This window comes from Pontibacter mangrovi (assembly GCF_006385705.1).
Classification (GTDB): domain Bacteria; phylum Bacteroidota; class Bacteroidia; order Cytophagales; family Hymenobacteraceae; genus Pontibacter; species Pontibacter mangrovi.
This window is the reverse complement of record NZ_VFRQ01000003.1, coordinates 57672-115342: the sequence shown is the minus strand read 5'-3', so window position 1 is coordinate 115342 and position 57671 is coordinate 57672. Positions and strand designations below refer to the sequence as shown.

Sequence of the window (57671 nt, the reverse complement as noted above, 5' to 3'; positions counted from 1 at the left end):
TGTTTATACTTATACTTGTTGTTTACTGTATGATCAGCTTCTGCACTTGCCTGCTGACGTTGGTGCCCTGCAAGTGCACATAGTACAAGCCCTTGGGCACGTTGAGCTCCGAAACCGACAGCTGTAGCTCCTGCCTGCCGGCGCCTATTCGCTGGGTGTACACGGTACGCCCGTTCCGGTCCATGATCTTTAGCTGGGCATCAGCCTCGTTCTGCATCGCAATCTTCAGGTAGTTGTCGGGTACAGGGTTCGGGTATACTTCCATGGTGGCGTCGGCTAGTCCGATGCTTCTCACTGCCACTACCTTGCTGAACTCAGATGCGCCGTCAAAGTCCACCTGCTTCAGGCGGTAGTAGTATAAACGGTCTGCGGCTGTTCTGTCGGTATAGCTATAGTATAGTGGCGTAATGGAGTTGCCGGCCCCCTTTGCCTCCGCTATTTTGCTGAAGTGCCTGCCGTCCTGGCTGCGCTCTACCTCAAACCGGTCGTTGTTTTCTTCGGAGGCGGTGCTCCATTCCAGTTCTATCCCGCTTTGGGTGGCTTTTCCTTCAAAAGAGGCAAGCTCTACGGGCAGAGGCGTAATCGGTATGTCTTCGCAGCTGATGGTGTTCAGGCCGACGCTTTCTGTCACGTTGCCGGCAGTCATCGTGATGGTAAAGTATGGCTCCAGTTCGTAAAGGTCTCTTGGCACTACCACCGCAAAGACATCGGCTGCGCCGTTGCTATAGCCTTTGTTGTTCTGGGCATCGAAGGTGATGAGGTTGGCGTCCTGATCTATACTTACTTTGTAGCCGAAGTTGGTGGTGTGGTAAACGTTTCCGTTGGTCATGCCTTCCACTGCGAGGGCATCTGCCGTTTCCACTGTTTCAATCGAGATGCGGTTTACATCGCTGGCGCTTTTGTTCTCGACCTGCAGTAGCACGGTGGTGGTGCCGTCGCCGTTATCGGTGGCGCCCGCAAAGGCAAAGCTCGCCTGGTCCCGCTCTATAACGCATGCGCCCGGAGAGCTTGGGCTGCAGGCCGATAAATCAAACACCACTTGTCTGCTCTGGGTGACCTGATCTCTGGCCGATACTACGCCGCTACGGAGCGTGGCTCGCACGCGCATGGTGCCCAAGGCCTCAAAGTCGGCTTGGGTCAAGTTAAATGTAAAGGTGTCGACTGCCCCGCCTGTCAGCGAGTAATTTTGCTTTGCGTTAAATTGAATGGCGTTGAAAGGCGTTTCCACCTCGTTTGGCCCCTGTTCGCTTGTAATGCCGTTTCGGACGACGTAGGTGCGCGCATTCTGGTGGTAAACATCTGCTGGGCCGGCCGCCTCCGATCCATCCGGCAGCTCAAAGGCTATATAAGCCAGCTTATCGCAGTTAACCTGCAGGCCAAACGAAAGCTGCATCAACCCGGCTTCTATCTCTGTGGCTCCAAAGTAGCTGAACTCATAGCATTCTGTGGGCGCTTGCGTACAGCCGCCGCTTGGAGTGGGGCGCTGGGCTTGCGCAAAGCCGGACGAAATTAAAAATAATAAGGCAAGGTAAAGTATATTTCGGTTCATAGGGTTCTTATTTGTGTAAGTGGTAAAATCCTATTAATGGGTTCGGTATGTCTAACGGAGGGCACAGGATGTAGTTGCACAATTTTGTGTATGAGGGCTTGGGCGCTGGAGCCTTTCTTTGTGGCGTTTATATCTAACTGGTAAGTGTATGATCGTTTATTCCAAGTATGATCTCCAGGGGATGGTAATTTGATTTAGTGTATTATAGGATTGTTATATCTACATATGAAAAGTATGTCAAGTATATTTTAATGGAAAAGTGTAATTTATGAGGAGGTTTTGTTGTGTTTTTGACTCCAGGATAAAGGTTGGTCTAGTGCAATAGAGAGGGAGCTCCACGGAAAAGGGAATAATTATTGCTATGGAAGATGAAGAAGAAGGTGGGAATAAGTATATCCTCCTCATTCATAAATATTTTGAAAATTTAATTTTAAGGTAAAGCATTTTCGGCTATCTTTGATTTGCTATGTCGAAGAGTATAGTTTGTATGCTATAACAATAAGACACTTAATACTTATGAGGATTTTTACTAAACTGATATTGGTTGCCACGCTTGTTAGCTCCCATCTGGTGAGTTTTGCAGGAAGCGGTGATATAGAGGGCGTTTCGCCGACTTACAAGGGAGGGAATACACTTTGGAAGCTGATGCCGGAAAGGGCGGAGCACCTGACGCTGTCGGCCAACAACGCCCGCCCGAATTTTGTAGAGAAGGCAAACGACCATACCTGTTCCAAGATTTATGCTTCGGCCGTAAGCCAGGTGTTCCATGTCGTGGAGCGGAAGCAGACCAAAAGCATGTACGCCAACATTACGCTGGCTGCCTTTGCGCCAGGCAACGACCTGAAAACATCGCTGCCATCCATTAACGCGTACCCGAACCCGTCGCGCGGCTACACCAGCCTGGCGCTGAACCTGCCGGGCAACAACAACTATAAGATCCGCATCTCCAACACCATCGGCAAAGTGCTGGCCGTGCAGGAGGTGGCGCCGGCCGATAAAGCCCGCGTAGACCTGGACCTGTCCAGCCTGCCATCGGGGGTATACTTCTACAGCCTGCTGGTAAACGGCAAAACCGTGGAAACGAAGCGACTGGTGCTGCAGAAATAAACTGATTAATAAGAGATACCTGAAAAGCCGGCCCACGTGCCGGCTTTTTCATGCTTAATTTGTAAAAATAACCAGCCACTGGCATTAATTTATTATTTTCGGGGCTGAATCTACTAGAGCTATGACGGATTATCGGAAGGTAAACAACCTTGTGGGCTGGGTCGTGTTTTTGATCGCGACAGCCGTGTATGTGCTTACGCTGGAGCCAACTGCCAGCTATTGGGATGCGGGTGAGTTTATCGCCTGCTCTTACAAGCTGCTGGTGCCACACCCGCCGGGGGCGCCTTTTTACCTCTTAATGGGCAGGCTGTTCTCCATGTTCGCCTCAGACCCTACGCAAGTAGCCTGGTGGGTGAACCTGCTGTCTGCGCTTTGCAGTGCCGGTACGGTGCTCTTCCTGTTCTGGACCATCACCATACTTGCCCGCAAGTTGTTGGTAAAAGAGGGGGCAGAGCCAAGCACGGGCAACCTGCTGCTGATCATGGGCAGCGGTGCCGTAGGAGCGCTGGCCTATACTTTCTCTGACTCCGCCTGGTTCTCTGCCGTGGAAGCCGAGGTTTACGCCATGTCCTCTTTCTTTACCGCCATTGTTTTCTGGGCTATACTTCGGTGGGAGGCCAAGGCGGGAGAAGCGCACTCTGACAAGTGGCTTATTCTGATCGCTTACCTGGTGGGGCTTTCCATCGGGGCGCACCTGCTCAACCTGGTAACTATTCCGGCACTGGCCTTTGTATACTATTTCCGCCTTTACAGGCCAAATTTCTGGGGCGGAGTTACTGCCTTCTGCATCAGCGCCGTGATTGTGGTGGCCATACTTTGGGGCGTTATCCCGGGGCTGCCGTCGGTGGCGGGCTGGTTCGAGGTGCTGTTCGTAAACGACTTCGGCCTGCCGTTCAGCTCGGGTATCATCGTTTTCCTGGTGCTGTTCGTGGGGGTTATCGTCTTCGGCATCCGGTACTCCATCAAGCACAACAGCCGCGTATTGAACACGGCCCTGCTTAGCCTGGTGTTCGTGCTGATCGGCTACTCCTCATACATGATGATCCCGATCCGCTCCTCTTACGAGCCAACCATTGATGAGAATGACCCGGACGACATTCTGACCTTCGTGTCCTACCTGAAGCGGGAGCAGTACGGTGACCGCCCGCTGCTGTTCGGGCCACAGTACAACGCGCAGCCGACCGGGCAGGAAGAGGGCGCGCCGCGCTATGTGAAAGGAAAAGATAAGTATATCAACACTGGCAATAAGGTAGAGCCCGTGTATGACTCTAAGGATAAGGTGTTCCTGCCGCGTATCTACAGCGACCAGCCTGCGCACATTGATGCCTACAAAAAGTGGGTGGACCTGCGCGAGGGGCAGACCCCAACATTCGGGCAGAACATGAGCTACATGCTGAACTACCAGTTGGGCTTTATGTACTGGCGCTACTTCCTGTGGAACTTTGCGGGCCGCGAGAGCGACGTGCAGAACGCAGGCGTGCTGTGGTTCGGCAAAAACGACCCGAATGCGCCGGCGCGCGTGCTGGAGAGCGAGGCGCGCAACTGCTTTTACCTGCTGCCTTTGCTGGTAGGTATACTTGGTCTGATTTACCAGGTGCGCAAAGATGAGCGGAATGCATTTGTGATTGGCCTGCTCTTCTTCTTCACAGGCATTGCCATTGCCCTGTACCTGAACCAGCCGCCGGTAGAGCCGCGCGAGAGGGATTATACCTTTGCCGGATCGTTCTACGCCTTCTCCATCTGGATTGGCCTGGGCGTAATGGGGCTGGCTGACCTGTTGGGCAAAGTGCTTAAAAACACAACCAGCCGCGCCGCGGTGGCTACCGTTATCGGCCTGCTGGTGCCGGGTATTATGGCAGCCGAAGGGTGGGACGACCACGACCGCTCCGACCGTTATCACTCCGTAGACTCAGCCAAGAACCTGCTGGACTCCTGCGCCCCGAACGCCATACTTTTCACGAACGGCGACAACGACACGTTCCCGCTGTGGTATGTGCAGGAGGTGGAGGGCTACCGTACCGATGTGCGCGTGGCCGTGCTCAGCTACCTCAACACCGATTGGTACATCGACCAGATGATGGACCCGTCGTACAAGTCGGCTCCGTGGCCGCTGTCGCTGGGCATGGAGAACTACCGCCAGGGCACCAACGACTTTTTGCCATACATGGAGCGGCCACAGGTGGCCGCCGGCATCGACCTGAAGCAGTATATCGAGCTGATTAAAGAAAACCATCCGGCTCTGCAGGCGCAGTATGGCGCGGGTACCACGCTGCTGACCATGCCTACCCATAACTTCTTCCTGAACGTGGACAAGGAGAAAGTGAAGCAGATGGGCTTTGTGGCAGAGGATTACGAGGACCAGATCACCGACCGCATGGCCTGGACCATTACCAAGTCATTGCTGGAGAAAAAGCACCTGGTGATGCTGGACCTGCTGGCCACCAACAACTGGGAGCGCCCTATTTACTTCTCTACCACCGTAAACAGCGCCGACTTCATCGGCCTGTCTGATTACTTCCAGCTGGAAGGCCTGGCTTACCGCATCGTGCCGGTGAAGTCTCCGGAAAACGAGGAGGGCATCGTGAACAAAGAGGTGATGTATAAGCATGTGATGAAGGAGTTCAAGTTCCGCAACTTCGACGACCCGAACATTTTCTACGACGATAACTACTACCGCTTCTCGGCCAATGCCCGCGATAAGTTTGCCACGCTGGCTGCCGCCTACCTGCAGGACGGGGACGAGGCGCGCGCCAAAGAGATAGTGGACCGCTGCTTTGAGGAGCTGCCGCTAGAGACCGTGCCGTTTGATTACTATACGCCGCAGTTCATCCCAATTTATGCGGCCCTGGGCGAGACTGACAAAGCCACGCAGCTACTGGACAGGATGGCGCAGGACGCGCAGAAGTCCCTGGACTACTACTTTGCCAAAGGCGCGTTGTTCGACCAGGAGATACAGGTAAACATGGTGATTTTGCAGCAGCTGATCGGTAACGCGCAGCAGCTGGGCCAGGATGAGAAAGCGCAGCAGCTGGAGCAGCAGTTCCGGCAGTACCTGCAGCGTATGCGGCGCTAAACAAAATAAGGTTTTTACCAGTACAAAAACCCGGGTTGCGCAGCGGCAGTCCGGGTTTTTTGGTTTTTACTATACTTACTTTATGATGAGGTACTTATGTTTGCTTTTACTGTGCATGTTATGCGGTTGCGGCAGTGGCGACTACCGCAGCTCCTCGATTGGCCTTGGCAGCCAGGAACCGGCGCAGCAGGTAAGGCGGGAGGTGCCTGAGGTAACCATGCAGTACGCCTACTATGGCAGCAACGACAGCCTGCACCTGCTGTTTAAGTTTGAAGATGCGCGCCAGGTAATCGACATACTAACAGCCGCCACCTCGTATGAGTATGCAGTCAGGGCAGGGCTTTCGGAGAGAGACGCGGCTGTGCTGCAGGACTCCGTGAACCTACCCGACCGCAAGCTAACCGACATCGAAGGGCAGCTGCACGTGAAGCTGTCGGTGCCGGGGCAGGTGGTGCAGGAGCCGAACGTGCTGCACCTGCAGTTGTGGCAGGTAAAGTCGGGGCAGGAGTACCTGGCCCTGAAATATAAAGTACCCTTAAAAGCGGATATGCTGCAGAAAAACTACCTGCTGGTGCGTGCTGCCACCGGTAAGCCGCTGTTCGAGAACTACATTACCACCTCAGATAAACTGTTGGTGCGAGACTATAACCCAAACGACACCGTGTTGCAGGCCGACAGGTTTAACCTGGACTTTATGCCCGCCGCCCCGCCCATGAGCATGCGCAAGCCGCCTGTGCCGCGTACCCTGGCCGCCGCCCAAACGTATACTTTCCCTGTCTTTGATACCCTTAGCCTGGATCAGGAGGGAGTTTACCTTTTTAATCCTGAGGCTGCTACAAGCAAGGGCGTTGTGGTGCTTCCGGGTAAGTATCCGTATGTTACGCAGGCTAAAGAGCTCATTCCCCCGCTTATTTACCTGACAACATCCGAAGAACGCGAGGCGATGCAGAAAGCCAGCGACCCCAAGGCCGCTGTAGATGACTTTTGGCTGGAGGTCGGCGGAACCCAAAGCGTGGCCCGTAACCTCATCCGCACATACTATGGCCGTGTGGAAATGGCCAACAAGCTCTTTACGGCGCACAAAGCCGGCTGGGCCACCGACCGGGGCATGATCTACATCATCTACGGCCAGCCCAGCAGCATCAGCCAGGTAGGGCCTAACATCACCTGGATTTACCGCGAGTCCGACACTGCGCCATACATCAAGTTCGTTTTTACCAAAAAAGAGAATAACTTTACCGAAAATTATTATGAGCTGATACGGCGCCGCGAGTACGAGGAAAGCTGGTACAGCTCAGTTGCAAAATGGAGAGCAGGAAAGACAAATTTGTAGGCAACCGCTACGGAGGCCCCAGAACACCCAAAGAAGATAAGAGCGAGATGATTTTTGGCTCGCGCCCCATACTGGAGGCGCTAACGGCCGGAAAAGAGCTGGAGAAGATTTTCCTGCTGCGTGGCACCCGAAACCCCACTACCGACGAGATCGTGAAGCTGGCGAAAAGCCGTGAGGTGCCGGTGGTAACCGTGCCTGTGGAAAAGCTGAACAAGCTGACGCGCAAGAACCATCAGGGCGCTGTGGCCATGATCTCGCCGATCTCTTACCAGCCCTTGTCAGAAATTGTGACAGCGCTGTTTGAGCAGGGCAAGAACCCGCTGCTGCTTATACTTGACCGCGTGACCGACGTGCGCAACTTCGGTTCCATTGCCCGTAACGCAGAGTGCATGGGCGTGGATGCCATCGTGATTCCGAGCCGTGGCGGCGCGCAGATCAACGCCGATGCCATGAAAACCTCTGCCGGGGCGCTGAACCTGGTGCCCGTTTGCCGCGAGCCCAACCTGAAGGAGACGATCGACTACCTGAAGGACTATGGCTTTCAGGTGGTGGCCTGCACCGAGAAGACCGAGCACCAGCTAACAGATTTTGCCGTGGATATGGTTGGGCCAACCGCCATACTGATGGGCAGCGAGGAGGACGGCATCTCGCCGGAATACCTGAAGCGCGCCGACGTAAAGCTGCGCATCCCGCTGATGGGCCAGATCGGCTCGCTAAACGTGTCGGTGGCCACCGGCATTATACTTTACGAAGCCATGCGCCAGCGCCTGAAGGACGGCGGCTATGCCAGCATGAACAGGCTGGAGCCAATGTAGCAACGTATAAAATCATGCTTTAGAAGTATAAATCATACTTCTGTAAAAGTAAAAAGGCCATGCACCGGACTTCTTCCAGCGCATGGCCTTTTTTTATACTTTGTGAAGTATGGTTAAATGTAGTCCGGGCCTTTTTTAGACTTGGCGTCGGCCATAAACTCCTTCACCTTCTGCTCTTCTGTCTTTTTGCAGATCATCAGCACGTTATCATACTCGGCCACAATGTAGTCTTCCAGCCCCTGCAGCACTACCAACCGGTCCTTCGGGGTTTTGATGATGCAGTCTTTGGTGTCGTAGAGCATTACCTCGCCGTCTACCACGTTGCCAGCCTCATCTTTCTCATTGATGGTATATAGCGAGTTCCAGGTGCCCAGGTCAGACCAGCCGATGTCGGCCAGCAGCACGTACACGTTGTCCACTTTCTCCATAATGCCGTAGTCTATCGACACGTTGCGGCACTGGGAGTAAGCCCTTGTGATAAAGTTTTGCTCGTCGGATGTGTTCAGGGTGCCAAGGCCTTCCTCAAACACTTCGGTAATCTCCGGCAGGTGCTGCCGAAAAGCTTTCAGGATGCTGCGTGCGCTCCAGATAAAAATGCCGGAGTTCCACACAAAGTCGCCGCTCTCCAGGAACATCTGAGCCAGCTCCAGGTTCGGCTTTTCGGTAAAGGTCTTCACCTTCTTCGTCTTAGACCCTGCCTCATCTATGTATTGGATGTAACCGTAGCCTGTGTCGGGGCGGCTTGGGGTGATGCCCAGCGTAATCAGCACGTCGTCTTTGGCGGCAGCCTCCAGCGCATCGTTTATCACCTCTGTAAACACATCCTGCTTCAGCACCACATGGTCGGCTGGCGTTACCACCAGGTTAGCGTTGGGGTTTAGCTGCGCGATTTTGTAAGAGGCATAGGCAATGCACGGCGCGGTGTTGCGGCCAATCGGTTCCAGCAAGATCTGGTTGTCAGTCAGTTCCGGGAGCTGCTGCTTTACAAGTGCCTCATAATCCTTGTTGGTTACGATAAACACATTCTCAGGCGGGCAGATGTTCTTAAAGCGCTCGGCGGTAGCCTGCAGCATACTTTGGCCGGTGCCCAGCACATCGTGGAACTGCTTTGGATAGTTGGTGCGGCTGAAAGGCCAGAAGCGGCTTCCGATGCCGCCGGCCATGATCACCACGTAGGTGTTGTTGTCCATGTTATACAAGTCCTTCTTTAAGTAAATCATGGAGGTGGATGAAGCCCTCGAATTTACCTGATTTAGTTACAATGAGTTGCGTTATACTTTTTGCCTGCATCAGGGCCATGGCCTCAGCCGCATAGTCTTCCGGCTCTATGGTCAGCGGCGAGGGCGTCATAATGTCAGCCGCGGTGATTCCTTCGGTCTTCTCATACTTGTTCAGCATGCGGCGCAGGTCTCCGTCGGTTATAATGCCCACCAGTTCCTCTGAGTCGGTTTTAACTACTGCAGTGGCTCCCAGGCGCTTAGAAGAAATCTCAATAATAATTTCTCTAAGTGATGCGTTCTCCTTTACGCGGGGCGCCTCGTTTTGGGTGTAAATATCCTCTACCTTCAGGTAAAGGCGCTTGCCCAAAGAGCCGCCCGGGTGCAGCGCGCCGAAATCCGCCTTGCTAAAGCCGCGGGCCTCCAGCAGGCTTACCGCCAGTGCATCGCCCAGGGCAAGGGCAGCGGTGGTGCTGGTGGTAGGGGCCAGGTTGTGCGGGCAGGCCTCGCGCTCCACGTTGGCGTTAAGTACAAAGTCGGCGCTCTGGGCCAGGTAAGAGTCGGTGCTGCTAACAAGGGCCGCCAGCTTAGAACCTTTGCGTTTCAGCAAAGGTACAAGTACCTTTATCTCAGGCGTGTTGCCGCTCTTGGAGATGCAGATCACGAAGTCCTCGGGCTGTATCATGCCCAGGTCGCCGTGAATGGCATCGGCAGCGTGCATAAACAAGGCAGGCGTGCCGGTGGAGTTGAGGGTGGCCACCATTTTCTGGGCGATGTTGGCGCTCTTGCCAATACCGGTAACCACTACACGGCCTTTGATCTGCAGGATAGCCTTTATGCAATCCTCAAAACTTTCGTCGATAAAATCGGCCAGTCTGGCGATTGCCTCGGCTTCGGCGGTTAATACTTTTTTTGCGGTAAGCGCTATATTATTAGGGAGATTCAAGTTAAATTTGTGTTAGGGCACTCTTCTGGAGTGCGTTGCAATTTGATTAAATTTTTTGAAGGATTACATGTCTATTCAACAAGAGGTAAATCTCAAGAACAAATTAAAAGAAGTTTTTGGGTATAATCAATTCAGGGGGAATCAGGAGTTGATAATTAACAATATTATCAACGGCAAGAACACCTTTGTGATTATGCCAACAGGAGCTGGCAAGTCGTTGTGTTACCAACTACCTGCCCTATCGTTGCCGGGAACGGCCATCGTTATTTCGCCGCTGATCGCCCTGATGAAGAACCAGGTAGACCAGCTGAACGCCTTTGGAGTAAACGCTCACTTTCTGAATTCGACGCTTTCTAAGGCGGAAACGAATAAAGTGAAAAAAGAGACGCTGGCCGGCGAGGTAAAGCTGCTGTACGTGGCGCCGGAGTCGCTCACGAAGGAGGAGACGGTGGAGTTCCTGCGTGCCTCTAATATTTCTTTCGTGGCCATAGACGAGGCGCACTGCATCTCGGAGTGGGGCCACGACTTCCGTCCGGAGTACCGCCGCATCCGGGGCATCATCGACCAGATCGGAGATTTGCCGATTATTGCCCTCACGGCCACAGCCACGCCGAAAGTGCAGCTCGACATCCAGCGCAACCTGCAGATGGACGAGGCGTCCGTGTTCAAATCGTCTTTTAACCGCACCAACCTATACTACGAGGTGCGCCCCAAGCATAAGACCAAGAAGCAGCTTATCCAATACGTGAAGAAGCACAAAGGCAAGAGCGGCATCGTATACTGCCTGAGCCGTAAGAAAGTGGAGGAGATTGCTGAGCTGCTGCGCGTAAACGATATCAAGGCGCTGCCATACCATGCCGGCCTCGATGCCAGCATACGCATGGCTAACCAGGATGCCTTCCTGAACGAAGAGTGCGACGTGATCGTGGCGACCATCGCCTTCGGTATGGGCATCGACAAGCCGGACGTGCGCTTTGTGGCGCATTACGACACGCCTAAGTCGATCGAGGGTTATTACCAGGAAACGGGCCGCGCCGGCCGCGACGGGCTGGAAGGAAACTGCATCATGTTCTACAGCTACGATGACATCATAAAGCTGGAGAAATTTAATAAAGACAAGCCCGTAACAGAGCGCGACAACTCTAAGCTGCTGCTGCAGGAGATGGCCGCCTATGCCGACTCGGCCGTGTGCCGCCGCAAGCAGCTGCTGCATTACTTTGGCGAGACCTTCGAGAAAGACTGCGGCTTCTGCGACAACTGCCTGCACCCGAAAGAGCGCTTTGAGGCGCAGAAGGAGGTGCAACTGGCCCTGAAAGCAGTGCAACTGACTGGAGAGCGCTTCGGGATAGACCACATTACGCATGTGCTTACGGGCCTGCGCAACCAGTATGTGACCAGCTACGACCATGATAAGCTGGAGGTGTTTGCCGCCGGCAAAGAGCAGGACGCGCAGTTTTGGAGCTCCGTGTTGCGACAGATCCTGCTATCCGAGTTTTTGGAGAAAGACATTGACAGCTTTGGCGTGATAAAGCTGACGCAGAAGGGCGAGGACTTTATAAAGAACCCACAGCCTATACAGCTAACCAAAGACCATAACTACGATCAGGAAGTAAAGGAGGACGAGGAGAAGGAAGAGGCGCAGGCAGCCGCAGGCCACGACGAGGTGCTGTTCGACATGCTGAAGAACCTGCGCAAGAAACTGGCCAAGGACAAAGGCCTGCCGCCATACGTGCTGTTCCAGGACCCGTCGCTGAAGGAGATGGCCACCGTGTACCCGACCACCCGCGACGAGCTGGCGCATATTGCCGGCGTGGGCATGGGCAAGGTGCAGAAATTCGGTAAGCCGTTCCTGGACATGATCAGCAAGTATGTGGAGGAGAACGACATCGTGACAGCCTCTGACGTGGTGGTGAAAACCACCGTGAACAAGTCCAAGATCAAGATCTACATCATCCAGCAAATAGATAAAAAGGTGGACCTGGAGGAAATTGCCTCCTCCAAAGACCTGACCATGCAGGAGTTGATCGAGGAGATTGAGCACATCTGCTACTCGGGCACGAAGCTGAACCTGAACTACTACATCAACAATATCCTGGACGAAGAACGCCAGGAGGAGGTGTACGACTATTTTATGAACGCGAGCACGGATAACATTGCCGTGGCCGTAAAAGAACTGGGCACCGACGACTACACCGAGGAGGACCTGCGCCTGATGCGCATCAAGTTCCTGTCGGAGTATGCTAATTAAATTGTTGCATGGTTGAATTGTTAAATTGTTGGGAGAAAAGGTTTGAAGTATAGCCCGTCTCTTCCAACAATTTTTTTATAGATTTGACACGTATTCCTGACCTTTAACCATTCAACAATTTAACAGTTGAACAATTTAAGATAATTTATGAACGTACTTGTGATAGGATCTGGCGCCCGTGAGCATGCCATTGCCTGGAAGTTAAGCCAGAGTGAGTTTTGCGACCAGGTGTTTGTTGCGCCGGGCAACGCCGGTACCGCCGAGTTTCACACCACCGCCGCCGTGGACATACATGACTTTGAGGAACTCGGAAAGTTTGCCGCAGACTTCGACATCATGATGGTGGTGGTGGGGCCTGAGAACTCGCTGGTAGAGGGCATTCACGATTACTTTGCGCAGTCGGAGTACCTGAAGCATATCCTGGTGATCGGGCCCAAGAAAGCCGGGGCCATGCTGGAGGGCAGCAAAGACTACTGCAAGTCTTTTCTGCAGAAGTATAACATCCCGACGGCGCGCTACCAGACTTTTACCGAGGCCACGTTTAAGGAAGCCGTGGAATACCTGAAGCAGCAGAGCTTCCCGACAGTGATTAAGGCCGACGGGCTGGCAGCAGGCAAGGGCGTGATTATTGCGCAAGACTACGAGGAAGGCTTTGACGCGCTAGATGCCATGCTGCGTAACAAGCGCTTTGGCAACGCCAGCAGCAAAGTGGTGATTGAGGAATACCTGCAGGGCATTGAGGTGTCGGTGTTTATACTTACGGATGGCAAAGACTATGTGCTGCTGCCGGAGGCAAAGGACTATAAGCGCATTGGCGAGGGCGATACCGGCCTGAACACGGGCGGCATGGGCGCCATTTCGCCGGTTCCGTTTGCCGACGAGGTTTTTATGCAGAAGGTGAAGGAGCGCATCATAGAGCCGACGCTGCGCGGCATGCAGCAAGAGCAGCTGGACTATTCCGGTTTCCTGTTTATCGGGCTGATGAGCGTGAACGGCGAGCCGTACGTAATTGAGTACAACGTGCGCCTGGGCGACCCCGAGACAGAGGCCATACTTCCGCGCATCAAGTCAGACCTGTTCATGATGTTCAAGGCGCTGCACGACCATACCTTGAAAGACTACAAACTGGAGATAGACCCGCGCACCGCCACCACGGTTATACTTGCCTCGGGCGGTTATCCAGAAGGGTATGAAAAGGGAAAGGAGATCTCTGGCCTGGAAAACGTGTCGAAGGATGTGCTGGTGTTCCATGCGGGCACCGCGAAGGTAAACGGCAAGCTGCTGAACAACGGCGGGCGCGTGTTTGCCATAACGGCCTTGGCCGATACCATGGAAGAGGCGCTCGCAAAAGCCAATGCGGCCGCAGAAACCATTACCTGGCAAGACCGCTACTACCGCCACGACATAGGCTTTGACCTGCGCACGCAGCGCGTGTAGGCAGCGCTACAAGTATAAAAAAGAGAGGGCCGTCAGAACAATTCTGACGGCCCTCTCTTTTTATACTTGCTTCTTAACGCTTAGCAGTAAGCTTCAAAAGCGCCTTGCAGGTTGTCTACCACGCGTGTCAGGTCGTTGCCCTCTATGTGGTAACGCTCGATCATGTGCACCAGCTCGCCATCCTTAAACAAAGCAATAGATGGGGAAGACGGAGGGTAAGGCAGCATGAACTCACGGGCTTTAGCCACAGCCTCCTGCTCCATGCCGGCAAACACCGTCACCAGTTTAGCGGGCTTTTTGTCGGAGGCGGCTACGGCCATTTTAACGGCAGGACGGGCCTTGGAGGCCGCACAGCCGCAAACAGAGTTTACTGCCACCAACACAGTGCCTTCAGATTTGATAGCCTGCTCCACTTCCTCAGGTGTCATCAGTTGCTCAAATCCTGCCGAGGTAAGGTCCTCACGGATAGGGGCAACCATATATTCAGGGTACATTGCCATAATTCTAATTGTTAAAGGTTTAAAAACGCTGCAATTTATAAAATCTACAACACAAAAGGTATAGCAGATAGTGCCCAAGCACGCAGGTAACTATGCTATAGTCAGATATAGGAAAATAAAAGAATAAAAAATAGAACTGTTCCGGGGAGTTTCTCCTGGACCACAACAAGTAACGGTGAGATAAAGTATAACATAGCGTGTGTTGCACAGCTGCCCAGCGCTGGCTTACAGATTGTTAAACAATACAATTCAGAGAAGAAGCAGGCAAGCTATAGCGGCACCACTACTACAGGAAGTGTTAGGATTAATTATAGTTACGGCCATGTTTACGGTTCACCCTAAAAGCTCTCAGGCGTATGTGCGCTACTTCTATTTTCCAGCCAGTAAAGAGCGTCCGGCAGAGGTTATCGAAGTGCTGAACAGCCCGTCGGAGACTATTGTGGTGCCGACGCGGGAGGAGGACCTGGAACTGGAGGCCTTTTTTGAGCGGCCACTGTCAGACCGGGAGGCGGCTGTGTATCAGAGTGATGAAACCTGGAAACTATTTGCCTCCTGGGAAGAGCTGCTGCAGGACCATCAGGGGGTAGGCCTTGGTAAAGAAGCGATCGAGCAACTCACTGCCTTCAGAAACAGTCCCAACTATACCTTGCAAGGCGAGCTGGCGGCCTAAAAGACTACTTCTTCCTGCACACCTTCTGATTTTGCACCAAAAGCTGGATCTTTTTCAGCTTGCCGCTTCTTTATACTTTCTCGTCGGTTTCGCCATTCTTAACCCTGAGGTGCAATCAGGTACACATAGTCTGTTGTAAAGCGCTTACCACCAGAAACTATAGCCCGGGCTTGTCAAGAGGTAAAAGGTATAGCTGGCCACAAACCCATACACTATGTGGGCAAAAATAAGCGTGCTGAGATAAGTCCTGAGCGTGACCAGCGGGGGACGGGGGTGAATCATAAAGAAGAAGTACCAGATCACCATCCCCACCAGTCCATGTGCCAGTCCAAAAAGCAGCCCCCAAGAGGCCGTAGGAACGCCAACCCCGGAGTTCCAGAGCGCCATGTAGATCACCGCAAAAAAGATTCCGACTGCATAATGTGCTACCGTACCCACTACTTTCGTGCTCGTCCGTTCTGATAGGCTGCCGTCGGCGTGCGTGCGCTTCAGGAGCATGGTGCCCAGTATGCGCACCACCTTCATTACCCGGTGGGTAAAAAACGAGAGCAGGTATAAGAAAGCAGTCATGGCGGCGGTGCCGGCAATACCTGCCACAACAGCGTCCAAAAACTTCATGGGCCAAACTTTTGGTGTTTAGGATATTACGCGGCCAAGTTTAAATTGGATATGCCTACGTGAAAAGCATCAGCAAAAAAGCCATACTTATACTTACAGAAGAGATCTTGTTCATGCGCATAGTGTTCTCGAAGTTCACTTCGCGGCGGTCGTGCAGGGCGCGCTGCACCCATGCCGTAAAAAAGTAGAGCACAGGGGCGGTGCAAACCAGGAACAGGAGCATGCGGTGTAGCTGACCCAGGCTGAAGTATAGCCAGAGGAGAAATCCGGCGCCCGCCAGAAGACTGATGGCAGCAAAAAGATAGGTGCCCCTAACGCCCAAAAGTATACTAAGCGTGCGGTCGCCGCGGCGGCGGTCTTCGGCGTGCTGGTAGATTTGGGTGAGCGGGTAGGAGCCGCAGAGAAAAAGCGTGCTGACCACTGCAAACCATACGTTGGGCGCCTGCAGCACCTGCGCCAGCGCCAACCCCACGCCCACCTGCACCATGCCATAGGTAAACGCTCCCTGAAAAAACGTCACCACGGCTGTGCTCAGGATTGGGTACTTTTTCAGGCGGATGCCCTCGTAGCTGTAGGCTTTGGAGATGAACAGGTATAAGGCAATCAGGCTGGCGAACAGCGGGGACAGGAGCAGGCTGAAAAGTATGGCCAGCACATCGAACAGCAGCACCAGGTGCATGAGCTGGCGGTTGGGCTTAGGAGGGGCCTTTAAACCGCCAATGCTGCCTTCGTCGCGGTCGTAGTAGGAGTTGTAGCCGTTGCTGGCAGGGTACACCAACACATGCAGCACCAGAAACACCGCCACTGCCCGCCACACGTTTACCTGCGGCAGCGTGCTCAGCGCAAACCAAAACACCGGCATCAGATACACCGAGAACGGAATGCGCATCAGCGTGAGCGCGGTGCTATACTTGCTGTTCAATGGCTGTCTGTTTAGGTTTAGCTTTGAGTTTATACTTTTTTACCTCTTTACTTTTCTACCTTTTTACCTCCTCCGGATACCCAATGAGGTAGATCACGTTTTTGCCGGGGCCGGTGCCGGCACGGCCGGAGCGCCAGGTATAGTTTGGAGCCTGTGCCTCTGATGCCATACGTTGCAATTGCGCCGGGGTATAAATGCGCAGCAGCGATACGGTGCCATCCCATAAGATGCCCAGCGGGATCAACGGAAGGAGGTACGTAAAAAACAGCCTGCTAAGCCGGAACGGGCGGATAAAAGGCGTTACCAGAAGGATGACCAGCGGGAAGAGCAGCCATAGCAGGAGCAGCTCTAGCCAGCTTTTTCTGGCGCCCTCAAAAATACCGATAGCGGCCTGCTTGGAGGCGGCGTCCTGAAGTATGGCTTTGGCCAGGTGCGGCGGAAAGTGGTGGAAAGAAGAGAAGATGGTGCGCACGCCTTTTATACTTGCCGGCACAGCAGTGGCATTAACGGGCTCCGGTATAAAGTTGATGGCGCCCCCGGAGCTTTCCTGCAAATACTTATAAGCGCCTAGGTTCGGGTAAAGGTCGGAGAGGGTAACGGTAACGGGGCGGTGCAGGCGCTGGCCCAGCTGCTGCTGGATGGCCGCTATCCCGCCTCCGGCCCCGGAGCAAAGATCGGTGATGTGGCGCTGCCCGCTGCGCTCCAGCAGCTCCTGCAGCAGGGGCAGGGCCGCCTCGTAGGCGTTCAGCCGGGTAATCATGAAGCGCAGGAAATCGAGCATGCCCTGCCGGATAACGTGCGGGAACCAGCGCTGGTCTTCCAGCTCAAAAAGTTGAAGGCGAATGTTCAAGGGCTGCTTTTCTGCAGAAGTACTCCGTAGCAGCGGCAAAGGTTTCCGGGCGCCAAAAGCAAAGGCGCAAGTATAAAAGCAGTTGGTTTATACTTGCGCCTACGCATTAAAGTATAAAATTTACAGCAGGCCGTGCTCGCCTACGCCCACGCGTAGCTCCTCGCCTGTGTTGCTGAACAGCTGCCAGTACTCTTCGGCTGGCGTGGCAGGGTCTGGCATCACCGAAAGCACGGAGCCGTCGCTAAAGTATAGCATCAGCCCCAGGCTGTCCGGCTGCTCTGCCCGCTCCACCACCAGGTTCGGGTTGTCGTTCACCAGCTGCATCAGGCGCTGGTCCAGCATGCTGGAGCCGGGCTTTTTCCAGTCCCACACGGGGGTAGGCAAGCCTGCCTCGCGCTTGCGGATGTACACTTCGCTGTGTTTGATCATGCCGCCTTCCCCAAGCTGCAGCTCCCAGGGGCAGTTCACGGCCAGGGTCAGTTCGCCTACATCCAGCACAAGGCCCTGCGGGGTGGTGTAGTGGGTGTGGCCAAAATGGAAATACTGTACCGCCTCTTTTCGCGTTGCCTTGGTAAGCGGTAAGCCAATCAGCTTTTCAAAAGCCTGTTGTATAGTGAATTGCATCTGCGCGTCCGTCTAAAACTTTAACTCATCCGGAACAAATATAGCCAGCCTCCGTGAAAGTAGTAGCGTTTCAACTTTATTTACAAAGTAATCCGGGCAACACTCCTTGCTTTGAGGTACAAAAGGTATCTTTGCAACTGTTTTACCTGAACCAAATAGGGAATTTAACAAGGGGAGCCTCTGTTTCATAGCAATGCCAAAAGAGAAAGTAGAAGAGCCTAAAACCTCATCCTCCATACCCCAAAAGGTGATTAGCTTTGTATGGAAAGCGTTTTTCCTGGGAATAGCCGTGGTCGTGGCGTACCTGCTGAGCGTGGAGCACAACGTGCTGTACCTGTTCGGGGCCTCTCCCAGCCTCGACCGCCTGGAGAACCCGCGCTCTGACCAGGCCTCGGAGCTGTACACGGCCGATGGAAAGCTGATCGGGAAGTATTTTCGGGAGAACCGCAGCCCCGTGACCTACAAAAAGCTGGCGCCGGAGCTGGTGCAGGCCCTTATCGCTACCGAAGACGTACGTTTTTACGAGCATGCCGGCATAGACCCGCAAGCCATCCTGTCGGCGGTGTACGGCAGTTTTAAAGGTGAGGCGCGCGGCGCAAGCACCATTACGCAGCAGCTGGCCAAAAACTTGTATAAAACCCGCACCGACGACTCCAAAGGCGTGCTGGGCCACATTCCTGTCCTCGACCTGGTAATCTCCAAAACAAAAGAGTGGCTCACGGCCATTAAGCTGGAGCAGCGCTATACCAAAGAGGAAATCCTGACGATGTACCTGAACACGGTGGACTTCGGGTCCAACTCCTTCGGCATCAAGGTGGCCTCCAAAACGTTTTTCAATACCTCGCCGGATAGTATGAAAGTAGAGCAGGCGGCCGTGCTGGTGGGCCTGCTGAAAGCCCCGACCTATTACAGCCCGCGCTTTAACCCTAAAAATTCTACCCGCCGCCGCAACACGGTGCTGGGGCAGATGGTAAAGTATGGCTACTTGGAAAAGGCCGAGGCCGACTCGCTGAGCCAATTGCCGTTGGTGCTGGACTACAACGTGGAGAACCACTACGACGGCCCCGCTACCTACTTCAGGGGCGCCGTGGCCGATTACCTGCAGGAGTGGTGCAAGGAGAATGGCTACGACCTGTACCGCGACGGCCTGAAAGTATACACCACCATCGACTCCAGGATGCAGGCGCACGCCGAGGCCGCTATGGAAGAGCACATGCGCAAACTGCAACGCCGCTTCGACAGCCACTGGAAGGGCAGGAACCCTTGGGTCGATGAGAAGGACAAGGAGATTCCGGGCTTCATAGAAGAGACCATCAAGCGTACTGCCTACTACCGCCGCCTCAAGAAGAAGTATGGCGACGACACCGCCGCCATTAACAAAGAACTGAACCGCCCGCGCGAGATGAAGGTGTTTACCTGGGAGAACGACTCGCTGGAGAAGACCGTGACGATGAGCCCGCTGGACTCGCTGGCCTACTACAAGCACTTCCTGCACGGCGGCATGATGACCATGGATCCTTTCACGGGGCACATCAAGGCCTGGGTGGGCGGCATCAACTTTAAGTACTTTAAGTATGACCACGTGAAACAGGCGCGCCGCCAGCCGGGCTCTACCTTTAAGCCCTTTGTGTACGTGGCCGCCATCGACAACGGCTACTCGCCCTGCGACAAGATCGTGGACCACCGCGTGACGATAAACTACGTGGAGAAAGGGGAGAAGAAGAGCTGGTCGCCGACCAACGCGGATTGGGAGTATACCGGCGCCCCCATGACGCTACGCCGGGGGATGGGAAAATCCGTGAACTCGGTTACGGCGCAGCTGACAGAGCGCATCGGCTGGGAAACGGTGGTGAAGTATGCGCATAAGCTGGGCATTGAGAGTCCGTTGGAGTCGGTGCCTTCTATTGGCCTGGGGCCGAGCGATGTCTCTATCTTTGAGATGGTGGGCGCCTACAGCACGTTCCCCAACCACGGCTTCCACACTGATCCCATGTTCATCACCCGCATAGAAGACCGCAACGGCAACCTGCTGCACCAGTTCACGCCTAAGCAGAAGAAGGTGCTGAGCGAGGAAACCGCTTTCCTGATGATGCACATGCTGAAAGGCGGCATGGAAGAGCCGGGAGGTACCTCGCAGGCCCTGTGGGAGTATGACCTCTGGAAGAAAGGCAACCAAATAGGCGGCAAAACAGGCACCACCTCTAACCACTCCGACGGCTGGTACATGGGCGTGACCAAGGATCTGGTGACAGGCGTGTGGGTAGGCGGCGAGGACCGCAGCATCCACTTCCGCACCTCGCAGCTAGGCGAAGGCTCTAAGACAGCGCTGCCGGTTTTTGGCCTGTACATGGAGCGCATTTATCAGGACCCGGAGCTGGGCTATACCTTGGGGCCGTTCCCGAAGCCAACCGTAAAGATCAGTAAAGAGTATAACTGCACGACAGTGCTGCCAAAACAGCCGGCACTGCCAGACTCTACCCAGCTCGACTCCGTGTTGGAGATGCTGAATTTTGGAGATTTGCTGTAGATAACTTAAAGACAATGATAGAGTTACCGCCTACCATCAGGTTGCCCAGAGCCGACGAGGTGCCAACGGATGCTTCTGTAACGGAGAGCCTGCAGAATATTAGGCACGCCAAGATTGTGCAGGGGTATAAGCTGCTGGACAACAAAGAGGACGAGGCAACAGAGCAGATACCCTTCAGTTTTTATGCTGAGATCAGCATTGACAACTCTAGGCTTTGGCATCTTCTGCATAGCCTGTCGGGAGAACTGCCCGAAACAGCTTCCTTGATTTTTGGCTACGAAGGAGAAGAGCTGCACTATAGCGAAGCGCTCAACAAACACGAGCTGCTCACCGGCTTAGCCGAATTCAGCAGAGAGATTGTTCAGGATACTTATATCGAGGTAGGCCTTACGTACAACGACGAGGCAAAGCTGGTGGAGATAATCATAGCTGATGCCAAGTATGTTAAGTTCTGGGGGACAGACAAAGAGGCTTTTGTGCAGATAATGAGGGTGTTTGGCCTGGAAGAAATAGAGGACCTGGAGTTTGTGGATGAGTACCCGAACGTACGGGAGCCGTTGACAGCGTTTGCCGCAGAAGCTATGCCTACCGACGAGCTTATCAGCAGGCTTAAAGAGAGGTATCTGGCGGAGTAATTAAAATGTGTTGATGCTGCAGCGGTGATGGCTGAAGTATAGCTTACGGAAGTATAGTTTTCTACTGCCTTGCCCGGCGCAATAGGTCAATCCTCCTCTTCCTCGTAAAACGATTCCAAGGCGTCCTGCAGGTAGTTATACTCGTAGGTAAAGCCTGTTTGCAGCACCTTGTTAGCGCTTACCCGCTGGCTGGCCAGCACCACGTCGCTCATTTCGCCCATCATCAGGTTAATGGCAAATGCCGGTACCTTAGGGAGCACCAGCGGCTTGTTCATCACTTCAGCCAGTTCTCTTGTAAATTCTTTATTCGTAACCGGGTGCGGGGCCACGGCATTGTAAACACCTTCCAGCCGGGCATCCTCAATGGCCCGGATAAACAGGCGGCAGGCGTCATCGATATGCACCCAGGACATGTACTGCTTGCCAGAGCCCAGCGGTGCGCCAGCCATCATTTTAACAGGCTTGGCCATCTGCGGCAAGGCCCCTCCCTTCACACTCAACACAATGCCTAACCGGAAAATAACAGTGCGCAGGTTCAGGCTGTGCATTTGCCATGCCGCATCCTCCCAGGCCTTGCATACTTCCGCCAGAAAATCATCGCCGTAGGTGCTCTCTTCAGACATGAGCTGATCGCCGGAGTCGCCGTAGATGCCGATGGCGGAGGCGGAGATAAAGCCTTTTACGTGGTGCTCGGCGCCGCTGAGGGCCTTATGAAGCAGGCTGATGCTCCTGATGCGGCTTTGCAGAATTTCCTTCTTGCGCTCCTCGGTCCACTTCTCAGCGGCTACGCTGGCGCCTGCCAGGTTCACGATGTAGTCGGCGTAGTTAATGGCGTTCTCATCAATGTAGCCTTCCTTTACATCCCACTTAAAGGTTTTGTAGGTAGATACCTTGTCTGGATTGCGGCTCAGGTGCGCCACCTCGTACCCGTGGTCTATCAGCATCTCCGATAAACGCATTCCTATTAAGCCTGAACCTCCTGTGATAAGTATTTTTCCTGGCATACGCTTGTATTTAGTGGCAAACTAAGTTTGCTTATACGCAATAAAGGTATATTTAAGTTTATTTATATTTAATAGGAGGATGCGCAAAGTCCGGAGCGGGCCTTTTAGCCTTTTGTGCCCGTGCGGATATGTCCCAGAAACTCGGTGCGGTAGCCTTCCTGCTCAAACAGGCCAGAGTACTCGGCAGTTACCGTGCTGCTGCTCACGTCGTTCACGCCGCGGCTCATCACGCACAGGTGGTCGGCCTCTATCAGCACTGCCACATCTTCAGTCTGCAGCGCCTGCTTCAGCTCGTTTGCTATCTGCATGGTCATGCGCTCCTGCACCTGCGGGCGGCGCGCGTAGTACTGCACAATGCGGTTCAGCTTAGAGAGGCCAATAACATGCTCGTTCGGGATGTAGGCGACGTGTGCCTTGCCGATGATCGGAACAAAGTGGTGCTCGCAGGAAGAGTACACGGTAATGTCGCGCTCCACCAGCATTTTGTTATACTTATACTTGTTCTCGAAGCGGCGTGCGTGCGGCTTGTTGTCCGGGTGCAGGCCGCTAAAGATTTCTTTCACGTACATCTTGGCCACACGGTGAGGCGTGCCTTTCAGGCTGTCGTCTTTCAGGTCCAGCCCCAGCGTGTGCATGATCTCGCGGAAGTGCCCCTCAATGATGGCAATCTTTTCGTCGTCAGAAAGCGCAAAGGCGTCGGGGCGCAGTGGTGTCTCCAGAGAGCTCATCACATGGTCGTCCATCTCCTCTTCTTTCTCCAGGTCGTGGTTATCCATTATATTCCACAAAGTTTCTTTCTGTTTCATAAAGTGTTACAGCTAACGCATAGTCAGGGCTGATTCTTGGGCGCAGTTTGTTCCAGATCACCGCCGCTATGTTTTCGGCGGTTGGGTTTAGGTCCCGGAACTCCTCGGTATCCAGGTTCAGGTTTTTATGGTCGAACTTGTTCACCACTTCTTCCTTTACCAGGTCGCTTAGCCGCTTCATGTCGTACACGTAGCCCGTGTCAGCATCTACGGGGCCCGTCAGCTTCACGATCAGCTCATAGTTATGGCCGTGGTAGTTGGGGTTGTTGCACAGGCCAAACACAGCCTTGTTGCGCTCCTCCGTCCAGGCAGGGTTGTGCAACCTATGTGCGGCATTAAAGTGCTCCTTTCGGCAAACAGTTACTTTCATAGTGTTTTAAACAGCTATTGTGTGGTAAAGTTTAGCCCCAGCCCATTCCGGCCCTGACTGCAAGTGCCATAAGTTTGCAAAGTTAGCGTAGCCAGCTCGATTCCCAAACCAATTAAGGGCTAAATTAATTCGTTTTGCCCGTGCTGTTTCTGTGGCTATTCTTTAACTTCGTGTATCAGATGATACCTATCGCAGTACCAGAAACAACAGATGTATGAGGAAATTTATACTTGCCTTTTTGATGGTGGCAGTGGCCGGCGTGTGCCAGGCGCAGACAGTGCAGGTAAAGGAAGTGGAGCAGGAACTGAACGGGGTGCAGCGGCGAGGGCAGCAGCTGTCGGTGCAACTGGACCCAAAGACAGTGGAGCGCTCGTGGAAGGATTACCTGGGCGAGTATGCGGGCCGGGTGCGGGTTTCTAAAGGTGTGATAACGGTAGAAGGAGCCGAGCTCGACAGCATCTCCCAGCAGCCTATGCTGGTGCGCTCTACCGTCAGCAGCAACGCGACAGGCAGCAATGTATGGTGGACGCTGGACCTGGGCACCGATTACCTGAGCAAAACCGCCACCCCGGAAGCGTATGCCGCTGCAGAGCGCTTCCTGAAAAGCTTTGGCTATAAACTGTACCGCGACGATGTGTTTCGGCAGATAAATGAGGCAGAGGATGTGCTGCAAGCCACAAAAAACGAGCAGGACCGCGTGGTGAAGGAAGCCAACAGCCTGCAGCAAAGTATAGAACGCAACAAGCAGCGCCGCAAGGAGTTGGAAGCAGAACTGGTGCGGAACGCTGAGGAACTGAAGCAGCTGGAGCAGGATGTGGAGGTAAACCTGCAAAAGCAGGAACTGAGCCGCCAGCGGGTGCAGGAAATGAAAAAGGCGGTAGACGTGGTGCGGGCTAAACTGCTGGAGGTAAAGTAAAGTTCCCCCTCATGATGCCCGGTCCAGTAGTTTTGGAAAGTATAAAAGCAAAGGCAGCTGTACACGCTGCCTTTGCTTTTAGAAGTAATTTAGCGTCTTATAGAGTACTGAACTACAGTAGCGGTATTGTAATCGCCACTCTGGTCGATGGTGCTGATAGCACCGCCGGCATTGCCTAGTTGCGTGGTTTCGGCCATGTTGTAGTTGCCGGTCTGCACCGTCAGGTTAGAGTGGTTGCCGTCGAGGAACCAAGTGCCGGCGTTCTGTACGGAGGAAGCTGAATTGTAATCCCCTACCTGATAAATTTCGGAAGTATTGTCGCTACCCACCTGCGTCTGGTAACCATAGTTGTTGTCGCCGACTGCTATGGCTGTGGCGGTGTTTCGTACGCTCCTGGTCATTTGGTCTTGTTCATGGCTGTTGCCGGAGCCTGTCTGCACTATGGTTGCCTCTAGGTCGCCTGTTCGCTGCCACTGGACAGCTGTGTTGTTGTCGCCAGTTTGCGTGGCGCTAGCAACATTGTGGAAGCCGTTTTGTGCCTGCTCAGCCATGTTTCCGTTGCCTTGCTGGTAGATGTCGGCAATGTTGTCATGAAGGAAGACCTGTGACTGCTCTGCACTGTTATTAGACCCAGCCTGGTAAATGCTTGCCATACTTTCATTCACCTCATTCTGCCGCTGAGAAGCCTGGTTGTTTGTGCCATACTGTTCTATGTGCGCGACATTATCCTTGGCAAATGGCACCTGAACCTGAAAGGCGGTGTTGTCATCGCCATGCTGCAAAATAGTTGCTGTGTTGCGTTCAGAATAAGTAGACTGGCTTAACCGTGCGTTATTTCTATCGCCAACTTGGCTAACACTGGCTTGGTTATCTTGTGTATGGTAGTAGGGGTTGCTGTAACTATCAGCTTGCTGTATAAGTACGGCGTTATCGCTGCCTTGCTGTGAAACTGACGCAGCGTTCCGCAAGCCGTTTTGCTGCACAGCAGTCTGGTTGTTTTGAGCCATAGCTGTGCTCAGAGCAAAGGCTAGCGCCGTTGCTGTCAATAAAGTTTTCTTCATAACTGTAAACTAGATGGTAAAGAACATTAAATTAATACGTGCCTTTACCTTTGTTACAGACTATAAGTTACATGCTGCTTCGTAAATGCAAGATAAAAAGTATTGCACTAACTGTAAGAAGGAGAGCCAGATGGTACGTGTCGCTATAGCTTCATCCAGCGCTGTATCTCTTTTTCAGCGAAATTTTCATCGCGCCAGCCCACAAATTGCCAACCAGCCGATTTGTTGTAGTTAGAGAACCAAATTTGAAGTATGGCTTTGGCGCCTGGATATTCTGTGCTAAAGGCTTCGTAGGTGGTGGCGTCTATGTGGCGCTCGCTGGGGCGTGCGGGCACGGCCACTACAACATGCCGCAGGGTGCCATTGCTCTCCAACTGCATCAGGGCAACCGGTGTCACCTCCAGTTCAGTGCCCGGCTCCTCCCGGTCCGATAGCACGAGTACCTCTAAGCCTTGCCCGCTCTTATTTATCTCCGTGGAAGGTATAAAACCGAAATTGCCGGGGTAGGGCAGAAAGCCTATTTCCCGCTCCAGACCCGCATCCAGGTCAGGCACAAATTCCTTCTTCTGCTCGTCATACACAAGCTTCAGCGTATTGCCCGCCGGGGTTTCCACAATGGCCCGCAGCTGCTTGCTGGCTGTGTAAGTCGGCAGTTCGCTGTAGTCAGTTTTGCAGGAGGCTAAAAAGAGTAACAGCAGCAAGTATAGCAAGTGGTTTTTCATAACAGGGTAGGGTACTATAGTTATTTCAGTAAAGATAAGAAGCGGCGGCGGCAGGGTAAAGTATAAACTAAGGCCAGAAACACAAGTATAGGCACAAAAAAAGGAGCCGAGGTTATCGGCTCCTTTTTCACTAAAACTATGGAAAACTTATGAAAACAGGTTCGCTTATCTTCTTTCCTTGATACGAGCAGCTTTACCCTGCAGACCTCTCAGGTAGTACAGTCTGGCTCTTCTTACTCTACCTCTTCTCACCAGGTCGATTTTCTCGATGGCAGGAGAAAGAAGAGGGAAGATACGCTCAAGGCCAATCTGGTTAGATACTTTTCTTACTGTGAACGTCTCACCGTTTGTGTTCACGTTCTTACGCTGAATCACAACGCCTTGGAATTGCTGAACACGCTCTTTGTTACCCTCACGGATTCTAACGTGTACGTTTATAGTATCACCCGCCTGGAAAGTTGGGAAAGAGGCGCGCTTGTCAGTAGATTCCTGCTCAATGAATTTAATTAGTTCGCTCATGATGGCTATGTTCTCTTAAAGTATCTTCTTCAAATTTCGGACTGCAAAGATATGTAAATATTTATTACATAAGAACATTTGCAGAAAAAAAATATAGTTTTTGGCGGCCACCACAGCGAATTTTTACCTATGGGGCATTTTAGTTCTTTTTAAGCAGCTACTGCCGCTTTACTCTTCAAATAGGTCGGGGCGGCGCTGCCTGGTGCGCTCCACGGCCTGCTCAAAACGCCACTGCTCAATTTTGGGCGTGTCGCCCGACATCAGGATGTCCGGCACCTTCAGGCCTTTATACTCTGCCGGGCGGGTATACACTGGCGGGGCCAGCAAACCATCCTGGAAAGAGTCTGTCAGGGCAGAGGTCTCGTCGTTCAGCACACCCGGGATGATGCGGATAATGGCGTCTGCCAGCACCGCTGCGCCCAGTTCGCCACCTGATAGCACGTAATCCCCGATGCTGATCTCGTGCGTGACGTAATGCTGCCGCACGCGCTCATCCACGCCTTTGTAGTGGCCGCAAAGTATGATCACGTTCTCCATCAGCGAGAACTGGTTCACGATGCGTTGGTTCAGCGTCTGCCCGTCCGGCGTCATGTAGATGATGGCATCATACTTCCGCGCGGCCTGCAGCTCCGAAATGCACTTGTCGATCGGCTCGATCATCATCACCATGCCCGCACCGCCGCCAAAGGCATAGTCGTCTATCTGGCCATGCTTGTTAACGGCATACTGTCGCAGGTCGTGGATGTGTATCTCCACCAATCCTTTTTGCTGCGCCCGCTTCAGAATAGAGTGGCTGAAGGGGCTCTCCAGCAGGTCGGGCTGGCACGTAATAATGTCGAAGCGCATTACTCTTTCTCCTCTATCTCTTCGTCCTCGTCGTCAGGGCTGGATGGCTGCGTGTATACTTCCAGCAGGCCCTCCGGCAAGCTAACGTGCAGGTGTTTGGCCTCGTGGTCGGCACGTAGGAAGATCTCATCCATTACTGGCACCAGCATTTCCTGGTCCAGGTAGTCCATTACCATGAGCTGCTGCTGCGGCAGGTCGTAGAACTCTTTTACCGTGCCCAGCGCACCGTGCTGCTCGTCCACCACCTGGTAACCGATCACGTCGTGGAAGTAGAACTGGCCTTCCTCCAGCTCCGGCAACTCGTCGAGCGGCAGGTAGATGGAAGTGTTGCGCAGTGCCTCGGCCTGCTCAATCGTCTCGATATCCTCGAACTTAACTATAAAGCGCCCTTTCTGCACCGGCTCCATGGAGGTTATAAAAAAAGGAATCAGTCTTCCTTTTTGCTCAAGGAAAACTGATTCCAGATCTTCATAATCTTCGGGATAGTCTACGTCAAAAAACGCGACTACCTGCCCCTTGGTGCCATGGGTCTTGACGATATAGCCTAACAGAAAGCATTCATCAACATGCATGGCACACTAAATTATGCTTGCTCTTCAGTAGCTTCGCCTTCGGCGCCTTCTGCAGGGGCCTCAGTAGCCTCTTCAGCAGCAGGAGCGTTAGCGGCAGCTTTCTCAGCCTCACGCTGGCGGATAGCCTCAGCACGGGCCTCGTTTACTTTACGCTCAGCCTCCAGAGCAGCAGCACGCTTAGTTTCTTTCTCAGAACCCAGCTTCTGGCGTTTCTCTTCGATCTTCGCGTCTTTCGCTTCTTTCCACTCGTTAAAACGCTGGTCAGCAGTTTCCTGAGAGATGGCTCCTTTGATAACACCTACCTGCAGGTGCTTCTTGAACAGGATGCCTCTGTAAGAAAGCATTGCTTTTACGGTGTCAGTCGGCTGCGCACCGTTCATAACCCACTGGAATGCCTTATCTTCGTTGAAGTCGATGAAAGCGGGGTTAGAATTTGGGTTGTAAGTACCCAGTTTCTCGATGAATTTACCATCACGTGGTGCTCGAGCGTCGGCTACTACGATATCGTAGATAGCGGCTTTCTTGCGGCCTCTGCGGGCCAGTCTGATTTTTACTGCCATTTTATAATGTGTTTTTTCAGTCGGCGGAACCCGTCCGCCTGTTTAGAACCGCAAAATTAAGGAAATAATTTCTGATTATCTACAGCCCTCTGTTATTTATTAATCCTCTGAGGTTTAGCGCTAAGTATAAAGTATAGAAAAAGCCCTCCGTTGCGGGGAGGGCTTTCAAGTATAGTTAAGCGCTTGCTTTCACTCTTTGAGGCTTGGCGGCTTTCACCTTCACGGGCTTCAGCTTAATGATGCTCAGCTTGTCCAGCGTCCAGATTACCGGCCAGGTAGGGTCCACTTCCCACCACTTCACGCCGAAGTTCACGCGGTTAGGCAGCTTGTGGTGGTTGTTCTGGAACAGCTCACCGCCTGTCAGAAAGTCGAAGAAAAGCGAGTTTCTGGATTTGTCGTTGTTATCGAAGTTCTGGTAGCCATACTTGTGCCCGCTCCAGTTCACGATGGCGCCGTGCACCGGTCCCATCAGGAAATGGATTGGCAACAACAGGAACATCCACCACTGCGTGGCAAAGGCGATGTAAAACAGCACATAAGCTACACCCCAGCCAATGCGGGAGAAGTAGGAGTCACCGATTCTTTCCAGCAGCGGCCACACCGGATAGTTGCCCTCAAAGCGGCGCTCCGGCTCCACGCGGTTGTTCAGCACGTTGTTATAGATCTCCTTCGTCTTCCACATCATCGTGAAGGCGTTGTTGGAGAAATGCGGCGAGTGCGGGTCGCGCTCCGTGTCGGAGAAGGCGTGGTGCATGCGGTGCAGGATGGCATAAGCCCGCGGCGACAGGAACGAGGAGCCCTGTGCAATGTAGGTGAGCAGGTAAAATGCCTTCTCCCAGAACGGGTTCATGGTAAACATTTTGTGTGCTGCGTAGCGGTGCAGGTAAAAGGTCTGCACGAACAGCGACAGGTACCAGTGCACCACAAAAAAGATAAGTATGGCCATTAATGTATCAGTATAAGATGGTTTGATGCTTTTTGTGCGGCAGAATCCGTGCGAAAGACACGCCTTGCCATACGCAAAGCTACAACACGAATTTAAAAGTAAAATAGTATTGAGAGGGTAAAAGTTCAGAAAATGACAAATATCATGTTTTGCTTAGCAGCTCGTGTTAAGCCAGTTGCCTGAACGGAGCCCAAACGGGGGCGGCCGGAGGAGGTGCGCTAACGGTGATCTGCGTTTTGAGCGTGGGGTGCGTAAACTGCAGCCGCCGCGCGTGCAGGGCTATACTTTTATCGGGCAGGGGCTGGGCGGCGCCATACTTCAGGTCGCCAAGTATAGGGCAGTGCATGGAGGAGAGTTGCACCCGTATCTGGTGCGGCCTGCCGGTGATGGGGTTTACCTCCAGCAGATATTTCCCTTGTTGCACGCTCAGCAGCCTGTAATTTAGCTCGGAGCGGGAGCCGGCAGCGTTCTCCTTGGCAAAGGCTTTGGTTACATTGCGGGAGCTGTCTTTCACGAGCCAGTGCACCAGGTTCCCCTGTTCCTGTTTAGGGCGGTTCTGCACCACTGCCCAATAGGTCTTCACCGTTTTCTTGCTCCGAAAAAGCTCGTTCAGGCGGGTGAGGGCTTTGGAGGTTTTGGCCAGCAGCACCACACCGCTCACCGGCCTGTCGAGGCGGTGCACCACGCCCACAAACACATTGCCCGGCTTGTTATACTTCTCCCGGATGTACTCTTTCGCCAGGTCCGCCAGCGTCACGTCGCCGGTCTCGTCGCCGTGCACCAGCAGGCCGGCAGGCTTGTTTACCACCAGCACATGGTTATCCTCAAAAAGTACGTCTAGCATGGAGTTATGAATTTCGAGTTCCTGGTTCCGAGTTATGAGTTTATTTTCTGCCTATGCATCATTCGGAACTCATAACTCCTTTAGTAGGCTTCTTTCTCGTTCGGGAAATCCTTGCTTTTCACGTCCTGCACATAGTTCTGAACGGCGTCGGTCATGATGCTGTGCAGGTCGGCGTAGCGGCGCAGGAAACGGGGCTTAAACTCTTTGTTGATGCCCAGCATGTCGTGCACTACCAGCACCTGCCCGTCTACGTGCGGACCGGCGCCAATGCCTATGACAGGTATCTGCAGTTGCTCGGCCACGCGTTTTGCCAGCTCCGACGGGATCTTCTCCAGTACTATAGAAAAACAACCCAGCTCTTGCAGCAGCAGTGCGTCTTCCATAAGTTTCTGTGCCTCGGCTTCCTCTTTGGCCCTAACGGTGTAGGTGCCAAATTTATAGATCGACTGCGGCGTAAGGCCCAAGTGCCCCATTACCGGCACACCCGCGCTAAGTATGCGTGTGATAGACTCTTTGATCTCGGCACCGCCCTCCAGCTTTATGCCATGCGCACCGGATTCTTTCATGATGCGGATAGTAGAACGCAAAGCCTCGGATGAGTTGCCCTGGTACGAGCCAAAAGGCAGGTCCACCACCACAAAGGCGCGGTTTACGCCACGCACTACCGAGGAGGCGTGGTAGATCATCTGGTCCAGCGTAATCGGCAAGGTAGTCTCATGGCCCGCCATCACATTAGAGGCCGAATCGCCTACCAGCAGCACGTCTACCCCGGCGGCATCCAGAATGGTGGCCATGGAGTAATCGTAGGCAGTTAGCATGGAGATCTTCTCGCCGCGCTCTTTCATGTTCTGCAACTGGTGCGTAGTAACCTTCTTTATATCGTTTTTATGTACAGACATAGCTTGCTGTTGTTTTAGATGTAAAGCTATAAAATCTAAAAACAAAAACAGCCACCTTTTGATGTGGCTGTTCTGTGTTAGTAGTTATATCCGGTGTTGCTGCGTTTGGTGAGTTTCAGGTCTTGCAGCAGGGCGGAGCGGGCGTTGATGGTGAGGTTGTAGCCGCGCAGCATGCCAAACGGCACCCACCCGATGCTCATGTCCCAGCAGTGCAGGTCGCGGTAAATCTGCACGTTGGCGTAAGAAATGTTTTGGTTTGAGATGTCGTAGGTGGCATTGTAAGTTACCTTCCACTTCTCGGTTATGTTCAGGGAGCCGTCTAGCGCCATGGTCTGCGTCAGCCTTCTGTCGCCCCTAAGGCCAAACGAGCGATTGTAACTCATGGAGTAGTTCAGGTTCAGCGTCCACGGAATCTTAAAGTCTACATACTCCGGCATCAGCGGGTCAAAAGGTTCCCGCTCCAGCGACGGCAGATTGGCTGGCGCGGGCTCGTCGGTCCTGAACGCTTCTGGCGTTAAACTAGCTGTCAGGATAAGGCCGGCGCTGCTGATGCGGCCCAGCTTGCCTTTGGTAAAGTCGAAGTAGTATTTGTCAATTGAGCGCCCCAGCGTGTCTTTCTCATACGGGTCCAGGGTAGAGTTAAAGCTCATGTTGATGAACTTGAACAGCTTCGTGTTCAGTGAGATCCGTATCGGCGCTAGCCTTAACGTATCGCGGGCAAAGTCGTAGCTGGACGATAGGCGAAGGTTATCAATGAGGCTTACCTTTTCTGACTTGGCCTCTGCTGTGTCGCTTTTTGCCTTCACTTTCATCTCCAGGCTATTGTCTAGGCTAAAGCTAAGGGCGGAGCTGAGCCCTCTGGAAGGTAAGCCGGCCCGGAAGCGCCCCAGATCCTGGTAAATAGCCTCGTTTGTGTTTGGGTCGGCGCCTATCAGGGTGCGTTGGTAAAACCCGAAACGCTCGTCCCCGAAGTCCGGGCGGTAGCTGTAGCTGATGCTTGGCCTTACCAGGTGGCGGATGGCCTCTACTTTTTTGCCTTCCTTAAAATTCACGGTACCATAAATGGTCGTGTTTAGGCTGGCGCCGGCGCTGTACTGGTACACGCGCCCAAAATTGGTGGTATCGATGTCTACGCGCTGGGAGTCTGGGTTGAAGCGGAAACTATACTTCTCATCCAGCCAGGTTTCGCTGTAGCTTACGTTTGGGCTAAAGTTAAAGAACCGGAGCACTTTATAGTTGCCCAGGCCTATGCCAAAGGCGTGCGATGCCTGCTTTTCGCCGCTCTCCCACAGGCGCTGCAGGTTGTCAAAGTTAATGTCGATGGTATCTGCCGGGGCCGCCTCCAGCAGCGGGAAGTCGGAGCGGGTGCGGGCTGGCTGCAGGTTAGAGACAGTATTGGAAGCACGCACATTGTAAGTCAGCGTGAATTTTTCGTACCACTTGTTGGTGCTGGGTGCATCGGAGAAAAGCTCCGCCAACGACACCTGCGACATGCTGAAGTTAAGGTCTGGCAGCACAAAGTTCATGTTGCCCGTCTGCGTACTCTGGCCCTGGCTAGCCTTTATAGTATAGCTGAAAGGCGAGTTAGGCACAGTTTTCTGGTATGATACGTAGGAGTTGAACGTTGGCGACAGATATTGGGTAGAACCATTATAGTTCAGGCGCTGGTGCAGTGCGCTACCGGCGTTCACGCTGGCGCTAAACGAGCCACGGCCGGGCTTGGTAACCGGGTTGTGGGTCCAGTAGATCCAAAAGGTGCGTCTGGATGAAGGCAGCTGGCTAAAGGCGTTGTCGGTAGTCCGGGCGCCTCCTATAACATCAGCCTCGTCATTTTTAAAGTTGTCGTAGGTAAACCGGAAGTTGCCGCGGTAGGCGTAGCGCTTCACGTAATCGGTGCTAACCTCGGCATTCCAGCCACCCAGCGAGTAAATGTCTCCCGTTAAGCGGGTGCCCATGTAGTCGTTCCAGGCAAAGTAGTAGCCGCCGTTGTTTAGGAAGAAGCCCCTGGTGTTCTCGCCGTAGCTGGGCACAATTACGCCGGAGGCGCGCTTCGCCTTTGGCGTGGGGAACAGGCCGAACAAGAAGCCCAGTGGCGTGGGAATATCACCGATCACGAGGTTAAACGGCCCGGCCATCACCTTGTCGTTAGGTATGGCCTTTATCTTCCCGGCGTTGATGTAGAAGTGCGGGTGCTCCAGGTTACAGGTCGTATACTTGTTGTGGAGGCCGAAGAACTCGTTGCTTTCGTTGCGTTTTACTACCTCCGAATGTATGTATCCCTCGCCTTGCTGCGTTACTACTTCAGAAATGCGGCCACGTTTGGTTTTATAGTTGTAGGCGATGCGCTTGGCGGCGTACGTTTCCGGGCCCTGCGTAAATACCGGCGTTCCTGTGTCTTTGCCCGTAGAGTCAGGGAGGGTGGTGGCGGTAAGGGTATTGGTCTCGTAGTTGATCTGGATGTAGGCGGCCTCCAGCTTCATGTCGCCGTAGTCGATCTTGGCGTCGCCGTAGAGGTGCACCACCTTGTTGCCTACCTCAAACCGCATGGAGTCTCTGGCAGAGTATTTGATAGTGGTGGCGATATCGCCTTGGGGCGCAGCCAGGCTCACCGAGTCCTGGCCGGCAACAAGAGCCGTATCTTGCGATGCTACCGTAGGAGTGTCTTGCTGGGCGGCAGTTGTGGCACGCTTAAGCCCTCGCTGGGCGTGAGCCAGCGGAGCGCTGAGAATGGCAGACTGCAGCAGTAGTAAAAAAATGAAAACGTAGTGGCGCAACTTCTTCAGAGTTCCCTAAAAGTTTACTTAATTTGTACAAAGTTATTGTTTTAGCTTTTAACTAACGAGCGTTGTGAAAAATATTGTTACTGTATCAATTCTGGCTTTTGTTTTTCTGCTGTGCTCCTCCAATACGCTTAATTTTAAGAAAGAGTACAAGTTGCGTACTGTCGTGATTGATGCCGGTCACGGGGGAAAGGATGTGGGGTGTAACGGTAAATTTTCTCATGAGGCGATTGTAGCGCTGGATATAGCCAAGCAGGTTGGCGGTCTGATAGAGAAGAACGTGCCCGACGTGAAAGTGGTTTACACCCGCACCGAGGATAAGTTCGTGGAACTGATAGACCGGGCCGGAATTGCGAACAAGAACAACGCGGATCTATTCATTTCCATCCACCTGAATGCTGGCCCCTCGGCCGCGTATGGCACCGAAACCTATACCATGGGTTTGCATACTTCCAAAGGTAACCTGGAGGTGGCCAAGCGCGAGAACTCCGTAATCCTGCACGAAGAGAACTACGAAGCCAACTATAACGGTTTTGACCCTAACTCCCCGCAGAGCCACATTCTGTTTGCCCTGCACCAAAGCGCGTACATAGACAACAGCCTGCGCTTCGCTGAGAAGATAGAGCGCGAGTTCAGCACCCGGGCTGGGCGCAAGAGCCGCGGCGTGAAGCAGGCGGGCTTCCTGGTGCTCTGGAAATCATACATGCCCAGCGTGCTGATTGAGTGCGGCTTCTTGACAAACCCTACCGAAGAAAAATTTCTTAACGATAAGACCGGGCAATCGTATATTGCATCAGGTATATACAGGGCCTTCAAAGAGTATAAGCAAGAGCTGGAGGCTATGAACTAAGCACACCCCTACGTGAAGATATCAAAGGAAATTAAAGTCGCACTGCTTGGCATTGTCGCGCTTATTATTCTATACTTCGGATTCATGTTCCTGAAAGGGTCCGATCTTTTCTCCAGCACACGCCGCTATTATGTTGTATATGACAACGTGGACGGTCTGGCCGTATCCAACCCTGTGATTCTGAACGGGGTGCAGGTGGGCTCGGTGCAGAGGCTGCGCTTGATGACGGAGAAGGAAAACAAGATACAGGTGGAGCTGGAGGTGAGGGAAGACCTGCAGGTAGGCGACTCTACCATAGCGGCGCTCGGCAACTCCGACCTTTTGGGCAGTAAGGCTATTACGCTTTTCCTGGGCAATAGCACCAATCAGTATAACGGCGGCGAAACCCTGATACCGTTTATGCAGAGCAGCATTACGGAAATGATCTCGACCAAAACGGTGCCGATAATTGATAAGGTTGACACCACGCTGGCCCGGGTAAACCGCCTGCTGGACAGCGAGGCAAAGGGGAACCTACAGGCCATACTTGCCAACACGAATAAAACCACCGCTGCCCTGAACGACCTGCTGCGCGCCAACCAGGAGAATGTGAACGAGATCACCCAAAATGTGAGCGAACTTACCCGCTCGCTGAAGCAGACGCAGCGCCATATAGACAGGCTGGCGCTGAACATGGCCGAAATTACCGACACCCTGAAGGAGACGGAAATAAACGCCCTGGTGCGCAATGCCAACCAAGCGGTACAGGAGCTGGAGTCGGCGGCTACAAAGCTTAACTCTAACCAAGGCTCTATCGGAAAGCTGATGAACGACGAGCAGCTGTACGAAAACCTGAACCGCTCCACCGCCGCCTTAGACCTACTGCTGCGCGACATTCAGGCATATCCGAAGCGCTACGTGAGCTTCTCGGTGTTTGGCCGCAAAGACAAGTATAAAGTGGACGAGACAGGCCGCGTGATTACTCTGGACGAGGTGAAGGAACTGCAGGAGCAGCACCCCGAGGAATTCCGCACGGTGCCGGACACAGTGTATGTGCCAGTTCCAGAGAACGATACAGTAGGTCAGGTAACAACGCCTGACAGTGTTAAAACAAACCGGTAAGCATCCGTGTAATATTGTATATTTGTAAAATCCGCTTTTATAAGCGGATTTTCGCATTTTGTACTCATTGTACTCACCCAAACTAATCAAACCTTAATGGATATCGAATTCAACAAGAACGAAGACACGCTGAAGCAGCTGATATTCCAGCTGAAAACAAAACTGAAGAAAGTACACCTGGGCGGCGGCGAGAAGCGCATTGAGAAAGAGCACGCCAAAGGTAAAATGACCGCCCGCGAGCGCATCGAGTACCTGCTGGACGAAGACAGCGAGTTCCTGGAGATAGGCGCTTTTGCCGGCGAAGGCATGTATAAGGAAGTGGGCGGCTGCCCGAGCGGCGGCGTGGTAACGGGCATCGGCTACATCAAAGGCCGCCAGTGCGTGGTGGTGGCCAATGACGCCACGGTAAAAGCCGGCGCCTGGTTCCCAATCACGGCCAAGAAGAACCTGCGCGCCCAGGAAATCTCCATAGAGAACAAACTGCCTATCGTATACCTGGTGGACAGCGCGGGCGTGTTCCTGCCGATGCAGGATGAGATCTTCCCGGACAAGGAGCACTTCGGGCGCATTTTCCGCAACAACGCCGTGATGAGCTCGATGGGCATCGTGCAGATTGCCGCCATCATGGGCAGTTGCGTGGCCGGAGGGGCTTACCTACCCATCATGAGCGATGAGGCCATGATCGTGGAGGGGACGGGTTCCGTTTTCCTGGCCGGTTCATACTTGGTTAAATCCGCCATTGGCGAAAGTATAGACAATGAAACGTTGGGCGGTGCTACGACACACTCCGAAATTTCGGGCGTGACGGATTACAAGTGCAAGGACGACAAAGAGGCGCTGGACCATATCCGCAACATCTTCGACAAGATGGGTGAAAAGCCCAAAGCCGGCTTTAACCGCACAGAGCCTGCCGCGCCAAAGCTCCACCAGAGCGAGCTGTACGGCATGCTGCCAGCCGACCGCGTGAAGCCATACGACATGATGGACATCATCCTGCGGATGGTTGATAACTCGGAGTTTGAGCCTTACAAAGACCTGTACGGACAGACGCTGATCTGCGGACTGGCGCGCATCGACGGCTGGTCTGTGGGCATTGTGGCCAACCAGCGCAAGATCGTGAAGAGCAAGAAAGGTGAGATGCAGATGGGCGGCGTGATCTACTCCGACTCTGCCGACAAGGCCGCGCGCTTTATCATGAACTGCAATCAGAAGAAGATCCCGCTGGTGTTCCTGCAGGATGTGTCCGGCTTTATGGTGGGCAGCAAGTCGGAGCACGGCGGTATTATTAAGGACGGGGCCAAGATGGTGAGCGCCATGTCGAACTCGGTGGTGCCGAAGTTCACCATCATCGTGGGCAACAGCTACGGGGCCGGCAACTACGCCATGTGCGGCAAAGCCTACGACCCGCGCCTGATCTACGCCTGGCCAACAGCGCAGCTGGCCGTGATGAGCGGTGCCGCTGCGGCCAACACGCTGCTGCAGATTCAGGTGTCATCCATGAAGGCCAAAGGCGAGGAGATCACCCCTGAGGCGGAGAAGGAGCTGCTGGAGCGTATCACCAACAAGTATAACGAGGAGCTCTCGCCATACTATGCCGCTGCCCGCCTGTGGGTGGATGGTATCATCGATCCGCTGGAGACGCGCAAGGTGATCTCGATGGGCATAGAGGCCGCCAACCACGCGCCTATCGAGAAGCCGTACAACGTGGGTGTGATCCAAACGTGAGATTTTAATTACGAATTGTGAATTAGAAATTAGAAATGAAGGTTTCCTCTATAAGAGGGATTGAAACGCATGGTACATAATTTCTAATTTTGAATTTCTAATTGATAAGGAATAGTGACTAAGGGAGAAATTAAGGCGCTCATCTCGTTGCTGGATGACAGTGATTATGAGGTGGCGTCGTATGTAGAGAAGCAGATAGCTTATTTAGGCGAGGGGATTATCCCTTTTCTGGAGGAGGAGTGGGAGGAAACGCTCAACACAGAGCTGCAAAAAAAGATCGAGGACCTGATACACAACCTGCAGTTTGAGGGGCTGACCAAGCGCCTGCAGGAGTGGAAGGCCGGCGGCGCGGAGAACTTGCTGGAGGGCATGTTCTTGGTGAACTCATACTTGTATCCAGACGTGGATTTTGCCACCATCAACAAAACCGTGGACCAGCTATACTTTGATGCCTGGACGCACATGAAGGACGAGATGCACCCGTACGACCAGGTAAAGGCGCTGAACAACGTGCTGTTTAGGGAGAAGCGGTTTTCGGCCAATACCAAGAACTTCCATTCGCCGGCTAACTCTATGCTGCACCTGGTGCTGGAGACCAAACGCGGCAACCCGCTGACGCTCTGCGTGATTTACATGACACTGGCGCAGCGCCTCGGCATGCCGGTGTATGGCGTAAACCTGCCCAACCTGTTTATACTTACCTATAAGATGGATGGGGTGCAGTTTTATATCAACGTGTACAACAAAGGCCTCATTCTCAGCAAAGCCGACATTGACAACTATATTCTGCAGCTGAACCTAAACCCGGTGGACATTTTCTACGAGCCCTGCGACAACCTCGACATCGTGAAGCGGGCCTTGCGCAACCTAGCCTTCTCGTTCGAGAAGATGGACGACCTGGAAAAAGCCACAGAAGTAACCAAGCTGCTGGACTCCATTACGGATGATGAGGCAGTAAATTAAATGCCTAACTAATGCCAATATCGATTGAATAATGCGCAAGGATTGGTTCCACTGCTTGCCAACAGCCTAAAACCCACCCCCAGCCCCTCCCAAGAGGAGAAGTTTGCAAAAGAGTATGTAATTCCCTTCCTCGGAGGGGCAGGAGTGGGTTAATCGCAACTTGAGTTAAGTATAAGCCAATAAAAAAGCCGAAGCCGCTCCTTGTTACAGGAGCGGCTTCGGCTTTTTTATACTTTATAGGAAGTACAGGTTAGTATTTCTTGATCAAACAGCCAGTAGCACGCTTGTCGCCGGCAGAAACGGGACGGTTGGCAAGCAGCTCGTCGATCACTGATTTCAGGTAAAAGTTTTTCACGCCGCTTTCCAGTTGCGGGTTATCGTCTATGGCGCCTTTATACTTTAGCGTAAACTCACCGCCATCGTTGTGCAGCACAAATACCTCGGGGGTTTTGGTGGCGCCAAACTGGCGGCTCACTTCCTGGGTTTCATCAGCCAGGTAAGGGCGGTATTTGCGGCTGGCCATGTCCTGCAGCGTTTCGCCGGGGTCGGCGGCGCCAGGGTTGATAAACACAAACTGCACGCCCTTTGCTCCGTAGCTGCTGGCCAGCGTTACCAGGCGGTTTTCGTAAAGCTTGGCGTAAGGGCACTGGTTGTTGGTAAACACCAGCACCACGGTTTTGGCGCTGGCAAAGTTGCTCAACGACACGCTGCTGCCATCGGTGCTTTGCAAGGAGAAGTCCGCCACTTTATCGCCCACCTGGTAGCCGCCAGACTGGGCAAAGGCGCTGATGGTGAGCAGGGTGGCCAAGATCAGGGAGAATAACTGTTTCATGTCTGTGGTGTTTAGTTATGTGGATCAGGTTGCTTGTCTATGCAGTAGGTGAGCACGTGCCCGTGCAGCACTTCGAAATAAATACGGTACAATTTAGAAAAATTTTCAGTATTCACCCGGCCTTGCAGAATGTTAGGGCTGCTGGTGGGCTTTATTTCCAAGTTTTCCTTAAATATCAGCTGTTTACGGCTGTATAGTTTGTACAATGTTTCCTTCGCGCTCCAGTACAGGCAAGTGCTTTGCTCGTTTGCCAATGTATGGCTCTTCTCGCCATCGGTCAAAAATTTGTCCTGTACCCGCAGCGCTTTCGCGGATATAGGTTCAATATCTATGCCAACCTCATACTTATCCGAAAGTATAACGGCCGCCAGTTGCGGCGAGTGCGATATGGACACATGAAAGCGGGAATCGGGGAAGTATGGCTTGCCCAGTTGGTTGCGCAGGAGCTGTATGGGCAGGGAGGTGAACTCCTCCAGCATTTTATAGACCAGCACCCGGCTGGCCAGCCACTCCCGCTGCCGCTTTGGGTGCACCTTCTCCAGGCCTTCTTGCACGGCCACATGCACGGGCAGTTCCTCGCGCAGTTCCTCTATCGGCTCCGTCAGCTGCCAAAGGCCCAAGCGTGTGTGCTCGTCAGGTTCTGTAATCTGCAGTAGCGGCATAAACAATAATAGGTTGATACAGCGTTTTAAAATATGGCACGGCGGTTTCGCTGTAAATGTTGTAAATTTAGGCTAAAATTAACACAACAGCTAAACAGGCAGCATGGCAAGCAAGGTACACGTAGAGAAACTGGCAACGCTTACAGGCCACCGCGACAGTGTGTATACGCTGGAGCCGGCAGGGAAGGAGCATCTTTTTTTTTCGGCAGCCGGCGATGGCATGGTGGTGGCCTGGAACCTGCTGGAGCCTGAGACCGGTGAGCTGGTGGCACGGGTAAACGGTTCGGTTTATGCGCTGTGCCACTTGCCGGAGCGCAACCTGCTGCTCATCGGGCAGAACAACGAAGGCGTGCAGGTGATCGACCTGGAAAGTAAAAAAATACTGAAGTCGGTGCCGCTGCCCAAGGTGGCCATTTTTGATATACTTTATACTCCAGAGGCTGGCAAAGTATATGTGGCGCTGGGCAACGGCGGCGTGGCCGTGCTGGATGGCGAAACTTTCGAGCTGCAGACCATCATCCGGAAAACAGAGAAAAGCGCGCGCAGCCTGGCCTACAACAAGTATACTAGCGAGTTGGCTGTGGGCTACAGCGACCATAGCGTGCAGATCTTCGATGTACTAAGTATGGAGCTGAAGTATGAGCTGGCATCGCATACCAATTCTGTGTTTACGGTGGCCTACTCGCCGGACGGCAAGCTGCTTTTGACCGGCGGCCGCGATGCGCACCTGCGGGTGTGGGAGGTGGGGCAAAATTATACCCATCAGGGATACCTGATCGCGCACATGTACACCATCAACCATATTGCCTACAGCCCCGGCGGCAAGCACTTTGCCACCTGCAGCATGGATAAATCCATAAAGCTGTGGGACGCGCAGACCTTTAAGTTGCTGAAAGTGATTGATAAAGTGCGACATGCGAGCCACGGCACCTCGGTAAATAAATTATTTTGGTCGGCTCACCAGAATCAGTTAGTTTCGTGTAGCGATGACCGCACCATTTCGGTTTGGGATATAAATTTTTGAGTTATGAAGATTACACCGTTAGAGATCAGGCAAAAAACGTTTGAAAAGGCATTTAGAGGACTAGACAAGGATGAGGTAAATGCGTTTTTGCTGACGCTCTCGCAGCAGTGGGAGAAGCTGCAGGATGAAAACAAAGACCTGCGCATGAAGCTGGACGCCGCGCACCGCGAGACCCAGAAGCTGCGCGAGGTGGAGTCATCGCTTTACAAAACCCTGAAAACAGCTGAAGACACTGGTAACAGTATACTAGAGCAGGCCAAGAAATCGGCAGAGCTGCAGGCACGCGAGTCGGGGCTGAAGGCGGATGAAATTATGAGCCGTGCCCGCAACGAGGCCCGCCAGATGCTGGAGGAGGCGCAGCGCCAGTCGGAGCGCGTAATTGCCGAGATGCAGCAGCACGTGAAGTCGCTGGACCAGGAGTGCCGCCAGATGGAGAACTATATGGACCACCTGGTACGCGACCTGCGCAACCTGGCCAGCGAAACGCTGGAGAACGCCGACAAGGCCAAAGCAAAACCTAAAGCCGGTACACACAGTATTCTTTCGAAAGCAGCCAACACCGAGGTAAGTTCTTCGGAGTTGCTGAAAAATTTGAAAGATATGGACAAGACATCAAACAATAACACATACCAACTGCCGGAATCGACAGCAGAAAACGCACCGGTGGCTCTTACAGCAAGCAACGCCATCGGCGATCCGGCTCCGGACGTTACGCAGCCACAGCCGGAGGTGCCAAGTACGCCCGACCCAATGGTGCCAAATGTGCCATCGCCGGAAATAGAGCAGCCGGAGCCGGACTACCCTGGCCGCGTGCCTGCCCCGGACATTGAGCAGCCCGTGCCGGAGATACAGCCCGTGCAGCCAGACCAGCCCGAGATACAGCCGCCGCTAACGGAGCCATCGCGCAACTCGTTCGTTACGAATGGCGCTACAGTGAAGCCTAAAACAGGCGGCTCTTTCTTCGACGAGATAGGCTAAGCAGCAGATGGGGCAGATTGCACTGGAGGGCATGGAGTTCTTTGCCTTCCACGGGTTTTATGATGAGGAGCAGCGGATCGGCAACAAGTATGGCATAGACCTGATCATCAACACCGACCTGCGCCGCGCCGCCGAATCCGATAACCTGGACGAGACGGTGAATTATGAGGCACTATATGCGCTGGTACTGGAAGAGATGAAAATCCCCGCGCGCTTGCTGGAGCACCTCGGTCACCGTATCATCGACAAAGTATACGTACAGTTCCCGTTTGTCTCTTCGGTGAAGGTGAACGTGTACAAGTTTAACCCACCGCTCGGCGGCATCTGCAAATGGGCAAAGGTTAGCCTGGAGGAAGCGCGATAAAGAATTACTTATTGATAGAAAGCAGCTGGTTCAGAGATGGGCTGGCTGTTTTTGTTTTAGCAGGAGTTTATACTTTATAACCCTCTTCTGGCGCAAGTATTTATACTTGTGTCCTTTTATGATGTTGAGTTTCACCGAAATGCTTCGGGACAGGGTAACTCAACTGGCTTGAAAATCCATATTATATACTATGGCGAAGCTCTCTAAACCTTTTATAGCGCAAGCGTCCGCTTGTGCTTTTAACTACTATCTTCCACAATTGTAACAAAGCTATATTCTCTAGCTGCTGTTCATCCTCCAGTCTTACATGCCTATAGTTGCATCTCTAGCTTTAGTGCCCTCCTAGGCCGGGAGGCCTCGTCCTCGGGCATCGCGCTGTGTTCCCTCCTGCCTCCGCTGCGCTGCGGCTGCCCTTAGCGGGCACCGGATCTCACAAGGCGCTCAACCCAAGGACTGGGATCAGGTTCGATAGCTGCTGCCTCGGCTATGGAACAAGTATAATTCCCCTCTCGGGAGGGGCAAGGGGTGGGTTTACACCTGCTGATAACTTCCCGCTTTAGCCAAGGCTTGGATCATGAGCTTGTTTCGGGGGAGGAGCAGGGGAGAACCGATACTACACCAACCGCAACAACTCCGCCGCCGCCGCAAAAGCAGACTTTTTACCTTCTTTCACCTGCTCAGCTATACCTGGCAGCTGCACCTTCACCTGCTCGTGGGCATAAAAGTTATCCTCCAAACCCTGGCGGATGGCCTCATACATCCACTGCAGGTTCTGGTTGTGGCGTTTCTTCTTAAAGTAGCCGTTGCCTTTTGTAAGCTCCAGGTAATCAGCTATAGTTTGCCATATGGTGTCGAGGCCGGTGTTTTGGAGGGCGGAACAGGTGCTGACCTGGGGCATCCAGCCCGAAGCGGCCAGCGGGTACAGGTGCAAGGCGCTTTGATACTCGGCACGCGCGGCCTTGGCCTTGCCCACGTTCTCGCCATCGGCCTTGGTGATGGCAATGGCATCGGCCATTTCCATGATGCCGCGTTTAATGCCCTGCAATTCGTCGCCGGCGCCCGCCAGCATCAGCAACAGAAAAAAATCTACCATAGCATGTACGGCCGTCTCGGACTGCCCCACGCCCACGGTCTCCACAAAAATGGTGTCGAAACCGGCGGCCTCGCAAAGTATAATGCTCTCGCGGGTGCTGCGGCTCACGCCCCCCAGCGACTTGCCTGCCGGAGAAGGACGGATAAAGGCCTGCGGATTGGTGGAAAGGGAATCCATGCGGGTTTTGTCGCCAAGGATGCTGCCGCCGGAGCGTTGGCTGGTAGGGTCTATGGCCAGCACGGCAAGCTTCTTTCCCTGCTCCTTTATCAGGTAATTGCCAAAAGCTTCAATAAAGGTACTTTTACCTACGCCCGGCACACCGGTTATACCAATGCGCACCGACTTGCCCGCATGCGGCAGCACCCGGTTCACCACCTCCTGCGCCAGCTCCTGGTCAGAAGCCAGGCGGCTTTCCACCAGCGTTATGGCGCGGCTCAACATCACGCGGTCGCCGGCTAAAATGCCTTCTACATACTTTTCGGGGCTGAATCGTTTGGCCAAGGGGTAAGGGTTTGGTGTTAGCAAATCATACTCTTTTACAAAAATAAGATTTATAGGTTGCTGTGCCATCCAAAGTATAAATCATCCCGCAAAGTATAAAAGAAAAGGCTGGCCCCAGAACGGAAGCCAGCCTTTTATGGAGTCATACTTTATACTTTACTTGCTGATGCCCTGAGCGAAGTTTGGCAAGCCCAGGTCGCTTTTCTGCTTGCCCAGGTGAAAGCCATCATCCACATACTGAACGGCCTTGCCTTTGGCGTTCGGGTTGTTGATGACGCCCAGGTGATAGCTGTCCTGACGCGCTACGTAGATCTTGCCATCCGGCCCCAGTTGCAGTGCCCCAATACGGCGGGTTTGGGAAGTGCCCACCACCACGGCAGATTTGACGATGGCCTCCGGACTGCCCGCTTTCAGGTCGAACTGCACGATCTGCGCCTTGCCGCCGCCAATGCCGTTGGCCGTGCCGTAAAGCTTGCTGCCATCCGGAGAGAAAACCACGCCATAGGCTTCTTCAAAACCTTTCAAGAGTACAGGGTTAGAAACTTTGCCGGTGCTGCGGTTAAAGTCCAGTATCTCGAAGTTGCTGTCTGCATCCCAAAGGGCAGAGGCCAGTTTGGTGCCGTCCGGGGAGGCATTGAGGTAGCCGATGGCTTTGCGGTTGGGGCCTCCGTGTACGGTGCCTACCATACTCAAAACCGGCCGCGTCTCAACGCCCTCTTCATTCACAAGGAAAGCCATGTACCCATTGCTGTTCCAGCGGTGCGCTATCACCCACCAATCTTTATTGTTGCTGTGGCGCACAGCCGTGAGTTTCTCGGTAGCCGGCGCGATCAGGAAGTTGTTGCGCGAGGTGATGTCGCCTTTGCCTTCCTGCTTCGTCATATCCACGACGGTATAGCGCAAGCCATCGGACTGGGCCTGTATATCGGTGGTGAAAATGTAGTAGATGTTGCTGCTGCCGGGTTTGGGAAGTATAAGCGCTGATTGCGTGGAGGACTTTCCGCCCATCAGTCCGTTGCCGCTGGGCATCACGCGGTGCTCCTTGTTCCAGACGGTGATGCCGTTGGTGTAGAAAAGTAAATTTCCTTCCGCGTCGGAGATGGTGGCGCTGCCTTCCTCGGTGAACAATCTGCTGTTGGTGGCTGTGGCGGAATCGCCTGAGAAGATAATGCCGGCGCCTTTGCCGAAGTACCAGTTGTCTCGCTCGCCCTGTGCCAGTGCGGCAAAACTGCTGAAGGTAAGTATGGCTGCGGCGGCTATATGTCTAAGTCTGATCATGAATCTTCGTTTTGCTATTAACGATGTATTTGCAAACCTAGTGCCAAGTATAGGGGAGGAGTAAGTAGTCGTATACTGGTTAATTGCCTTTCTGGCCTTTATCTGGCGCAAGCGTCCGCTTGTGCCTTGCTATAGCCTCCGCCTCCCGCAGCTTTAACCAAGCTATTCTTTCTAATTGCCGTTCATCCTCAGTCTTACAAGCGGTCTTTTCCATCTCCAACTTTGGTGCCCTCAAGGCCGGGAGGCCTCGTCCTTGGGCATCGCGCTGGGAGCTTTTCCTGCCCTCGTGCCTCGGGCTGCCTCACTACCGTTCGTAACCGGAAAAACTCGCATAGGCGCTCAACCCAAGGACTGGGACCAGGTTCGATAGCTACGGCTTTGGCTACAGAGCTGAATTCCCCTCCTCGGAGGGGCCAGGGGTGGGTTCAAACTTGTGCTGATAATTCCCCTCCTTAGCCAAGTCGCAGATCCCGGACTTGTTTCGGGAGAGGGGCAGGGGTGGTTGGAACCGGCGCTACAAGCAATCCTGTTCATCTGCAAGTCCTGTAAATCCTGATTCAGACAAGCCAGACGCTCGCGGGACCTCCGGACGCCGCGAGGTCTTTAGGCAGAGAACCTTGCAAGCGTAGCACCTAAGTGCTGGGCAGTAAAGAAATTCTTCTCCTGCGACGGGTAAAAGCAAAAAGAGAGGCACGATATCATGCCTCTTCACTCTGATCATTTAATCTATACCTTACTCCTGCATCTCCACTTCCTGCAGCACCTCCTCCTGCAGTTGCGGGTTTAGGGAGATGAGCTTGAGGAGCACGCCGTTGGTCCAGCCGAAGCCGTCCTGATTCGGGTACTCGCCGCCGCCGGCCTGCAGGCTAATGTCGGTAACGTTATACTTCTCCATCAGCTTGCCTGTGTTCTGGAAAACCGCTTCGTTCAGCTCCATCCAGCGTTGTGCGATGGTGTCGGCCAGTTTATCGTGCTTGTAGTTGCGGAGAGCCTGTATGCTCATCCACTGCAGCGGAGCCCAGCCGTTCGGGGCGTCCCACTGCTGGCCGGTGCGGTGAAGCGTAGTTACTAAGCCGCCCGGCTGCAGGAAATCCTCCTCCAGCTTTTGCACCACGGCATCGGCTTGTTTCTTCTTAACCATGCAGAAGTATAGCGGGTACACGGCAGCCAGCGAAGGGATGTTGGTAGTGGTGCCCTTCACGAAGTCGTAGTCGTAGAAGAAGTCAGCTTCATCGCTCCAGTTATACTTAAGCAAGGCATCACGGCGGGCTTTGGCGCGGCGCTCAAACTCCCTGGCCTCGGTTCTGTTCCCGTTCAGTACGGACATCTCCTGCAGCGTCAGTTCCACGTGGTAGAGCAGCGCGTTCAGGTCTACAGGTATGATGTCGGTGGTGTGGATGGTGCCGAGATTCTGTGCATCGGCAAACCAGCGGCTGCTGAAGTCCCAGCCCGACTCGGCGGCTGCCCGAATATTGCGGTATACTTCCTCCGGATTGCGGCCCGACTCCTGCGCCAGCTCCACATCCTCGCGGTACGACTCAGGGCGCGGCTCCGGCTGGTCGTCCCAGTAACGGTTTAGGATGCTGCCGTCGGGCATGCGCACCACGCGGCGGTGCGTTGAGTTAGCGGCTGATAGTTGCTCGGAGCCATCCATCCAGAAATCATACTCCTTGCGCAGGGCGGGGGCGTAGGTTTTGAGCACCTCGCGGCCTTTCTGCTGCGCCAGCACCCGCAGCATCAGTGCATAGAACGGCGGCTGTGAGCGGCTGAGGTAGTAAGTGCGGTTCCCGTTCGGGATGTGGCCGGTGGTGTTGATGAGGTGCGTGAAGTTATCGACCATACTTTGGATGAGCTCTGTTTCGCCGCTGGCCTGCAGGCCGAGCATGGTAAAGAAGCTGTCCCAGTAATAGATCTCGCGGAAGCGGCCACCCGGCACAATATACTTCTTCGGCAGCGGAATCAGGGAACCGCCGTCGGCACCCGGCTCGCGGGTAAGTATGGGCCAGAGGCGCTCAATGTGCTGTGTTACCGAAAGGCTGGTGTCGGTGGTGAAGCCGGTGGCTGGCTGCGGGGGCATCTGGAAGTATTCCTTCACAAAGGCCTCCAGGCTAAAGCCACGCTGATTTTTCTGTTGCTGATAAGCTTCCAGGATCTGCTTAGGCGGCGCCAGCGGCACGGCATCCGGAAAGGTTTTGGAGTCCGGGAAAACGTGCTGCAGCTGTACCTGCTCGAACAACTCTCCTAAATCCTGCTCCGGCCTGTACAACTCCTGTGCCCGCAGCGGCTGTATAACGAAGGTAAACGGTAATAGTAACAGAAGGCTAAAAGTTAAAGTGCTAAAAGTATACCTCATGTCCTGCTCTTTTTGTGTGTAAGTGATTCGTTACTCATACGTGGATTCGGAGCAAGGCGACAAGTATACTATTCGTATGGGTAACGCACAAATGAAACCTGTCCCATCGCATCCTTTTCATATCTGGCTACAGCAAATTCTTGAAATCGTGCTTCAAAGTTGCTCTCGCCGGGGTATACTTGAGAAGGTACAGGATTATTTTTCAGGAAGAAATATACTTTGGTGTTGCCATACTTAGTGTGAGGCATATAGTCGCCATACTGCTCCATCTGCTGCCACAGGGTATCCGCCACCGTCACCGCATAAAGCCGTATGACAGGCCCAGTATTGTTCTCGTTGCGGTACATGGCCACTTCTTTAAAATCGCCCTCCAGGTCATCTACACTGGGTATAGATAGGGTGTCGTAGATAAACCAGCCGATGAGGACTACAGCGAGGGCGATGAGGATGTGTTTTAGCTTCATGGTAAAGGTGAAGTATGGGATTCTGCAGGTATGAAACCAGTGGGGGAGGGGAAAGTTTAAACGGAGGTGTTTGCTGCTGCGTCTATATCTCTATGAGCCTGAAATATAAAGCACATAATCCTGACGGAATATATTTTGTAACGCTGACTGTGGTGGAGTGGGCAGATGTGTTCACCCGCCGTGACTATTGTGAACTGGTGTGCGAAAGTATAAGCTATTGTCAGCAAAAGAAGGATTTAATAGTATACGCATGGTGCATCATGACCAACCATGTACATCTCTTTTGTTCTGCGCCTAAGTTGACGGATGTACTGCGGGACCTGAAGAAGTATACTTCCAGGTTTCTGGTGGATGCTGTTAAAATGAACTCGAGGGAGAGCCGGAAGAATTGGCTACTGTGGATGTTTAAAAGTGCAGGAGAGAAAAGCGCTAGCCATGGCGAATACCAGTTCTGGCAATTGGGTGGGCATTACGTGGAGTTGAGTACGAATGAGCTAATGGAACAACGGCTGGAGTACCTGCATCAGAACCCGGTAAAGGCTGGCTTTGTGGAGGAGCCGGAGCATTGGTACTATAGTAGTGCCAGGGATTATGCAGGTGAGAAGGGAAGGTTAGAGGTTGTGCTGATAGAATAAATCCTGGCGCCGGAATCTATCCGGTGCCGAGGGTGGGAGTGAGTCTCCAGACTCACTTGTACAAGTATAAGTATAAAAGCGAGTCTGGAGACTCGCGTACACTGTGCGTCACCGGTTGGATACCGGCGCCAGGTAAAAAAAACCGCAGCTGAACGAATCAACTGCGGCTTTATAATTTTACAAAGACGCAAAGTATTGCGTCTCTACAATGCTTAACTCTTAACTGAACTGATCAGCTTGTCCAGGATATTTTGCGCGGCTACGGAGATAATGGTACCCGGACCAAACACGCCCACAGCGCCGGCCTGGTACAGAAAGTCGTAATCCTGAGCCGGGATCACGCCACCCACGATCACCAGGATGTCCTCACGACCTAACTTGCGGAGTTCCTCGATGAGCTGCGGTACCAGTGTTTTATGGCCGGCTGCCAGGCTGCTCACGCCCACCACGTGCACGTCGTTTTCGGCGGCTTGCATGGCTACTTCGGCTGGGGTCTGGAACAGCGGGCCGATGTCCACGTCGAAGCCAAGGTCGGCGAAGGAGGTGGCGATTACTTTGGAGCCGCGGTCGTGGCCGTCCTGGCCCATTTTAGCGACCATGATTCTTGGCCGGCGGCCTTCCAGTGCTTCAAACTGATCGGCCATAGCCTTAGCACGTTCGAAGTTTTCGTCGTCGGTTAGTTCTGCGGAATACACTCCTGATATAGCTCTGATTACTGCTTTATGTCTGCCGTATACTTTCTCCAGGGCATCGGAAATCTCACCTAGTGTTGCTCTTCTGCGCGCTGCCTCTACGGCCAAATCCAGTAGGTTGCCCACGCCAGATTGAGCTGCATCGGTCAGCGCCTGCAACGCATTCAGTACAGCCCCTTCATCACGCGAGGCTTTTATACTTGCCAGGCGCTTCAGCTGCGATTCACGAACAGCGGTGTTGTCGATGTCCAGGATCTCAATTTCCTGCTCCTGCTCTGGTTTATACTTGTTAACGCCTACGATGATGTCCTTGCCGGAATCGATGCGGGCCTGCTTGCGGGCTGCGGCTTCTTCGATGCGCATCTTTGGCAGGCCAGTTTCAATCGCTTTGGCCATACCGCCTAGCTCTTCCACTTCCTGCATCAGCGCCCAGGCTTTGTGCGCGATCTCGTGCGTCAGCGCCTCTACATAGTAGGAGCCACCCCACGGGTCTACCACTTTGGTGATGTTAGTCTCCTGCTGCAGGTAAATTTGCGTGTTACGGGCAATGCGGGCTGAGAAATCCGTTGGCAGGGCGATAGCCTCATCAAGTGCGTTAGTGTGCAGGCTTTGCGTACCACCCAGGGCAGCGGCCAAAGCCTCGACACAGGTACGGGTTACGTTATTGAACGGGTCCTGCTCGGTTAAGCTCCAGCCGGAAGTCTGGCAGTGTGTGCGTAAAGCCAGCGACTTCGGGTTCTTTGGGTTGAACTGCTTGATCAACTTGGCCCAAAGCATACGGGCCGCGCGCATTTTGGCGATCTCCATGAAGTGGTTCATGCCGATGGCCCAGAAGAACGACAAGCGCGGCGCAAAATCATCAATATCCATCCCTGCCTTCAGACCGGTACGCACATACTCCAGGCCATCTGCTAAAGTATAGGCCAGCTCGATGTCGGCGGTGGCGCCGGCCTCCTGCATGTGGTAGCCCGAAATTGATATAGAGTTAAAGCGCGGCATCTTCTTCGAAGCATACTCAAAGATATCGGCGATGATTTTCATACTTGGCTCCGGCGGGTAGATATAAGTATTGCGCACCATGAACTCCTTCAGGATATCGTTCTGAATGGTGCCACTCAGTTGCTCCGGCTTTACGCCCTGCTCTTCGGCGGCTACAATGTAAAACGCCATGATCGGCAGCACAGCCCCGTTCATCGTCATGGACACCGACATCTGGTCCAGCGGAATCTGGTCGAACAGGATCTTCATGTCCTCTACCGAATCAATCGCTACACCGGCTTTACCCACGTCGCCTACCACGCGCGGATGGTCGGAGTCGTAGCCGCGGTGCGTGGCCAGGTCGAATGCTACCGAAAGACCTTTTTGCCCGCCAGCCAGGTTACGGCGGTAGAAAGCGTTGGATTCCTCAGCGGTGGAGAAACCGGCGTACTGGCGGATGGTCCAGGGCTTTTGCACATACATGGTGCTGTAGGGCCCGCGCAGGTAAGGCGGCAAACCGGCGGCAAATTCCAGGTGCTCAAAGTTTGCGGCATCCTCCGAAGTATAAAAGCTCTTCACCTTTATCTGCTCCGGTGTTTTCCAGGTCTTCGGCTGCAGCGGGTCTTTGGGACCGTGCGCTGCCGAGGCTATCTTGTTTATATCTGTTTTCGAAAAGTCAGGCTTCATATTTTCATTTTGAATGAGTGGTTGAGTGAATGAGTGAACAATGCTTTCAACTCATTCCTCATCAAAATTCAGTCATACTTTTTATGGTGTAGAAGGAGTGTGTAAGTGTGAAAAATCATTCACTCAACCACTCATTCACTATTTCAGTCATTGCTCCCGTGCAGTCTTTTGTGTAATACCTCCAGGATGGTGCGCATGTCGCAGTCTTCGAAGATAAACTCGTCGTAGCCGTTGGCCATCATTTCATCTTTCATCTGCTGCGGGTCGTCGGCCAGAATGAGCGTTGGCTTGGCATGGTGGTTACGCAGGCGCGGCCCGAACTCCCGTACATAGGCTGCTTCCGAGGACGCTACCACGACTACCTCTGCCGCTGTTGCGCTCAGTTTATCGGAGGCTTCTTCTACGGAAGTATAGTTTTGCGTTTCTGTCTCAAAACCGGCGCAGCTGAAGAACTCCTGTGCAAACGAGGCGTTTACCTGGCGCTGCTCCGAACCGCCAATGATGGCGATGATGGCCTTCGGACGGCGGTTGAGCTTGCGCAGGTGCAGCTCGGTGGCCATGCGCATGACCTCGGTGGGGTAGGCGGCGCGGGTGGTGTCAAAGTCGGCGCTCTGGATCAGGGCTTCCGGGTCAAAGGTGATCTTCTCCTTCGGGTTCGGGTATTTGTTGGTGCCCACCAGCACCTCGCGGCCGGTGGCAATGTTGCGGAACTTGCGGCGGCTTACTTCTGTGATGCTGCCAAGTATAAATCCTTTGCTGTAGGCCTCCTCAAAGCCTCCCATACTTTCCACTTCCTTAAACAAGCCCCAGGCTCTCTGCGCCAGCTCGTTCGTCAGCGACTCCAGATAGTAGGAGCCTGCGGCCGGGTCTATGGCTTTGTTCAGGTAGGCTTCCTCTTTCAGGATGATGGATACGTTGCGGGCGATGCGCTCCGAGAACTCATCCGAAGCCTTAAACGTGTTGTCGAAAGGCGTGACGGTAAGCGAGTCGCAGCCGGCGATAACGGCCGACATGGCCTCGGTGGTGGTGCGCAGCATGTTCACGTAGGGGTCGAGGGTGGTTTGGTACCAGCTGGAGGTAACGCTGTGGAGGCGCAGTTTGGCAGCCAGCGCCGGCTCTGCCTGATAAGCCTCCACCACGGCAGACCACAACAGGCGCAGGGCGCGCAGCTTGGCTATCTCGAAGAAGTAGTTGGTGCCCGAGGCCATCACAAACTGCATGTTGCGCAGCACCGATTCCAGCGGCTCGCCGGCCGTGGTCAGCTTATCGGTATAGGTTACGGCGGCGCTTATGGTATAGGCCAACTCCTGCGTAATGGAGGCGCCAATGCCGCTGAAGCTGGTGCCGTTCACGGTAACGCCGTAAAAGTCGGGGCTATCCTTGGTCAGGTCCAGCGCTTTGATGATGGCCCTGCCTTCCTCGTGGTTGATCTTGCTTTTTACAGAGATAGGGTCAAAGTTGAGGAAGCCCTTCAGGTTACGGTGCGATACCTGGCATTTCTCCAACTCCGCATACAGCCGCTCCAGAAAACAATCGGGCTGCTCCTTTACCTCGTAGCTGATGCTATACTTGCCCAGGTCTATGCGACGAATCAGGTGCTCCACATCAAACAGTTCCGGCTGGTGCACGACAAAGTAAATCCCGTCAGCTCCGCGCTGCAGGGCGTCAGCGGCCTTCTCGATGGCGTGGCGGCCGTCGCCGTGCACTTCTATCTGCTGCACGTTCAGCCAGCTGTTGTCGCCGGTCTTGTCGCCGCGCAAAAACGGGAAGTCGCCGGGCTTCTGTGTAGTAAAAGGCAGGTGGGCAATGTCTTCCCGGGTGTAGTATGGTTTTATATCGATGCCCTCATAGGTGTGCCAGGTCAGGTTTTCCAGGGGCGTGTCGCGCAGGTCCTTGCGTGCTTTCTGTTCCCAATCAGCCGCTGTAGCCGGGGTGAACTCGGCAAACAGGCGCTCTTGGTTTTGCTGCTCGTCAGTTGTCATGCTCAATGTTCTAATTTCTTGTAAAGATAGACTTTTATACCTTACGGCGTAAGGCTGCTTCGGGGCTATATCGGCTTTTGGCTATACTTTACTCCAGCCGTGCCTGGTAGGCCTGGTACATCCAGTAGCCAATCAACAGCCAAAGTATAACGATGATGCCGGCCATCACATAATTAGGTTGCCGCTCGTGCATCTGCTCTTTAGCTTTTTGGCGGTAGTAGTGCAGCAATGGCGGCGGTATCAGCTTGATGGATACCCAAATGCCCAGCGGCAGTAACAGCAGGTCGTCGAGGTAACCCAGCAGCGGAATAAAGTCGGGGATCAGGTCGATGGGGCTGAAGGCGTAGGCCACTGTGATGAGCACCATGACCTTTGCCGCAAAAGGCATGCGCGGGTCCTTGGAGGCAAGGTATAACGTATAGATATCCTCCTTTAGTTTACGCACAAGCTCTTTCCATTTTCGAAGCATGGTAGGTTGTACGGGAGATAACAAACAAGGTAAGGGCAGGAGGCGAGCGTTATACTTTCTGGCAACAAAAAGGGCAGCTACTGCAGCTGCCCCTAGATTTAAATTTATACGTTGCTTTCGGTTACCGCACCACCAGTTTTCCGCTGCCAACAGGCTGCTGGCGGCTATAGATGGTGTAGAAGTATAATCCATTGGCCAGCGAGGAGGGCTTGGTAAAGTTGTTTTTGCCGGGCTGCAGTTTTAAAGTGCCAGCCCTTTTGCCGGTGGCATCAAACAGCAGCACAAACATGCCGGGCATGTCCGGGGCTTCTATCACAAACTTATCGGCAACAGGGTTGGGGTAAAGTATAAAACCAGCATTCTTCAGGTCATCGTCTGTGGCGGTGGGTGTCACATTTCCTATGTGTATATAGGTAAAGTCCCAGCTTGCAATTAATTTTTCCTGATAAGTGGGAATTGAGTATTTATCATAAATAGCCATGGCCGACATAGCAAGGGTATACGCCTGTTCCCGCACGAGTTCCTGACCGGGAGTAAACATTACGGTAATAGCCTGCCCATCGGCAGAGTCGCGGACAGCGATGTTAATGGGCAGCAGCTCCAGGGTGTCAAGCTCGCTGTATAGTTTGGCTCTAACAGGTTCGTCGGTGTCGGGGTGGCGGCGCATAAAATACTCCAGCTTCAGCGGCTCGCCCGGCATCACCTGCACCGAGCCGTCATCGTTCTGCAGGAGCTGCGACTTGTTCAGGAGGCTGAGGGTGGGCCTGAGGTCCTCTTCCGGATTTAAGATAATCATTTCCAGGTCTACATGGTTGATTCCCTGTTCTACGCCGTTTTTATACTCTGTTATCTGCACGGCAACTGTATATTTGCCGGCTACTGTGGGCGCATCCCAATGTATTTCTCCGTACTCGTTTATGGTCATCCCATCAGGCATTTCATAGCCTTCAATAGCTACAATGTTACCTTCCTTGTCCTGTTTTTTAGGAGCCACCAGTTTGTAGGTCAGGTTATCCCCATCCGCATCATAAGCCGCTAAATTATACTTGAAAGGTTCACCCACACGCCCATGCAGGAACGGCACGCCAGCTAAATGAATTCCATGAAGGTTAGGACTCAGGGGATTTACACTTACTGTGGTAGAAACATAGAAGCTAGCCTGGTCGGAAGGGGCAGGTATATTAAGAACATTGGAGTTTCTGTTTTCGCCTACCCAGCCAACCGTGTAAAGCCTGGGTGTGGTATAGGTATAGCTCCATTCAAAAGTCTCTATATCATAGTTGTGGTTATACTTCTTCACAGAGGTGCGCGGCACATTTACTGTATTACCATCACCCATGTACATCGTAACCATCGGGTCTTCGGCCTGAGAGTGGTGGTTAGTTAAAAGCGTTAAAGTGAAGTTAAATCTTCGCGGGCCATCCGGATCAATAGTATAACTGATATAGCCGCTGTTAATGTGATTGGCCTGCACCAGCATGGGCAGGAGGAGGAGCGCTAACACGCTGAGGTACAATTTAGTTTTCATAGGAGAGAGGTTAAAGCACAAGATACATAGTATAAACTTAATAAGTTAAGTTTTTATTGTAAAAGTTACATAGCAATGTTGGGTTGATGGGAAAGCGGCGGCTGTGCTGCAGAACCTATGCCTCTTGGTTGGTGTTGCTGATGCTGGTACCTTTGGCGTTGAATCCTGAATGTGATCATGAAAAGAAATTTTGCGAAGGCAGCGGCTATCCTGGCGCTGTCGGTAAGTATGGCAGGTTGCCACCGCCCCTGGGCAGCCTCGCCGGCGCTTGGCACCACAGATGTGCCGGTTGATAGCACCGTTTCCGCGGACCCGCAGCTGGAGGCGCAGATTGCGCCATACCGGCAGGCAGTGGAGTCTAAAATGTCGGAAGTGGTGGGCACGGCGCCCGTGGCCCTGAGCAAAGGAGACTATGAGTCGCCGCTGGGCAACTTTGTGGTGGACCTGCAGCTGGCGCAGAGCGAGCCGCTGTACGGCAAACCCATCGACCTGTCGCTGACGACGAACGGCGGACTGCGTGTGCCGCTGCCGGAGGGAGAGATTACCACGGGCAATGTGTTTGAGCTGATGCCCTTCGAGAACGAGTTGGTGGTACTGACGCTGAAAGGCGAAGCGGTAAAGCAATTGTTCGATTATGCCGCCGAGCGCAAAAATGCCCCTATCGGCAACGCCACCTACACCGTGCAAAACGGCAAGGCTACGGATATCAGGATCAATGGCCAACCGTTCGATGCGAGCCATGCTTATACACTGGTAACTTCTAACTACCTGGCCGGCGGCGGCGATGACCTGAACATGCTGAAGGATGCGGTGAAGTATGAAAACATAGGCTTGCTCCTGCGCGAGGCCATCCTGCAGCAGATAAGCCAGCTAACCGAGGTCGGGAAACCCGTAACGGCCGACACAACAAAACGAGTGACCATCCTCCCTTAAGTATAAAAGCATGAAAAGAAGAGACTTCCTGAAAACATCGGCAGTAGGGGCGGCTGGTATCAGCCTGATGGGCGTGCCGTTCTCGGCGGAGGCCGCGCAACATATAAACCTCACCATCCTGCACACCAACGACCAGCACTCGCGCATCGACCCTTTTCCGAATGATGGGCGCAAGTATGGCGGCATGGGCGGCATGGCCCGTCGCGCCAGCCTGATCGAGCAGATCCGCAAGGAGGAGCCCAACGTGCTGCTGCTCGACTGCGGCGACATTTGGCAGGGCACGCCCTACTTTAACTTCTTCGGCGGGGAGCTGGAGTACAAGCTCATGAGCCAGATGAAGTATGACGCCGCCACCCTCGGCAACCACGACTTCGACAATGGCCTGAAGGGACTGGAGAAAATGCTGCCGCACGCCGCGTTCCCGTTCCTCAGCGCCAACTACGACTTCAGCAAAACCATCCTTAAAAACCAGTTTGCGCCCTACAAAATCTTTGAAAAACAAGGTATAAAAATTGGTGTGTTCGGGTTGGGCATTGAGCTGGCGGGGCTGGTGAGCCAGAACAATTACGGAGAAACCGTATACCTGGACCCCGTGGCCACGGCCCGCGAAATGGTGCAGGAGCTGCGGCAAAACCAAAAGTGTAATCTGGTGGTGTGCCTTTCACACTTGGGTTACAAATATGAGGACGGTAAGATAGATGATGTAACACTGGCCCGGCAGGTGGAGGGCATCGACCTCATCCTGGGCGGCCACACCCATACCTTCCTCGACCAGCCGGAGCTGATCCGCCATGCCTCTGGCCACGAAACCCTTGTAAATCAGGTAGGCTGGTCGGGCATCTTCCTGGGCCGCCTCGATTTTAGTTTCAGCAGGAAAACAAGGCAAAAAACCGACGTAAGAACGGCCGTTCTGCCTGTGAACACACCTGTAACAACTTCGTGAAAAAATAATTTTTTGTTTACAGATTATTAAGCAAATTTGTAACCCCCCGCCAATAAAAGGCGCCTTTTGTTACACCAAGCATATCTTATGTAGTTTTGGAAAATTGGATGATCAAAGACTGTTCAACTGTATGGAATAACTGCCTGCAGGTGATTAAGGAAAACATTGGCGAACAGAGTTTTAAGACCTGGTTCGAGCCAATCAAACCTGTATCCCTGCGCGACAGCGTACTGACCATACAAGTGCCCAGCCAGTTTTTTTACGAGTGGCTGGAGGAGCACTATGTGCAGCTTCTGAAGAAGGTCATTTACCAGGAGCTTGGCAGCGAGGGGCGCCTGGAGTATTCTATTATCGTGGACAGGGGCAACGAGTCGAACAAGCCGCAGACGGTAAACATCCCCACGAAGAAAATTCCGCAGGCGGTGGTGAACTCGTACAAGCCGGAGCAGAGCTTTATCAAAAGCCCGTTCGAGTCGAAGACGATTGACCGCAACTTCCTGAACTCGCAGCTGAACCCGGCTTATACGTTTGAGAACTACATTGAGGGAGACTGTAACCGTTTGGCGCGCTCAGCGGGTTATGCAGTGGCCAACAAACCGGGAACGACTTCCTTTAACCCGCTCATGATCTATGGCGGGGTGGGCCTTGGCAAAACGCACCTGGTGCAGGCCATCGGCAACAACATCAAGAACAGCAACCCCGAGAAGTTTGTGCTGTACG

The 57671-nt window shown here is 53.4% G+C and carries 52 protein-coding genes (1 of these 52 only partly in view); 21 read left to right on the top strand and 31 right to left on the bottom strand.

Annotation, left to right across the window (positions count from 1 at the left end; translation table 11 throughout):
* Positions 1-22: 22 nt before the first annotated feature.
* Entirely contained in the window at positions 23-1549 is a 1527-nt protein-coding gene (locus FJM65_RS06640; RefSeq protein WP_140620735.1) for a T9SS type A sorting domain-containing protein, read from the bottom strand.
* A gap of 516 nt (positions 1550-2065) precedes the next feature.
* Here FJM65_RS06640 and FJM65_RS06635 point away from each other — a divergent pair.
* The 4 genes from FJM65_RS06635 (at position 2066) to rlmB (ending at position 7877) form a co-directional block, all read left to right on the top strand.
* On the top strand, positions 2066-2656 hold the full coding sequence (locus FJM65_RS06635) for a T9SS type A sorting domain-containing protein (protein ID WP_140620734.1): 591 nt from the start codon (positions 2066-2068) through the stop codon (positions 2654-2656).
* A gap of 121 nt (positions 2657-2777) precedes the next feature.
* Complete coding sequence (locus tag FJM65_RS06630; RefSeq protein ID WP_140620733.1) at positions 2778-5729, top strand: protein O-mannosyl-transferase family; 2952 nt, start codon at positions 2778-2780, stop codon at positions 5727-5729.
* A gap of 115 nt (positions 5730-5844) precedes the next feature.
* The gene (locus FJM65_RS21495; RefSeq protein WP_239022858.1) at positions 5845-7062 is read left to right on the top strand and encodes a GWxTD domain-containing protein; all 1218 of its coding nucleotides are present in this window, start codon (positions 5845-5847) and stop codon (positions 7060-7062) included.
* Positions 7035-7877, top strand: coding sequence for a 23S rRNA (guanosine(2251)-2'-O)-methyltransferase RlmB (rlmB, locus tag FJM65_RS06620; protein ID WP_140620732.1), 843 nt, complete (start codon positions 7035-7037; stop codon positions 7875-7877). Before FJM65_RS21495 ends, rlmB begins: the two co-directional genes overlap by 28 nt.
* A gap of 113 nt (positions 7878-7990) precedes the next feature.
* On the opposite strand, the gene FJM65_RS06615 is transcribed toward rlmB, so the two are convergent.
* Both FJM65_RS06615 and FJM65_RS06610 read right to left on the bottom strand, forming a co-directional pair.
* Positions 7991-9067, bottom strand: a complete 1077-nt coding sequence (locus tag FJM65_RS06615; RefSeq protein WP_140621041.1) for a mannose-1-phosphate guanylyltransferase — start codon at positions 9065-9067, stop codon at positions 7991-7993.
* 1 nt (position 9068) lies between these two features.
* A complete protein-coding gene (locus tag FJM65_RS06610) occupies positions 9069-10040 on the bottom strand; it encodes a KpsF/GutQ family sugar-phosphate isomerase (RefSeq protein ID WP_140620731.1) in 972 nt (323 codons plus the stop codon).
* Between the two features lie 67 nt (positions 10041-10107).
* Here FJM65_RS06610 and recQ point away from each other — a divergent pair, with 67 nt between their 5' ends.
* A complete protein-coding gene (recQ, locus tag FJM65_RS06605) occupies positions 10108-12288 on the top strand; it encodes a DNA helicase RecQ (protein ID WP_140620730.1) in 2181 nt (726 codons plus the stop codon).
* Between the two features lie 147 nt (positions 12289-12435).
* Complete coding sequence (purD, locus tag FJM65_RS06600) at positions 12436-13725, top strand: phosphoribosylamine--glycine ligase (protein WP_140620729.1); 1290 nt, start codon at positions 12436-12438, stop codon at positions 13723-13725.
* An 80-nt stretch (positions 13726-13805) separates the two neighbouring features.
* On the opposite strand, the gene FJM65_RS06595 is transcribed toward purD, so the two are convergent.
* Positions 13806-14219 carry a BrxA/BrxB family bacilliredoxin gene (locus FJM65_RS06595; RefSeq protein ID WP_140621040.1) on the bottom strand — a complete coding sequence of 138 codons (414 nt, stop codon included), beginning with the start codon at positions 14217-14219 and terminating at the stop codon, positions 13806-13808.
* A gap of 328 nt (positions 14220-14547) precedes the next feature.
* On the opposite strand from FJM65_RS06595, the gene FJM65_RS06590 reads away from it, so the two are divergent.
* Complete coding sequence (locus FJM65_RS06590) at positions 14548-14895, top strand: hypothetical protein (protein ID WP_140620728.1); 348 nt, start codon at positions 14548-14550, stop codon at positions 14893-14895.
* Positions 14896-15039: 144 nt separating this feature from the next.
* Here the strand turns inward: FJM65_RS06590 and FJM65_RS06585 are convergent, their stop codons facing one another.
* The 4 genes from FJM65_RS06585 to FJM65_RS06570 all read right to left on the bottom strand — a co-directional run bounded on the left by FJM65_RS06585 (position 15040) and on the right by FJM65_RS06570 (position 17909).
* Positions 15040-15513 carry a hypothetical protein gene (locus FJM65_RS06585; protein ID WP_140620726.1) on the bottom strand — a complete coding sequence of 158 codons (474 nt, stop codon included), beginning with the start codon at positions 15511-15513 and terminating at the stop codon, positions 15040-15042.
* Between the two features lie 55 nt (positions 15514-15568).
* On the bottom strand, positions 15569-16435 hold the full coding sequence (locus FJM65_RS06580; protein ID WP_239022857.1) for a UbiA family prenyltransferase: 867 nt from the start codon (positions 16433-16435) through the stop codon (positions 15569-15571).
* A 55-nt stretch (positions 16436-16490) separates the two neighbouring features.
* Entirely contained in the window at positions 16491-17285 is a 795-nt protein-coding gene (locus FJM65_RS06575) for a class I SAM-dependent methyltransferase (RefSeq protein WP_140620725.1), read from the bottom strand.
* A 120-nt stretch (positions 17286-17405) separates the two neighbouring features.
* On the bottom strand, positions 17406-17909 hold the full coding sequence (locus tag FJM65_RS06570) for a hypothetical protein (RefSeq protein WP_140620723.1): 504 nt from the start codon (positions 17907-17909) through the stop codon (positions 17406-17408).
* A gap of 193 nt (positions 17910-18102) precedes the next feature.
* On the opposite strand from FJM65_RS06570, the gene FJM65_RS06565 reads away from it, so the two are divergent.
* Positions 18103-20436 (top strand): penicillin-binding protein 1A, encoded by a 2334-nt coding sequence (locus tag FJM65_RS06565; protein ID WP_140620722.1) that lies wholly within the window; start codon positions 18103-18105, stop codon positions 20434-20436.
* A gap of 14 nt (positions 20437-20450) precedes the next feature.
* A complete protein-coding gene (locus tag FJM65_RS06560) occupies positions 20451-21071 on the top strand; it encodes a hypothetical protein (RefSeq protein ID WP_140620721.1) in 621 nt (206 codons plus the stop codon).
* An 86-nt stretch (positions 21072-21157) separates the two neighbouring features.
* Here FJM65_RS06560 and FJM65_RS06555 read toward each other — a convergent pair whose 3' ends face one another.
* The 3 genes from FJM65_RS06555 to FJM65_RS06545 form a co-directional block, all read right to left on the bottom strand.
* On the bottom strand, positions 21158-22075 hold the full coding sequence (locus FJM65_RS06555) for a TIGR01777 family oxidoreductase (protein WP_140620720.1): 918 nt from the start codon (positions 22073-22075) through the stop codon (positions 21158-21160).
* Positions 22076-22179: 104 nt separating this feature from the next.
* Positions 22180-22881 carry a GTP cyclohydrolase I FolE gene (gene folE, locus FJM65_RS06550; protein WP_181163656.1) on the bottom strand — a complete coding sequence of 234 codons (702 nt, stop codon included), beginning with the start codon at positions 22879-22881 and terminating at the stop codon, positions 22180-22182.
* Entirely contained in the window at positions 22844-23251 is a 408-nt protein-coding gene (locus tag FJM65_RS06545; RefSeq protein ID WP_140620719.1) for a 6-pyruvoyl trahydropterin synthase family protein, read from the bottom strand. The genes folE and FJM65_RS06545 overlap by 38 nt, the downstream gene beginning before the upstream one ends.
* A gap of 214 nt (positions 23252-23465) precedes the next feature.
* Between FJM65_RS06545 and FJM65_RS06540 the strand changes: the two genes are divergently transcribed.
* The gene (locus FJM65_RS06540) at positions 23466-24167 is read left to right on the top strand and encodes a coiled-coil domain-containing protein (protein WP_239022856.1); all 702 of its coding nucleotides are present in this window, start codon (positions 23466-23468) and stop codon (positions 24165-24167) included.
* 89 nt (positions 24168-24256) lie between these two features.
* Here FJM65_RS06540 and FJM65_RS06535 read toward each other — a convergent pair whose 3' ends face one another.
* The 10 genes from FJM65_RS06535 to FJM65_RS06490 form a co-directional block, all read right to left on the bottom strand.
* Complete coding sequence (locus FJM65_RS06535) at positions 24257-25228, bottom strand: hypothetical protein (RefSeq protein WP_140620718.1); 972 nt, start codon at positions 25226-25228, stop codon at positions 24257-24259.
* A 143-nt stretch (positions 25229-25371) separates the two neighbouring features.
* Complete coding sequence (locus FJM65_RS06530; RefSeq protein WP_140620717.1) at positions 25372-25950, bottom strand: inorganic diphosphatase; 579 nt, start codon at positions 25948-25950, stop codon at positions 25372-25374.
* A gap of 165 nt (positions 25951-26115) precedes the next feature.
* On the bottom strand, positions 26116-26469 hold the full coding sequence (gene rplS, locus FJM65_RS06525; RefSeq protein ID WP_140620716.1) for a 50S ribosomal protein L19: 354 nt from the start codon (positions 26467-26469) through the stop codon (positions 26116-26118).
* 168 nt (positions 26470-26637) lie between these two features.
* Complete coding sequence (trmD, locus tag FJM65_RS06520; RefSeq protein ID WP_140620715.1) at positions 26638-27315, bottom strand: tRNA (guanosine(37)-N1)-methyltransferase TrmD; 678 nt, start codon at positions 27313-27315, stop codon at positions 26638-26640.
* On the bottom strand, positions 27315-27887 hold the full coding sequence (gene rimM / locus FJM65_RS06515) for a ribosome maturation factor RimM (protein WP_140620714.1): 573 nt from the start codon (positions 27885-27887) through the stop codon (positions 27315-27317). The genes trmD and rimM overlap by 1 nt, the downstream gene beginning before the upstream one ends.
* An 11-nt stretch (positions 27888-27898) precedes the next feature.
* Positions 27899-28447, bottom strand: coding sequence for a 30S ribosomal protein S16 (locus tag FJM65_RS06510; protein ID WP_140620713.1), 549 nt, complete (start codon positions 28445-28447; stop codon positions 27899-27901).
* A 175-nt stretch (positions 28448-28622) separates the two neighbouring features.
* On the bottom strand, positions 28623-29393 hold the full coding sequence (locus FJM65_RS06505; RefSeq protein WP_140620712.1) for an acyl-CoA desaturase: 771 nt from the start codon (positions 29391-29393) through the stop codon (positions 28623-28625).
* A 166-nt stretch (positions 29394-29559) separates the two neighbouring features.
* Positions 29560-30237 (bottom strand): RluA family pseudouridine synthase, encoded by a 678-nt coding sequence (locus tag FJM65_RS06500; RefSeq protein WP_140620711.1) that lies wholly within the window; start codon positions 30235-30237, stop codon positions 29560-29562.
* Positions 30238-30317: 80 nt separating this feature from the next.
* Complete coding sequence (panB, locus tag FJM65_RS06495; protein WP_140620710.1) at positions 30318-31136, bottom strand: 3-methyl-2-oxobutanoate hydroxymethyltransferase; 819 nt, start codon at positions 31134-31136, stop codon at positions 30318-30320.
* A gap of 77 nt (positions 31137-31213) precedes the next feature.
* On the bottom strand, positions 31214-33910 hold the full coding sequence (locus FJM65_RS06490; protein ID WP_140620709.1) for a putative LPS assembly protein LptD: 2697 nt from the start codon (positions 33908-33910) through the stop codon (positions 31214-31216).
* A gap of 73 nt (positions 33911-33983) precedes the next feature.
* Here FJM65_RS06490 and FJM65_RS06485 point away from each other — a divergent pair, with 73 nt between their 5' ends.
* From FJM65_RS06485 to FJM65_RS06470, 4 genes are all read left to right on the top strand, one after another.
* Entirely contained in the window at positions 33984-34766 is a 783-nt protein-coding gene (locus tag FJM65_RS06485) for an N-acetylmuramoyl-L-alanine amidase family protein (protein WP_140620708.1), read from the top strand.
* A gap of 12 nt (positions 34767-34778) precedes the next feature.
* Complete coding sequence (locus tag FJM65_RS06480; RefSeq protein ID WP_140620707.1) at positions 34779-35867, top strand: MlaD family protein; 1089 nt, start codon at positions 34779-34781, stop codon at positions 35865-35867.
* A gap of 96 nt (positions 35868-35963) precedes the next feature.
* A complete protein-coding gene (locus FJM65_RS06475) occupies positions 35964-37592 on the top strand; it encodes an acyl-CoA carboxylase subunit beta (protein WP_140620706.1) in 1629 nt (542 codons plus the stop codon).
* A gap of 114 nt (positions 37593-37706) precedes the next feature.
* On the top strand, positions 37707-38555 hold the full coding sequence (locus FJM65_RS06470; RefSeq protein WP_140620705.1) for a transglutaminase-like domain-containing protein: 849 nt from the start codon (positions 37707-37709) through the stop codon (positions 38553-38555).
* Positions 38556-38805: 250 nt separating this feature from the next.
* Here FJM65_RS06470 and FJM65_RS06465 read toward each other — a convergent pair whose 3' ends face one another.
* Positions 38806-39387, bottom strand: coding sequence for a thioredoxin family protein (locus FJM65_RS06465; protein ID WP_140620704.1), 582 nt, complete (start codon positions 39385-39387; stop codon positions 38806-38808).
* A gap of 11 nt (positions 39388-39398) precedes the next feature.
* A complete protein-coding gene (locus FJM65_RS06460) occupies positions 39399-40049 on the bottom strand; it encodes a 4'-phosphopantetheinyl transferase family protein (protein ID WP_140620703.1) in 651 nt (216 codons plus the stop codon).
* 103 nt (positions 40050-40152) lie between these two features.
* Between FJM65_RS06460 and FJM65_RS06455 the strand changes: the two genes are divergently transcribed.
* The 3 genes from FJM65_RS06455 to folB are packed head-to-tail and all read left to right on the top strand — an operon-like array spanning position 40153 to position 42415.
* On the top strand, positions 40153-41073 hold the full coding sequence (locus FJM65_RS06455; RefSeq protein ID WP_140620702.1) for a WD40 repeat domain-containing protein: 921 nt from the start codon (positions 40153-40155) through the stop codon (positions 41071-41073).
* A gap of 3 nt (positions 41074-41076) precedes the next feature.
* Complete coding sequence (locus tag FJM65_RS06450) at positions 41077-42051, top strand: DivIVA domain-containing protein (protein ID WP_140620701.1); 975 nt, start codon at positions 41077-41079, stop codon at positions 42049-42051.
* A 7-nt stretch (positions 42052-42058) separates the two neighbouring features.
* Positions 42059-42415, top strand: a complete 357-nt coding sequence (gene folB, locus FJM65_RS06445; RefSeq protein ID WP_140620700.1) for a dihydroneopterin aldolase — start codon at positions 42059-42061, stop codon at positions 42413-42415.
* A gap of 613 nt (positions 42416-43028) precedes the next feature.
* Here the strand turns inward: folB and meaB are convergent.
* The 4 genes from meaB to FJM65_RS06425 form a co-directional block, all read right to left on the bottom strand.
* Positions 43029-44009 carry a methylmalonyl Co-A mutase-associated GTPase MeaB gene (gene meaB / locus FJM65_RS06440; protein ID WP_140620699.1) on the bottom strand — a complete coding sequence of 327 codons (981 nt, stop codon included), beginning with the start codon at positions 44007-44009 and terminating at the stop codon, positions 43029-43031.
* 156 nt (positions 44010-44165) lie between these two features.
* Positions 44166-45287 (bottom strand): WD40 repeat domain-containing protein, encoded by a 1122-nt coding sequence (locus FJM65_RS06435; RefSeq protein WP_140620698.1) that lies wholly within the window; start codon positions 45285-45287, stop codon positions 44166-44168.
* Positions 45288-46020: 733 nt separating this feature from the next.
* Positions 46021-47640, bottom strand: a complete 1620-nt coding sequence (gene treF / locus FJM65_RS06430) for an alpha,alpha-trehalase TreF (protein ID WP_140620697.1) — start codon at positions 47638-47640, stop codon at positions 46021-46023.
* A 68-nt stretch (positions 47641-47708) separates the two neighbouring features.
* Positions 47709-48104, bottom strand: coding sequence for a hypothetical protein (locus tag FJM65_RS06425; protein ID WP_140620695.1), 396 nt, complete (start codon positions 48102-48104; stop codon positions 47709-47711).
* A gap of 92 nt (positions 48105-48196) precedes the next feature.
* Between FJM65_RS06425 and FJM65_RS06420 the strand changes: the two genes are divergently transcribed.
* Positions 48197-48739, top strand: coding sequence for an REP-associated tyrosine transposase (locus tag FJM65_RS06420; RefSeq protein WP_140620693.1), 543 nt, complete (start codon positions 48197-48199; stop codon positions 48737-48739).
* 212 nt (positions 48740-48951) lie between these two features.
* Here FJM65_RS06420 and scpA read toward each other — a convergent pair whose 3' ends face one another.
* From scpA to FJM65_RS06400, 4 genes are all read right to left on the bottom strand, one after another.
* The gene (scpA, locus tag FJM65_RS06415) at positions 48952-51096 is read right to left on the bottom strand and encodes a methylmalonyl-CoA mutase (RefSeq protein ID WP_140620690.1); all 2145 of its coding nucleotides are present in this window, start codon (positions 51094-51096) and stop codon (positions 48952-48954) included.
* Between the two features lie 143 nt (positions 51097-51239).
* Positions 51240-53078, bottom strand: a complete 1839-nt coding sequence (locus FJM65_RS06410; protein ID WP_140620688.1) for a methylmalonyl-CoA mutase subunit beta — start codon at positions 53076-53078, stop codon at positions 51240-51242.
* 88 nt (positions 53079-53166) lie between these two features.
* The gene (locus tag FJM65_RS06405) at positions 53167-53547 is read right to left on the bottom strand and encodes a YkvA family protein (protein WP_140620686.1); all 381 of its coding nucleotides are present in this window, start codon (positions 53545-53547) and stop codon (positions 53167-53169) included.
* Positions 53548-53668: 121 nt separating this feature from the next.
* Positions 53669-55075, bottom strand: a complete 1407-nt coding sequence (locus tag FJM65_RS06400) for a T9SS type A sorting domain-containing protein (protein ID WP_140620684.1) — start codon at positions 55073-55075, stop codon at positions 53669-53671.
* 177 nt (positions 55076-55252) lie between these two features.
* Here FJM65_RS06400 and FJM65_RS06395 point away from each other — a divergent pair, with 177 nt between their 5' ends.
* The 3 genes from FJM65_RS06395 to dnaA form a co-directional block, all read left to right on the top strand.
* Positions 55253-56008 (top strand): 5'-nucleotidase C-terminal domain-containing protein, encoded by a 756-nt coding sequence (locus FJM65_RS06395; RefSeq protein ID WP_140620682.1) that lies wholly within the window; start codon positions 55253-55255, stop codon positions 56006-56008.
* Positions 56009-56018: 10 nt separating this feature from the next.
* Entirely contained in the window at positions 56019-56951 is a 933-nt protein-coding gene (locus tag FJM65_RS06390; protein ID WP_140620680.1) for a metallophosphoesterase, read from the top strand.
* Positions 56952-57058: 107 nt separating this feature from the next.
* On the top strand, positions 57059-57671 hold the beginning of the coding sequence (dnaA, locus tag FJM65_RS06385) for a chromosomal replication initiator protein DnaA (RefSeq protein WP_140620678.1). The gene runs 812 nt beyond the window's last position; 613 of the gene's 1425 nt are visible here — the first part of the coding sequence; its start codon is at positions 57059-57061; the stop codon falls past the right edge of the window.

Coding starts and splice junctions, on each gene's coding strand:
- FJM65_RS06395 (WP_140620682.1), top strand. CDS start 55,253: ATGAAAAGAAATTTTGCGAAGGCAGCGGCTATCCTGGCGCTGTCGGTA.
- FJM65_RS06590 (WP_140620728.1), top strand. CDS start 14,548: ATGTTTACGGTTCACCCTAAAAGCTCTCAGGCGTATGTGCGCTACTTC.
- treF (WP_140620697.1), bottom strand. CDS start 47,640: ATGAGGTATACTTTTAGCACTTTAACTTTTAGCCTTCTGTTACTATTA.
- FJM65_RS06545 (WP_140620719.1), bottom strand. CDS start 23,251: ATGAAAGTAACTGTTTGCCGAAAGGAGCACTTTAATGCCGCACATAGG.
- FJM65_RS06475 (WP_140620706.1), top strand. CDS start 35,964: ATGGATATCGAATTCAACAAGAACGAAGACACGCTGAAGCAGCTGATA.
- FJM65_RS06505 (WP_140620712.1), bottom strand. CDS start 29,393: ATGGCCATACTTATCTTTTTTGTGGTGCACTGGTACCTGTCGCTGTTC.
- FJM65_RS06585 (WP_140620726.1), bottom strand. CDS start 15,513: ATGAAGTTTTTGGACGCTGTTGTGGCAGGTATTGCCGGCACCGCCGCC.
- FJM65_RS06635 (WP_140620734.1), top strand. CDS start 2,066: ATGAGGATTTTTACTAAACTGATATTGGTTGCCACGCTTGTTAGCTCC.
- folE (WP_181163656.1), bottom strand. CDS start 22,881: ATGAAACAGAAAGAAACTTTGTGGAATATAATGGATAACCACGACCTG.
- FJM65_RS06640 (WP_140620735.1), bottom strand. CDS start 1,549: ATGAACCGAAATATACTTTACCTTGCCTTATTATTTTTAATTTCGTCC.
- FJM65_RS06535 (WP_140620718.1), bottom strand. CDS start 25,228: ATGAAGAAAACTTTATTGACAGCAACGGCGCTAGCCTTTGCTCTGAGC.
- FJM65_RS06435 (WP_140620698.1), bottom strand. CDS start 45,287: ATGATCAGACTTAGACATATAGCCGCCGCAGCCATACTTACCTTCAGC.
- FJM65_RS06465 (WP_140620704.1), bottom strand. CDS start 39,387: ATGAAACAGTTATTCTCCCTGATCTTGGCCACCCTGCTCACCATCAGC.
- FJM65_RS06500 (WP_140620711.1), bottom strand. CDS start 30,237: ATGCTAGACGTACTTTTTGAGGATAACCATGTGCTGGTGGTAAACAAG.
- rlmB (WP_140620732.1), top strand. CDS start 7,035: ATGGAGAGCAGGAAAGACAAATTTGTAGGCAACCGCTACGGAGGCCCC.
- rimM (WP_140620714.1), bottom strand. CDS start 27,887: ATGCATGTTGATGAATGCTTTCTGTTAGGCTATATCGTCAAGACCCAT.
- FJM65_RS06615 (WP_140621041.1), bottom strand. CDS start 9,067: ATGGACAACAACACCTACGTGGTGATCATGGCCGGCGGCATCGGAAGC.
- FJM65_RS06595 (WP_140621040.1), bottom strand. CDS start 14,219: ATGTACCCTGAATATATGGTTGCCCCTATCCGTGAGGACCTTACCTCG.
- recQ (WP_140620730.1), top strand. CDS start 10,108: ATGTCTATTCAACAAGAGGTAAATCTCAAGAACAAATTAAAAGAAGTT.
- FJM65_RS06460 (WP_140620703.1), bottom strand. CDS start 40,049: ATGCCGCTACTGCAGATTACAGAACCTGACGAGCACACACGCTTGGGC.
- FJM65_RS06540 (WP_239022856.1), top strand. CDS start 23,466: ATGAGGAAATTTATACTTGCCTTTTTGATGGTGGCAGTGGCCGGCGTG.
- rplS (WP_140620716.1), bottom strand. CDS start 26,469: ATGAGCGAACTAATTAAATTCATTGAGCAGGAATCTACTGACAAGCGC.
- trmD (WP_140620715.1), bottom strand. CDS start 27,315: ATGCGCTTCGACATTATTACGTGCCAGCCCGACCTGCTGGAGAGCCCC.
- FJM65_RS06530 (WP_140620717.1), bottom strand. CDS start 25,950: ATGAAAAACCACTTGCTATACTTGCTGCTGTTACTCTTTTTAGCCTCC.
- FJM65_RS06555 (WP_140620720.1), bottom strand. CDS start 22,075: ATGCCAGGAAAAATACTTATCACAGGAGGTTCAGGCTTAATAGGAATG.
- FJM65_RS06560 (WP_140620721.1), top strand. CDS start 20,451: ATGATAGAGTTACCGCCTACCATCAGGTTGCCCAGAGCCGACGAGGTG.
- FJM65_RS06390 (WP_140620680.1), top strand. CDS start 56,019: ATGAAAAGAAGAGACTTCCTGAAAACATCGGCAGTAGGGGCGGCTGGT.
- FJM65_RS06405 (WP_140620686.1), bottom strand. CDS start 53,547: ATGCTTCGAAAATGGAAAGAGCTTGTGCGTAAACTAAAGGAGGATATC.
- panB (WP_140620710.1), bottom strand. CDS start 31,136: ATGTCTGTACATAAAAACGATATAAAGAAGGTTACTACGCACCAGTTG.
- scpA (WP_140620690.1), bottom strand. CDS start 51,096: ATGAAGCCTGACTTTTCGAAAACAGATATAAACAAGATAGCCTCGGCA.
- FJM65_RS06565 (WP_140620722.1), top strand. CDS start 18,103: ATGCCAAAAGAGAAAGTAGAAGAGCCTAAAACCTCATCCTCCATACCC.
- FJM65_RS06630 (WP_140620733.1), top strand. CDS start 2,778: ATGACGGATTATCGGAAGGTAAACAACCTTGTGGGCTGGGTCGTGTTT.
- FJM65_RS06450 (WP_140620701.1), top strand. CDS start 41,077: ATGAAGATTACACCGTTAGAGATCAGGCAAAAAACGTTTGAAAAGGCA.
- FJM65_RS06510 (WP_140620713.1), bottom strand. CDS start 28,447: ATGGCAGTAAAAATCAGACTGGCCCGCAGAGGCCGCAAGAAAGCCGCT.
- FJM65_RS06455 (WP_140620702.1), top strand. CDS start 40,153: ATGGCAAGCAAGGTACACGTAGAGAAACTGGCAACGCTTACAGGCCAC.
- purD (WP_140620729.1), top strand. CDS start 12,436: ATGAACGTACTTGTGATAGGATCTGGCGCCCGTGAGCATGCCATTGCC.
- FJM65_RS06410 (WP_140620688.1), bottom strand. CDS start 53,078: ATGACAACTGACGAGCAGCAAAACCAAGAGCGCCTGTTTGCCGAGTTC.
- folB (WP_140620700.1), top strand. CDS start 42,059: ATGGGGCAGATTGCACTGGAGGGCATGGAGTTCTTTGCCTTCCACGGG.
- FJM65_RS06425 (WP_140620695.1), bottom strand. CDS start 48,104: ATGAAGCTAAAACACATCCTCATCGCCCTCGCTGTAGTCCTCATCGGC.
- FJM65_RS06570 (WP_140620723.1), bottom strand. CDS start 17,909: ATGCAATTCACTATACAACAGGCTTTTGAAAAGCTGATTGGCTTACCG.
- FJM65_RS21495 (WP_239022858.1), top strand. CDS start 5,845: ATGTTATGCGGTTGCGGCAGTGGCGACTACCGCAGCTCCTCGATTGGC.
- FJM65_RS06420 (WP_140620693.1), top strand. CDS start 48,197: ATGAGCCTGAAATATAAAGCACATAATCCTGACGGAATATATTTTGTA.
- FJM65_RS06400 (WP_140620684.1), bottom strand. CDS start 55,075: ATGAAAACTAAATTGTACCTCAGCGTGTTAGCGCTCCTCCTCCTGCCC.